General features: G+C 72.5%; 50 protein-coding genes (1 of these 50 cut by a window edge). 22 read left to right on the forward strand and 28 right to left on the reverse strand.

From position 1 onward, the window contains the following. The 9 genes from ACIP89_RS12480 to ACIP89_RS12520 all read left to right on the forward strand — a co-directional run. Nucleotides 1–267, forward strand: partial view of an IclR family transcriptional regulator gene (locus ACIP89_RS12480; protein WP_401920242.1) — the 3' portion only. Its footprint begins 453 nt before the window's first position; the window shows 267 of its 720 coding nt (coding positions 454–720); the start codon falls outside the window, past its left edge; it ends in the stop codon at nucleotides 265–267. Nucleotides 268–609: 342 nt separating this feature from the next. Further along, nucleotides 610–2,364 carry a hypothetical protein gene (locus ACIP89_RS12485; RefSeq protein ID WP_402114727.1) on the forward strand — a complete coding sequence of 585 codons (1,755 nt, stop codon included), beginning with the start codon at nucleotides 610–612 and terminating at the stop codon, nucleotides 2,362–2,364. Next, entirely contained in the window at nucleotides 2,361–3,224 is an 864-nt protein-coding gene (locus ACIP89_RS12490; protein WP_402114730.1) for a hypothetical protein, read from the forward strand. The genes ACIP89_RS12485 and ACIP89_RS12490 overlap by 4 nt, the downstream gene beginning before the upstream one ends. Next, a complete protein-coding gene (locus tag ACIP89_RS12495) occupies nucleotides 3,221–4,225 on the forward strand; it encodes a membrane dipeptidase (protein WP_401920249.1) in 1,005 nt (334 codons plus the stop codon). The genes ACIP89_RS12490 and ACIP89_RS12495 overlap by 4 nt, the downstream gene beginning before the upstream one ends. Before the next feature lie 152 nt (nucleotides 4,226–4,377). Further along, complete coding sequence (locus ACIP89_RS12500; protein WP_402114731.1) at nucleotides 4,378–6,027, forward strand: ABC transporter substrate-binding protein; 1,650 nt, start codon at nucleotides 4,378–4,380, stop codon at nucleotides 6,025–6,027. A gap of 4 nt (nucleotides 6,028–6,031) precedes the next feature. After that, the gene (locus ACIP89_RS12505) at nucleotides 6,032–7,150 is read left to right on the forward strand and encodes an ABC transporter permease (RefSeq protein WP_401928021.1); all 1,119 of its coding nucleotides are present in this window, start codon (nucleotides 6,032–6,034) and stop codon (nucleotides 7,148–7,150) included. Continuing rightward, nucleotides 7,147–8,037 (forward strand): ABC transporter permease, encoded by an 891-nt coding sequence (locus ACIP89_RS12510; protein ID WP_401920256.1) that lies wholly within the window; start codon nucleotides 7,147–7,149, stop codon nucleotides 8,035–8,037. The genes ACIP89_RS12505 and ACIP89_RS12510 overlap by 4 nt, the downstream gene beginning before the upstream one ends. Further along, the gene (locus tag ACIP89_RS12515; protein ID WP_402114734.1) at nucleotides 8,034–9,167 is read left to right on the forward strand and encodes an ABC transporter ATP-binding protein; all 1,134 of its coding nucleotides are present in this window, start codon (nucleotides 8,034–8,036) and stop codon (nucleotides 9,165–9,167) included. The genes ACIP89_RS12510 and ACIP89_RS12515 overlap by 4 nt, the downstream gene beginning before the upstream one ends. Further along, nucleotides 9,164–10,189, forward strand: coding sequence for an ABC transporter ATP-binding protein (locus tag ACIP89_RS12520; RefSeq protein ID WP_402114736.1), 1,026 nt, complete (start codon nucleotides 9,164–9,166; stop codon nucleotides 10,187–10,189). Before ACIP89_RS12515 ends, ACIP89_RS12520 begins: the two co-directional genes overlap by 4 nt. 46 nt (nucleotides 10,190–10,235) lie before the next feature. Here ACIP89_RS12520 and trxA read toward each other — a convergent pair whose 3' ends face one another. The 3 genes from trxA to ACIP89_RS12535 form a co-directional block, all read right to left on the reverse strand. Beyond that, entirely contained in the window at nucleotides 10,236–10,580 is a 345-nt protein-coding gene (gene trxA / locus ACIP89_RS12525; protein ID WP_402114738.1) for a thioredoxin, read from the reverse strand. Continuing rightward, nucleotides 10,577–10,993, reverse strand: a complete 417-nt coding sequence (locus ACIP89_RS12530; RefSeq protein ID WP_401928013.1) for a MerR family transcriptional regulator — start codon at nucleotides 10,991–10,993, stop codon at nucleotides 10,577–10,579. The genes trxA and ACIP89_RS12530 overlap by 4 nt, the downstream gene beginning before the upstream one ends. 128 nt (nucleotides 10,994–11,121) lie before the next feature. After that, nucleotides 11,122–12,483, reverse strand: a complete 1,362-nt coding sequence (locus ACIP89_RS12535; protein ID WP_402114739.1) for a cation:dicarboxylate symporter family transporter — start codon at nucleotides 12,481–12,483, stop codon at nucleotides 11,122–11,124. 131 nt (nucleotides 12,484–12,614) lie between these two features. Between ACIP89_RS12535 and ACIP89_RS12540 the strand changes: the two genes are divergently transcribed. The 3 genes from ACIP89_RS12540 to ACIP89_RS12550 all read left to right on the forward strand — a co-directional run bounded on the left by ACIP89_RS12540 (nucleotide 12,615) and on the right by ACIP89_RS12550 (nucleotide 15,767). Continuing rightward, nucleotides 12,615–14,300, forward strand: a complete 1,686-nt coding sequence (locus tag ACIP89_RS12540; RefSeq protein ID WP_402114740.1) for an ATP-binding protein — start codon at nucleotides 12,615–12,617, stop codon at nucleotides 14,298–14,300. A 5-nt stretch (nucleotides 14,301–14,305) separates the two neighbouring features. Continuing rightward, nucleotides 14,306–14,980: a response regulator gene (locus tag ACIP89_RS12545; protein ID WP_402115200.1), complete on the forward strand. Its 675-nt coding sequence runs from the start codon at nucleotides 14,306–14,308 to the stop codon at nucleotides 14,978–14,980. Between the two features lie 163 nt (nucleotides 14,981–15,143). Further along, entirely contained in the window at nucleotides 15,144–15,767 is a 624-nt protein-coding gene (locus ACIP89_RS12550) for an XRE family transcriptional regulator (protein WP_401921041.1), read from the forward strand. A 144-nt stretch (nucleotides 15,768–15,911) separates the two neighbouring features. Here the strand turns inward: ACIP89_RS12550 and ACIP89_RS12555 are convergent, their stop codons facing one another. After that, on the reverse strand, nucleotides 15,912–16,937 hold the full coding sequence (locus tag ACIP89_RS12555) for an ATP-dependent 6-phosphofructokinase (RefSeq protein WP_073736827.1): 1,026 nt from the start codon (nucleotides 16,935–16,937) through the stop codon (nucleotides 15,912–15,914). A gap of 225 nt (nucleotides 16,938–17,162) precedes the next feature. Between ACIP89_RS12555 and pta the strand changes: the two genes are divergently transcribed. The 3 genes from pta to pyk all read left to right on the forward strand — a co-directional run bounded on the left by pta (nucleotide 17,163) and on the right by pyk (nucleotide 22,014). Further along, nucleotides 17,163–19,274, forward strand: a complete 2,112-nt coding sequence (gene pta, locus ACIP89_RS12560; RefSeq protein WP_402114743.1) for a phosphate acetyltransferase — start codon at nucleotides 17,163–17,165, stop codon at nucleotides 19,272–19,274. Further along, nucleotides 19,271–20,509 carry an acetate kinase gene (locus ACIP89_RS12565; protein ID WP_402114745.1) on the forward strand — a complete coding sequence of 413 codons (1,239 nt, stop codon included), beginning with the start codon at nucleotides 19,271–19,273 and terminating at the stop codon, nucleotides 20,507–20,509. The genes pta and ACIP89_RS12565 overlap by 4 nt, the downstream gene beginning before the upstream one ends. A 74-nt stretch (nucleotides 20,510–20,583) precedes the next feature. Further along, entirely contained in the window at nucleotides 20,584–22,014 is a 1,431-nt protein-coding gene (pyk, locus tag ACIP89_RS12570) for a pyruvate kinase (protein WP_401920275.1), read from the forward strand. A gap of 95 nt (nucleotides 22,015–22,109) precedes the next feature. On the opposite strand, the gene ACIP89_RS12575 is transcribed toward pyk, so the two are convergent. From ACIP89_RS12575 to ACIP89_RS12590, 4 genes are all read right to left on the reverse strand, one after another. Next, nucleotides 22,110–23,432 (reverse strand): hypothetical protein, encoded by a 1,323-nt coding sequence (locus ACIP89_RS12575; RefSeq protein WP_402114747.1) that lies wholly within the window; start codon nucleotides 23,430–23,432, stop codon nucleotides 22,110–22,112. Next, on the reverse strand, nucleotides 23,422–24,003 hold the full coding sequence (locus ACIP89_RS12580; RefSeq protein ID WP_402114750.1) for a DUF6114 domain-containing protein: 582 nt from the start codon (nucleotides 24,001–24,003) through the stop codon (nucleotides 23,422–23,424). Before ACIP89_RS12580 ends, ACIP89_RS12575 begins: the two co-directional genes overlap by 11 nt. A 183-nt stretch (nucleotides 24,004–24,186) precedes the next feature. Beyond that, nucleotides 24,187–24,843, reverse strand: coding sequence for a DUF6230 family protein (locus ACIP89_RS12585; RefSeq protein ID WP_402114752.1), 657 nt, complete (start codon nucleotides 24,841–24,843; stop codon nucleotides 24,187–24,189). A gap of 599 nt (nucleotides 24,844–25,442) precedes the next feature. Then, entirely contained in the window at nucleotides 25,443–26,423 is a 981-nt protein-coding gene (locus ACIP89_RS12590) for a tetratricopeptide repeat protein (protein WP_402114754.1), read from the reverse strand. A 317-nt stretch (nucleotides 26,424–26,740) separates the two neighbouring features. Here ACIP89_RS12590 and ACIP89_RS12595 point away from each other — a divergent pair, with 317 nt between their 5' ends. Beyond that, nucleotides 26,741–27,370 (forward strand): TetR/AcrR family transcriptional regulator, encoded by a 630-nt coding sequence (locus tag ACIP89_RS12595; protein WP_401920287.1) that lies wholly within the window; start codon nucleotides 26,741–26,743, stop codon nucleotides 27,368–27,370. An 85-nt stretch (nucleotides 27,371–27,455) separates the two neighbouring features. Here ACIP89_RS12595 and ACIP89_RS12600 read toward each other — a convergent pair whose 3' ends face one another. The 6 genes from ACIP89_RS12600 to ACIP89_RS12625 all read right to left on the reverse strand — a co-directional run bounded on the left by ACIP89_RS12600 (nucleotide 27,456) and on the right by ACIP89_RS12625 (nucleotide 33,954). Continuing rightward, nucleotides 27,456–28,424, reverse strand: a complete 969-nt coding sequence (locus ACIP89_RS12600) for a hypothetical protein (RefSeq protein WP_402114755.1) — start codon at nucleotides 28,422–28,424, stop codon at nucleotides 27,456–27,458. Between the two features lie 250 nt (nucleotides 28,425–28,674). Further along, nucleotides 28,675–29,751 carry an alpha/beta fold hydrolase gene (locus tag ACIP89_RS12605; RefSeq protein WP_402114757.1) on the reverse strand — a complete coding sequence of 359 codons (1,077 nt, stop codon included), beginning with the start codon at nucleotides 29,749–29,751 and terminating at the stop codon, nucleotides 28,675–28,677. An 84-nt stretch (nucleotides 29,752–29,835) separates the two neighbouring features. Continuing rightward, nucleotides 29,836–31,536: a methylmalonyl-CoA mutase gene (locus ACIP89_RS12610; RefSeq protein ID WP_401920295.1), complete on the reverse strand. Its 1,701-nt coding sequence runs from the start codon at nucleotides 31,534–31,536 to the stop codon at nucleotides 29,836–29,838. A gap of 97 nt (nucleotides 31,537–31,633) precedes the next feature. Further along, nucleotides 31,634–31,966, reverse strand: coding sequence for a DUF3817 domain-containing protein (locus ACIP89_RS12615; protein ID WP_401927996.1), 333 nt, complete (start codon nucleotides 31,964–31,966; stop codon nucleotides 31,634–31,636). A gap of 76 nt (nucleotides 31,967–32,042) precedes the next feature. After that, nucleotides 32,043–32,552 carry a MarR family winged helix-turn-helix transcriptional regulator gene (locus ACIP89_RS12620; RefSeq protein WP_073737055.1) on the reverse strand — a complete coding sequence of 170 codons (510 nt, stop codon included), beginning with the start codon at nucleotides 32,550–32,552 and terminating at the stop codon, nucleotides 32,043–32,045. Nucleotides 32,553–32,562: 10 nt separating this feature from the next. Then, entirely contained in the window at nucleotides 32,563–33,954 is a 1,392-nt protein-coding gene (locus tag ACIP89_RS12625) for an MFS transporter (RefSeq protein ID WP_402114760.1), read from the reverse strand. A gap of 73 nt (nucleotides 33,955–34,027) precedes the next feature. Between ACIP89_RS12625 and ACIP89_RS12630 the strand changes: the two genes are divergently transcribed. Next, complete coding sequence (locus ACIP89_RS12630) at nucleotides 34,028–35,017, forward strand: DUF5937 family protein (protein WP_401920301.1); 990 nt, start codon at nucleotides 34,028–34,030, stop codon at nucleotides 35,015–35,017. 10 nt (nucleotides 35,018–35,027) lie between these two features. Here ACIP89_RS12630 and ACIP89_RS12635 read toward each other — a convergent pair whose 3' ends face one another. From ACIP89_RS12635 to ACIP89_RS12680, 10 genes are all read right to left on the reverse strand, one after another. After that, complete coding sequence (locus ACIP89_RS12635) at nucleotides 35,028–35,921, reverse strand: siderophore-interacting protein (RefSeq protein ID WP_402114762.1); 894 nt, start codon at nucleotides 35,919–35,921, stop codon at nucleotides 35,028–35,030. 23 nt (nucleotides 35,922–35,944) lie between these two features. After that, entirely contained in the window at nucleotides 35,945–37,744 is a 1,800-nt protein-coding gene (locus tag ACIP89_RS12640; RefSeq protein WP_401920305.1) for an ABC transporter ATP-binding protein, read from the reverse strand. After that, a complete protein-coding gene (locus tag ACIP89_RS12645; RefSeq protein WP_402114765.1) occupies nucleotides 37,741–39,477 on the reverse strand; it encodes an ABC transporter transmembrane domain-containing protein in 1,737 nt (578 codons plus the stop codon). Before ACIP89_RS12645 ends, ACIP89_RS12640 begins: the two co-directional genes overlap by 4 nt. Further along, complete coding sequence (locus ACIP89_RS12650) at nucleotides 39,474–40,301, reverse strand: ABC transporter ATP-binding protein (RefSeq protein ID WP_401920311.1); 828 nt, start codon at nucleotides 40,299–40,301, stop codon at nucleotides 39,474–39,476. The genes ACIP89_RS12645 and ACIP89_RS12650 overlap by 4 nt, the downstream gene beginning before the upstream one ends. Before the next feature lie 77 nt (nucleotides 40,302–40,378). Continuing rightward, nucleotides 40,379–41,371, reverse strand: a complete 993-nt coding sequence (locus ACIP89_RS12655) for a FecCD family ABC transporter permease (protein ID WP_401921043.1) — start codon at nucleotides 41,369–41,371, stop codon at nucleotides 40,379–40,381. A 158-nt stretch (nucleotides 41,372–41,529) separates the two neighbouring features. Further along, complete coding sequence (locus ACIP89_RS12660) at nucleotides 41,530–42,615, reverse strand: FecCD family ABC transporter permease (protein WP_401927982.1); 1,086 nt, start codon at nucleotides 42,613–42,615, stop codon at nucleotides 41,530–41,532. A 44-nt stretch (nucleotides 42,616–42,659) separates the two neighbouring features. Further along, nucleotides 42,660–43,748, reverse strand: coding sequence for an iron-siderophore ABC transporter substrate-binding protein (locus ACIP89_RS12665; protein WP_401920316.1), 1,089 nt, complete (start codon nucleotides 43,746–43,748; stop codon nucleotides 42,660–42,662). Nucleotides 43,749–43,982: 234 nt separating this feature from the next. Then, complete coding sequence (locus ACIP89_RS12670; RefSeq protein WP_402114768.1) at nucleotides 43,983–44,840, reverse strand: helix-turn-helix domain-containing protein; 858 nt, start codon at nucleotides 44,838–44,840, stop codon at nucleotides 43,983–43,985. Between the two features lie 45 nt (nucleotides 44,841–44,885). Beyond that, nucleotides 44,886–45,179 (reverse strand): MTH1187 family thiamine-binding protein, encoded by a 294-nt coding sequence (locus tag ACIP89_RS12675; protein WP_402114771.1) that lies wholly within the window; start codon nucleotides 45,177–45,179, stop codon nucleotides 44,886–44,888. Further along, nucleotides 45,176–45,526, reverse strand: coding sequence for a DUF3817 domain-containing protein (locus ACIP89_RS12680; protein WP_073736847.1), 351 nt, complete (start codon nucleotides 45,524–45,526; stop codon nucleotides 45,176–45,178). The genes ACIP89_RS12675 and ACIP89_RS12680 overlap by 4 nt, the downstream gene beginning before the upstream one ends. A 177-nt stretch (nucleotides 45,527–45,703) precedes the next feature. On the opposite strand from ACIP89_RS12680, the gene ACIP89_RS12685 reads away from it, so the two are divergent. From ACIP89_RS12685 to ACIP89_RS12700, 4 genes are all read left to right on the forward strand, one after another. Next, nucleotides 45,704–46,336, forward strand: a complete 633-nt coding sequence (locus ACIP89_RS12685) for an AIM24 family protein (RefSeq protein ID WP_401921044.1) — start codon at nucleotides 45,704–45,706, stop codon at nucleotides 46,334–46,336. After that, entirely contained in the window at nucleotides 46,336–46,986 is a 651-nt protein-coding gene (locus tag ACIP89_RS12690) for an AIM24 family protein (RefSeq protein WP_401920323.1), read from the forward strand. The genes ACIP89_RS12685 and ACIP89_RS12690 overlap by 1 nt, the downstream gene beginning before the upstream one ends. Then, nucleotides 46,983–47,744 (forward strand): AIM24 family protein, encoded by a 762-nt coding sequence (locus tag ACIP89_RS12695; protein ID WP_371776075.1) that lies wholly within the window; start codon nucleotides 46,983–46,985, stop codon nucleotides 47,742–47,744. The genes ACIP89_RS12690 and ACIP89_RS12695 overlap by 4 nt, the downstream gene beginning before the upstream one ends. 123 nt (nucleotides 47,745–47,867) lie before the next feature. Further along, nucleotides 47,868–48,338 carry a MarR family winged helix-turn-helix transcriptional regulator gene (locus ACIP89_RS12700; RefSeq protein WP_402114773.1) on the forward strand — a complete coding sequence of 157 codons (471 nt, stop codon included), beginning with the start codon at nucleotides 47,868–47,870 and terminating at the stop codon, nucleotides 48,336–48,338. Nucleotides 48,339–48,366: 28 nt separating this feature from the next. Here the strand turns inward: ACIP89_RS12700 and ACIP89_RS12705 are convergent, their stop codons facing one another. After that, nucleotides 48,367–49,833 (reverse strand): sensor histidine kinase, encoded by a 1,467-nt coding sequence (locus tag ACIP89_RS12705; protein ID WP_402114775.1) that lies wholly within the window; start codon nucleotides 49,831–49,833, stop codon nucleotides 48,367–48,369. Further along, nucleotides 49,830–50,489, reverse strand: a complete 660-nt coding sequence (locus ACIP89_RS12710; protein ID WP_401920331.1) for a response regulator transcription factor — start codon at nucleotides 50,487–50,489, stop codon at nucleotides 49,830–49,832. The genes ACIP89_RS12705 and ACIP89_RS12710 overlap by 4 nt, the downstream gene beginning before the upstream one ends. Before the next feature lie 121 nt (nucleotides 50,490–50,610). Here ACIP89_RS12710 and ACIP89_RS12715 point away from each other — a divergent pair, with 121 nt between their 5' ends. After that, on the forward strand, nucleotides 50,611–51,204 hold the full coding sequence (locus ACIP89_RS12715) for a PepSY domain-containing protein (RefSeq protein ID WP_402114777.1): 594 nt from the start codon (nucleotides 50,611–50,613) through the stop codon (nucleotides 51,202–51,204). Between the two features lie 20 nt (nucleotides 51,205–51,224). Here the strand turns inward: ACIP89_RS12715 and ACIP89_RS12720 are convergent, their stop codons facing one another. Both ACIP89_RS12720 and ACIP89_RS12725 read right to left on the reverse strand, forming a co-directional pair. Beyond that, entirely contained in the window at nucleotides 51,225–53,465 is a 2,241-nt protein-coding gene (locus ACIP89_RS12720; RefSeq protein WP_402114779.1) for a protein kinase, read from the reverse strand. Then, nucleotides 53,462–55,909 (reverse strand): PQQ-binding-like beta-propeller repeat protein, encoded by a 2,448-nt coding sequence (locus ACIP89_RS12725; protein ID WP_402114781.1) that lies wholly within the window; start codon nucleotides 55,907–55,909, stop codon nucleotides 53,462–53,464. The genes ACIP89_RS12720 and ACIP89_RS12725 overlap by 4 nt, the downstream gene beginning before the upstream one ends. Nucleotides 55,910–56,376: the final 467 nt, after the last annotated feature.

Genomic DNA, 56,376 nt, shown 5'->3' on the forward strand with positions numbered 1-56,376 from the left:
GACCTGGAGGCGCTGCGGGACGCGGGCGTGGCCACGGCGGGTGACGCCGAGCTGGAGCACATCCGGCACAACGGCTACGCGATCTCACTGCCGAACCGGCTGGAGCCGACGGTCGCCGTGGCGGCCCCGGTCTTCGACGCCAGGCGTCGGGCGATGGCGGCCCTGTCCGTGGTCGGCCCGATGGTCCGCTTCGACGCGGAGGCGGCGGCCGCCGACACCGTGGCCTGCGCGGACCGCGTCACCAAGATCGTCTCCGGAAGCAGGTGATCGCCCGCTCCGATCCCTGACCTGACTCTGCTTCGGAATCCGCTTCACACCGCCCGCTTCACCCGGCGCCTCCCCCCTCTCCGGCCCCAGCACCGCTCGCCGCGGCACCACCGCCCCGGCCGGGGCGTGCCCCGCTGTGCCCGCGCCGCGACGCGTCACTCCTGCGGCCGGCCCCCAGCGGCCGCGACCCACCCGAACGTTCTCCGCGTGCCTGGCAGGGGCCGTTCTTCTCCGCCTCCGCCTACCGGCCGCGACCCGCTCCGTCGCCCCACCGGTCCGCCGACGACCGCCGCCGCCCCGCGGCGGACGCGCGCCGCGTGACCCGCACGAAAGGAACCACCCGTGGCACCACAGCCCACCCCGGCCCGGCCGGGCGGCCGGCCCGCCGCCGAGATCATGACCCCGGCTGCCCTCGCCGCCCTCCAGGCCGGGCGTCTGTCGTCGGCCCGCTCCCTGGTCAACCGCATGCTCCGCGAGCACTGGCGCGTGGAGCGCCGCTCGTTGACCGTCGGGACGGACGGCAGCGGTGAGGCCGTCTACCGCATCCACGCACCGGACCGGGTGATGGACTTCGTGGCCTTCGCCTTCCCGCCCTCGTCCCAGGAGCGCACCCTGCGCATCTTCGACCTGGGCTGGGACATGATGGGTGCCCTCCTCGACGGTCCCGCCACCGCGGAGGACGTCGAGCACACCCGCAACGAGATGCCCCGCCTCTACCACGGACGCGCCACCCGGCACACACTCACGTGGTGCCGCGCCAACCGTTCGCTGCGCGTTTTCGAGCACGTCGTGGAGGCGCTGGCAGGGGGGCGGCAGCCCGACACCGCCGCACTCGCCCGGGTCGGCTATCTGATGCGCAATATCGGCCTGGACGGAAACGGCACGTTCGGCACCCGCAGCTTCCTGGCGTACGGCGACGATCACCCCTTGGCGGTCCCGTACCACGCTCAGCTGCTGTCGGCCTACCTGATGCGCGAGCTGAGCGCCGACCTGGTCGAGGCGCTGGCCGCCCGGCGCTCGGACACGGCCGTGGCCCTCGACCCGCAGGTGCGCCGCTTCCTCGGCGTCGGCAACAGCTCCGCGCTCGGTCTGGTGCTGTGGGTGGGCAACCACCCGGTGCTCGTGGACCGCTGGATCTCGCTGCGCGAGCAGGCCCTCGCCCACGCCCGCGGCCTCGCGGCGGCACCCGGTTCCAGCGTGCGGGACACGCTGGCCGCCCTGTTGGAGCGGGCCGTCCGATACCAGAGCGAAGACGCCAACGAGTACACCTGCTTCACCCCGTCAGAGCGGATCGTCGCCGACCTGCGACGCGTGCTCGACGCCATCCCCGGGCACGCCGCCGCGGCCGAGGCGGACGGCCGGGTGCCCACCGTGGGCGAGCTGGTCGACGGCGTCGAGGACGTCTGCGCCGAAGCCGCCGAGGTGGTCAACTCCGTGCTCACCGAGCTGGACCCGGCGGAGTCCGACCGGCTCGCGGCGGAGCTCACCGTCGACGAGACGTTCCGCCGGGACGGCTCGATGGCCGCAGGTGAGCTGCGCGCGCTGCTCGCCGACCGCTACGCCTGGGCCCTCGCGGTCGACCGCACCGCCCCCGGCGCGGTCGCCAACACCTGGTACAAGTCCCGGTCCGCGGAGGAGCCCCGGTGCGGCGCCACCGCCGAACTCCCCGAGGGCAGCGTCGATCTCGGCGTGGACGTACCCGGCATGGTCCAGCACCTCGACGGCGTACTCGCCGCCGAGGACCCCGCTCTGCCCGTCGGACGGCTGCTGGCCCGCCGCCCCGAGCTGCGGGGAGCCGTCGAACGCCTCCAGTCCCTGGCGGGGCTCCCGTACGCCGTGCCCCACACGAACATCCGCGACGCCGCCTTCGTGCCCGCCCGGATCATCCGGCTGGCGAACGCCGCCCTCTACGGCCTGGAACGCACCAAGGACTACTTGGGCCGGGACCTTCGGGGCGTGATCTTCCAGGGTGCTCCCACCGCGGCCGACCTGGGGGGTGCCGACGAGGGCGGCCCGTGGTTCTGGCCCGCCGTACCGCGCCCCGCCGACACCGCCGTCCTCGACGCACCCGCCACCTCGAACGGAGCCTCCCGATGACCTCCGCCACGCTCGCCCGCGGTTCCGGGCACGACGGCGACGCCGACCGCCTCGGCCGCACCTGGCAGAACGCCTCCGACCGGGAGACCCTCCGGCTGTCACCGCGCGAACTGCGGCTCGTCACGGAGCGCCTGCTCCAGGCCCAGGGCCTCGCGCTCGGCGCCGTCCCCGCCGTGCGCGACCTGGTGCTGCACGCCCAGGCCGCCGGGCTGCCCGCACTCCAGTTCCTGGCCGACGGGCTGGGCGAGGCGGACCGCGAGAACTCCGGCCGGGTGGAGATCGCCGCCGAGACGGCGGGCGCGCTCGTGGTCGACTGCCTCGGCCAGAGCGCCCTGGTCGTCGCCCCCGCACTCCTCGACCTGCTCCAGGCAGTACCCGCGGAACGGGTCACCCTGTGGGCCGGGCGCATCGGACACCCCGCGCTGGCCGCCGTGCTGGAGCACCAGGGCACCGACCGGGGCGTGGTCATCACGGTGACGGACGCCGGCGCGGAGACCGCGCACGCCGCCGGTCTGCCCCCGCTGCCCGAGGCCCTGGCAGGCGACGGCGTGCTCCTCGTCATGGAACGCCGTACACCCGAACTGCCCGACGAACCGCAGCTGTTGCGCCTTCTGCCGCTCACCGGCTCACTGCCCGCGGCCCGCGCGGTACGCACCGGGGTGGAGACCCCCACCGCCCTGTGGTGGTCGCTGTTCGAGGACTCCGCCAAGGCGCTGTCCACCGAGTCGGTGACCTCTCTCAAGCACGCCGGCGCGACCGCCGTCGACGAGAACGGTGTGATCGAACCCGACCTCACCGACGACGTCGACTTCGTCGGCGGCACCGCCATCACATCCACCGACGACGGAGAACAGCGATGAACATCGACGGACTTGAGTGCGGCGTCTTCAACCGGACGGTCTTCGAGGAGCTGCGCGCCGGGCGCGTGGACTGCGTGACCAACACCATCGCGTTCTGGGAGAACGCGGCGGAGACCATGCAGGCCCTCGCCGACTGGTACGGAATGGAGCGCGACAACGCCGACCTCATACGGATCGCGTACTCCACGGCCGATATCGAGGCGGCTGCCGCCGAGGGCCGTACCGCCGTCCTCATGGGGACCCAGAACGCGTCCCCGATCGAGGACCGGCTCGACTACGTCGAGCTGTTCGCCCGCATGGGCCTGCGGGTCATGCAGCTCACGTACAACATCCAGAACACCCTGGGCGCGAGCTGCTACGAGACCACCGACGCCGGTCTGACCCGCTTCGGCCGCAACGCCGTCGAGGAGATGAACCGCTGCGGAGTCCTCGTCGACTGCTCCCACGTCGGTGACCGGACCTCGTACGACGCGATCCACGCCTCGGCCGTCCCGGTGGCGGTCAACCATGCCAATCCGCGCGAGTTCTTCGACCACGCCCGGAACAAGCGGCCCGAGGTCATCGACGCACTCGCCGAACGGGGCGGCGTGCTCGGCCTGACCATGTACCCGAACATCGCCGGCCAGTGGTGCGAGAGCGTCGACAGCTGGTGCGAGCTGGTCGCCCGCACCGTGGAGCGGATCGGTGTCGACCACGTCGGCGTCGGGTCCGATCTCGGGCGTTTCCTCACCGAGGAACACATGGTGGAGATGCGCAAGGGCCACTGGACGCGCGGACCCGAGTACGGGGCGGGCAAGCCCGGCCAGTCGCCGGTCGTGCCGGACCCGGAGTGGTTCGAGACGGCCGCCCAGTTCGGCAGCATCCCCGCCGGGCTGGCCAGAGCCGGCTTCTCGGCCGCCGAGGTCGAGAAGCTGTGCGGCGGCAACTGGCTGCGCCTGTACCGGCAGACCATCGACGTGGACCTCCAGGCCGGCCCGCCGCCCGTGCCCGCCTCGGCCTGACCACCCGGCCCGGCGGGGTCACCCGCCGGGCCCGCCCGCCGAGGGCGCCTCCCGACTGCCGGACGCACCCGGGGCGTGCCCCACCCCGGGATGCCGCCCAGGAGCGGCTTCCCCCGCCTCCTCCCTGCCCGTCTCTCCGAGCGGAGACTCCGATGACCCACCGCTTCAGCAGTCCGCCGGCGGGCGCCCCGCCGGCCCGGCCCCGGCGGCGTACCCCCACCGCGCTGGCCCTGGCCGCCGCCCTGACGGCCTCGCTCACCTCCTGCGCGACCGCCGGCGTCTCCGTGGAGACGGCGCGCCACACCCTCGTCGTCGACACGGCCTTCAACGCCAAGTCCATCGACCCGGCCCGCGTCTACCAGCCCACCGACTACCTCGTCGACCACGCCCTGTACGAGACGCTGACCACCTACCGCGGCGACGACCTGCGTACGCCCGTGCCCGGCCTGGCCTCGTCGTGGTCGAACTCCGAGGACGGGCAGTCCTGGACGTTCACGCTGCGGGACGACGCCAGGTTCTCCGACGGCACCCCCGTCGAGGCGGGCGACGTCGTCTTCTCCTTCGACCGGCTGCGCCACGTGGACGCCAGCCCCGCCTTCCTGATGGCCGGGATCTCCGTCGAGGCCAAGGACGCGCGGACCGTCGTCCTCACCACCGAGGCCCCCCGCGCCGATGTGCCCGCCATGCTCGTCACCCCGCAGTTCGGGGTGCTCAACGCCGACGCGGTACGCGCGCACGGCGGCACCGACGCGAAGAACGCGGTCACCGAGGACTCGGCCGAGGCCTGGCTGAACACGGCGTCCGCGGGCTCCGGGCCGTACCGGCTGAAGAGCTACAGCAACTCCTCGCAGATCGTCCTGGAGACCAACCCGGAGTACGCCGGTGACGCGCCGGCGTACCCCAGGGTGATCATCCGGAACGTGCCGTCGGCCCAGCAGCAGCTGCTCGGGGTGCAGTCGGGTGACTCACAGATCGCCCTCGACATCTCGGCGCTGCAGACCAAGGGCCTGCACGGCGGCAACCTCACCGTCGACAACAGCCGGGCGGCCGAGGTGCTCTACCTCGCGGTCAGCCGCGCGAAGAACCTCCCCACCGCCTCCGACGACGTGCGGAAGGCCATCCGGCTCGGCATCGACTACCAGGGCCTCGCCGAGATCGCCGGACCCGGCTCCACCCAGGCCACCGGCATCCTGCCGACCGTCTTCACCGGAGGACTCGGCAAGGCTGACGCCGCCACCCACGACCTCCGGGCGGCCCGCGCCCTCGTCGAGAAGGCCAAGAAGGAACAGGGTCTGAAGAAGATCGAGCTGACCCTCGACTACGCCAGTGACTACCACCGGCTGGCCGGCCTCGACTACGGCGTCATGGCCCAGCGCGTCCAGAGCGACCTGGGGAAGATCGGCATCTCCGTCACGCTCCGCCCCTCACCGACGTCGACCTCCCTGCAGCGGTACGTGGACGGCAGGACACAGCTCGCCCTGTGGTCCTACCCGCCGGACTACCTCGACCCGCAGAACGTCCTCGGCTTCGCGCCCGGCGACTTCCTCTCCAAGCGGGTGCACTGGCCGGCGAAGGAGGCCCCCCGGCTCGCCGCGCTCACGAAGGAGGCCTACGGATCGGTCGACGAGCGGGAGCGGCTCACCGCCTACACGGCGTGGAACCGCGCGATGAACGAGGACGGCCCCTTCGTCCCGCTCCTGGAGCCGAACTTCGTCACCGTCGCCTCGTCCGAGGTCAGCGGACTGGTCCGCAACCCGCTCTACTACCTCGATCTGGCCGCGCTCGGCCGCTCGGAGGGGTGACCCGATGACCGACACCGCCCCCGGCACCGTCCCCGGAACGGCCCTCGCCCCGGCGGGCCCCCCGGTTCCCGCGCCGGACGCTCCCCGTGCCCGCCGCAGGATGCCGCCCCTGCTGGCGTACGCACTGCGCCGCGTCGCCTCCTCGGTGCTGATCGTCTTCGGCGTCACTCTGGTGACCTTCCTGCTCAGCTCCGTCGTACCGGCGGATCCGGCCACCGCCAACCTCGGCCAGCGCGCCCTCGACGATCCGGAGATCGTCGCCCGCTACCGTGCCGACCAGGGCCTCGACCGGTCCCTGCCGGTGCAGTACGCCTCCTACCTCGGCAAGCTGCTCACCGGAGACCTGGGTACCTCGCAGCAGACCCAGCGCCCGGTGCTGGACGACCTCGCCGAGAAGCTTCCCGCCACCCTCGAACTGGTCGTCGTCGCCACCGTGATGGCCCTCGTCGTGGGTGTGCTGTTCGGTGTGCTCGCCGCGAAGGGGCGCGGCGGCCGGCTCGACCGGACCGCCCGCACCCTGTCGCTCACCGGCGTCTCGCTGCCCACCTTCTGGATCGGGATGGTCGCCGCCGTGCTCTTCGTCAGGAACCTCGGCGTCCTGCCCGGCTCCGGGCGGCTCGCCCCCGCACTCGATCCACCGGACCAGATCACCGGCTTCTACACGGCCGACGCACTCCTGACCGGCGACCTGGACGCCTTCGCCTCGGCCGTCGCCCATCTCGTCCTGCCGGCCTCGGTCCTCGCCCTGTCCGTCATCGGCATGGTGCTGCGCTTCACCCGCAGCGCCGTACTGGAGTCGCTGTCGTCCGACTTCGTCAAGGCCGGGCGGGCCAAGGGACTGCGCGGGCGTGGTGTTCTGTGGGGCTACGCGGTCCGCTCGGCGTCCGGCCAGCTGATCACCGCCACCACCCTCTCCTTCAGCCTGCTGCTCGCCGCGACCGTCTACATCGAGCAGCAGTTCTCCTGGAACGGCATCGGCCAGTACGCCTTCCGCAGCTCGACCAACCTCGACCTGCCCGCCGTGATGGGCGTATCCATCCTCATCGCCCTGGTCTTCGTCGTGGTCAACCTGGTCGCCGACCTGCTGTACGCCGCCTTCGACCCGAGGATCCGCCTCTCATGACCGCCATTCCCACCCCGGTCACCGCACCGGGCCGCCGTACGGGACGGGTGGCCGGCGCCTGGCGCTGGGCACGCCGCAACCCCGCACAGGGCATCGCCGTCGGCGTACTCCTCCTGTGGCTGATCGTCATCCTCCTGGCCCCCGTGCTCGCGCCGTACGATCCGCTCGACCAGGGCGCGGTGCCCCTCGAAGGCGCCTCCTCCGCGCACTGGTTCGGCACCGACCCCGCCGGGCGCGACGTACTCTCCCGCGTGCTGTACGGCGCCAGGCTGTCCGTCCCGGTCGGCCTGCTGCTCATCACGGCGACCGCCGTGATCGGCACGGTCGTCGGGCTCGTCGCGGGGTTCTTCGGCGGCTGGGTCGACGAGGTGCTGATGCGCGTCACCGATGTCGTCTTCGCCTTCCCGGTGATCATCCTGGCGATGGCGGTGGCCGCCTCGCTCGGCCCGTCACTGCCCAACTCCGTCCTCGCGGGTGCCCTCGTCTGGTGGCCCGGATACGCGCGCACGGTGCGGTCCACCGTGCTCTCGCTGCGCGAGTCGGACTTCGTGCACGCCAACCGGCTCGCCGGGGTCGGCTCGGTCCGCTCGATCATGGTGGACCTGGTGCCCGGCGTCGCCGGCTCGCTCCTCGTCCTGGCCATGCTCGACGTCGGCGGCGCGATCCTGCTGCTCGCCGGGCTGTCCTTCCTCGGGCTCGGTGCCAGGCCGCCGGCCGCCGAATGGGGATCGATGATCTCCGAGGCCTCGCAGTACTTCAACCAGTGGTGGCTCGCGGTCGTCCCGGGGCTCGCCATCGTCACGGTCGTGGTCGCCTTCAACGTCCTCGGGGACGCTCTGCGGGACCGGCTCGACCCCAAGCTCTCGACGGCTGGAGAACGGTCATGAGCCGCGACAACCTCCTCGGTCCCGGCACGCCGCTCGATTCCCGGGCGGGTACGGGCACGGCCCGCACCGGAACGGCGACGGCTCCCGTGACGGCCGGTTCCGGCGCGGCGGCCGAACCCCTGCTGCGGGTACGTGGGCTGACCGTGACCCTGCCCGGGGCCGGCGGCGGCATCCGGCTCGTCGACGGCGTCGACCTCGATGTCCGCCCCGGGGAGATCCTCGGCATCGCCGGGGAGTCCGGCAGCGGCAAGACGGTGACGGGCATGACCCTGGTCGGCCTCGGCCCCGAACGCGCCACCGTGACCGGTTCGGTCCGCTACGACGGGCGTGAGCTGGTCGCCATGCCCGACAAGGAGTGGGAGGGCATCCGCGGCCGGGAGATCGCCGTCGTCTTCCAGGACCCGTCGTCCGCGCTGCACCCGATGCTCACCGTCGGCCGCCAGATCACCGACCATGTCCGCCGGCACCGGGGAATCGGCCGCAAACAGGCGGCGGCCCGCGCGGTCGAACTGCTCGACCTGGTCCGCATCCCCGGCGGGGCCTCGGCCGCCGCCCGCTATCCGCACCAGTTCTCCGGCGGCATGCGCCAGCGCATCGCCATCGCCTCCGCCCTGGCCTGCGGGCCCCGCCTGCTGATCGCCGACGAACCGACGACCGCCCTCGACGTGACCGTCCAGGCGGGGATCGTCGGTCTCCTCGACGAACTGCGGCGCGACACCGGCATGGCCGTCGCCATGGTCACGCACGACCTCGGCGTCCTGTCCTCCGTGGCCGACCGGATCGTGGTCTTCTACTCGGGCCGGGTCGTCGAGACCGGCACGGTGGGCGAGGTCATCGGGGCGCCCCGGCACCCCTACACACAGGGGCTGCTGAGCGCCCTGCCGCACACCGCTCTGGGACAGCGCTCGGCCGTCGGCCACGCGGTGCCCCTGCGGCCCATTCCCGGTTCGGCGCCCGCCGCCGGCGCGCTGCCCACCGGCTGCCCGTTCCATCCCCGCTGCTCGGCGGCGCTCGCCGGCTGCGACCGTGACCGCCCCTCACCGGTGTCCCTCTCGCCCACCCGTACCGTCGCCTGCGTGCTGGCCGGATCCGGGTCCACGGGCGACACCCCCTCTGGGAGGAAAGCATGAGCCCGAGTTCCGACCCCGCGGCGGCTGTACTGCTGCGCGTCGACGACGTGGTCGTCGAGTACCCGCGCAAGGGGCAGCCCCCGATGCGGGCCCTGGCCGGGGTCAGCCTGGAGGTCGCCCCCGGTGAGATCGTCGGCATCGTCGGCGAGTCCGGCTGCGGCAAGTCCACGCTGGCGCGTGCCGTCACCGGGCTCGCCCCCGCGCACTCGGGCTCGGTCTCCTTCCGCGGCGCGCGGATCGGCGCGCTGGGGCGGCGCCGCCGGGACTCGGACCTGCTGCCGCTCCAGATGGTGTTCCAGGATCCGAACGCCTCGCTCAACCCCCGCCGTACCGTGGGCGCCCAGATCCGGGAGGTGGTGGTCGCCCGCGACCGGGCGCATGGCGTCCGGCACCCTCGCCGCAGCCCGGAGGCGGCCCGCGAGGCGGCCGAGGCACTGCGCCGGGTCGGTCTGCCGGACGGGGCGGCGGACAAGTACCCCCACGAGTTCTCCGGGGGCCAGCGGCAGCGCGCGGCGATCGCCCGTGCGCTCGCCTCCCGGCCGGAGATGATCGTCGCCGACGAACCCGTTTCCGCCCTGGACGCGTCGGCCCAGGCAGCCGTGGCGAATCTGCTGCGTGACCTCTCCCGGGAGGAGGGGATCGCGCTCGCCTTCATCTCCCACGACCTCGCCGTGGTGGGCGCTCTGGCCGACCGGGTGGTCGTGATGTACCTGGGCCGGGTCGTCGAGACAGGCGCGGTGGAGGAGATCTGGAACGCGCCGCGACACCCCTACACCCGGGCGTTGCTGGCCGCCGTTCCCGTACCGGACGGCAGGGGCGCACGGCCGGAGGCGCTGGCGGGCGAGGTCCCGGACCCCGGCAGCCCGCCGCCCGGCTGCCGGTTCCACCCGCGCTGCCCGCTCGCCGTCGACCGCTGCCGCACCGACGAGCCGGTTCTGCTGCGGGCGCCGGGGGCGGCGGCGGAGTCCGAGGTCGCCTGCTGGGTCGCGCAGGCGTCCGGGCCCGCCCCGGGCGGGGTCTGACGCACAGGCCGTCGGACAGTCCGGCGGGAGACTGCCCGACGGCCTCTCAGACCGCCGCCGGGAGCACCTCTTCGAGCTCCTGGAGCAGCCGGCGCTTCGGCCGGGCGCCGACCATCGACTTCACGGGCTCGCCCGAGCGGAACACCATCAGGGTCGGCATCGCCAGCACCGCGTACCTGGAGGTGATCCCGGGGTTCCGGTCCACATCGATCTGGACGATCCTGACGCGCTCGCCCTCCTCTGCGGCGATCGCCCCCAGCACCGGGGCGAGCTGGCGGCACGGTCCGCACCAGTCGGCGGTGAATTCGACGAGCACGGGGAGCGGGGCCCCCAGCACCTCCGCGTCGAACGTCTCGTCGGTGACCTCGGCCACGCCGTCCACCTGGATCATGTGTCGTCCTCCCAGTTCAGTTCGCATCGTGGTTCGGGGCCGCCGGGCAGTTCCGCGGACGCCTCCAGTTCGGCGCGGGCCAGCTGGGCGGCCACCTCCGTGCGGACCGACCGCAGCCGGCCGATGAGCGCGTCCAGGTCACCGAGCTTGCGCCGGTAGACGGCCAGCGACGCCGGGCAGGAGTCGCCGGCCGGATGGCCGGCCCGCAGGCAGTCGACGAAGGGCCGGGTCTCCTCCAGGTCGAACCCGAAGTCCTGAAGGGTCCGGATCTGCTGGAGCAGCCGCAGATCGCCCTCGTCGTAGGTGCGGTACCCGTTCTCCGCCCGCCGCGTGGGCAGCAGCCCGCGCGACTCGTAGTAGCGCAGAGTCCGCGTCGTCGTCCCGGCCCGCTCGGCCAGCTCCCCGATTCGCATGTTCCGACGGTAATCCTTGACGTCCGCGTCAGGGCAAGGGCGGCGAGGCAGGTACGAGGGCGGCTGGAGGGCGGACGCGCGCGGGGCCGGTACGGAAGCTCCGTACCGGCCCCGCGCGCGTGGGGGTCCTACGCCTTCGCGAGCGAGGGCTGTTCCTCGCCGCCGCCCCTCGCCCCGGGGACGTGCGGCTCTGCGGGGCCCTCGTCCGAAAGCATCGTCTCGTCGAACGGCAGCGCCCCGGAGAGGACCTGGTCGACCCGCTCCCGGTCGATCTCCTTGGTCCAGGTGCCGACCAGGACCGTGGCGACCGCGTTGCCCGCGAAGTTCGTCAGGGCGCGGGCCTCGCTCATGAAGCGGTCGATGCCGACGATCAGGCCGACGCCGTCGACCAGTTCGGGCCGGTGCGACTGGAGGCCGCCCGCGAGGGTGGCGAGGCCGGCGCCGGTGACGCCCGCGGCGCCCTTGGAAGCGATCACCATGAAGACCAGCAGCGAGATCTGCTCGCTGATGCTCAGTGGGTCGCCCGTCGCGTTGGCGATGAAGAGCGAGGACATCGTGAGGTAGATCGCGGTGCCGTCGAGGTTGAAGGAGTAGCCGGTCGGCACGGTGATGCCGACGACGGGCTTGCTGACGCCCATGTGCTCCATCTTCGCGATCAGCCGGGGCAGGGCCGACTCGGACGAGGAGGTGGAGAGGATGAGCAGGAACTCCCGGCCGAGGTACTTCAGCAGGGAGAAGATGCTGAGTCCGGCCACCAGGCGCAGGATCGTGCCCAGGATCAGGAACACGAAGAGCCCGCAGGTGATGTAGAAGCCGACCATGATGACGGCGAGGGACTTCAGCGCGTCCACGCCGGTCTCACCGACCACGGCCGCCATCGCGCCGAACGCGCCGACCGGGGCCAGCCACATGATCATGGCGAGGATGCGGAAGACCAGCCGCTGGAGGTGGCCGATTCCGCGCAGGACGGGCTCACCGGCCGATCCCAGGGCCTGGAGCGCGAAGCCCGCGAGCAGGGCGATGAGCAGGGTCTGCAGGACCTCGCCCGAGGTGAAGGCCGACACCATCGTGTCGGGGATGATGCCGAGCAGGAAGTCCGCGGTGGACTCGCTGTCCCCCGCCTGCGCCTCGCCCGCGGCGCGGGTCGCCTCGGTGATGTGGAGGCTGGAGCCGGGCTCCAGGATGTTGCCGACGACCAGGCCGATGGCCAGGGCGACGGTCGACATCACCAGGAAGTAGCCGAGGGCCAGGCCGCCGACGGCGCCGACCTTGGCCGCCTTGCGTACCGAGCCGACCCCCAGCACGATCGTGCAGAAGATGATCGGCGAGATCATCATCTTGATGAGATTGACGAAGCCGGTCCCGATCGGCTTCAGCTCGACGGCGGCATCCGGGGCGACAAGGCCCACCAGGATGCCGAGCCCCACCGCCACGATCACGGCGAGATACAGATACTTGGTTCGGTCCCGTTTGGCGGCGGCCACTGCCACGAGGGTCTCCTCGGCTCTTCTTTGTCCCTCCCCCGTCCCTGGGGGCCCCGGCGACTATTCCGCGCCCTGTGACGCCGGTCTCGGTTACGTGCATTTCGTTCATAGGTTTTCGGCCAGGCAGACTGTGGCTCATGCGTCTTCCCCGTGCCCGCCCGCGCAGCCTGGCCGGTCAGCTCTTCGCCATGCAGGTGGTGCTGGTGGCGGCCGTGGTGGCGGGATGCGCCTTCTTCGCGTACGCCTCCGGCAGCGCGCAGGCCCGCGAGACCGCGACCCGGCAGGCACGGGCGGTGGCGCTGTCGGTGGCCGATTCACCCTCCGTACGGGAGGCCATCCGCACCCCGGACCCCTCGGCCGTGCTCCAGCCGTACGCGGAAGCGGCCCGCCGGGACACCGGGGTCGCCTTCGTCACGATCATGGACCGGAACCGGGTCCGCTGGACGCACCCGGACACCGGTCAGATCGGTGCGACCTTCCTCGGGCACACCGCGCGGGCGCTGCGCGGGGAGACGTTCTCGGAGACGTACACCGGCACGCTCGGCCCCTCCATCCGGGTCGTCACACCGGTCAGGGACGGCGGCCGGATCGTCGGGCTGGTCAGTGCGGGCATCACGGTCGAACGGGTCTCCACACAGGTGCGGGCGCAGCTGGGGGCGCTGGGGCTCGCGGCGGGTGCGGCGCTGGCCCTCGGCGGCATCGGCACCTACGTGATCAACGCCCGGCTGCGCCGGCACACCCACGGGATGAACGCCTCCGAGCTGAGCCGGCTGCACGACTACCACGAGGCCACGCTGCACGCGGTGCGCGAGGGGCTGCTGATGCTCGACGGGCAGCGCAGGATCGCCCTGATCAACGACGCGGGGCGGGAGCTGCTGGGACTGGCACCGGGTACGGTCGGGCGCCGGGTCGCCGAACTCGATCTGCCGGCGCCGCTGACCGGGGCGCTGCTCGCCTCGGAGGAACGGGTCGACGAGGTGCATCTGACGGCGGACCGGGTGATCGTGGTCAACACCCGTCCGGTGGTGGGCGGCGAGCGACGCGGCACCGTCGTCACCCTGCGCGACCACACGGAACTCCAGGCGCTCTCCGGTGAGCTGGACTCGGAGCGGGGCTTCACGCAGGCGCTGCGCTCGCAGGCCCACGAGGCGGCGAACCGGCTGCACACGGTGGTGTCGCTGATCGAGCTGGACCGGGCCGAGGAGGCGGTCGGCTTCGCCACGGCGGAGCTGGAGCTGGCGCAGGCCCTGACCGACCGCGTGGTCGGCGCGGTGGCCGAACCGGTGCTGGCCGCCCTGCTGCTGGGCAAGGCGGCGCAGGCGAACGAGCGGGGCGTGGAGCTGGTGCTGGCGGACGACAGCCTGATCGACGACGGGGCGCTGCCCGCGTCGCTGCCGCAGCGCGATCTGGTGACCGTCCTCGGCAACCTGATCGACAACGCGGTGGACGCGGCGTCGGAGGCGGTGGCCGGCCCGCCGGACACCGTCCCGGCCCAGGGCGCCGTCCCCGCCCGGCGCACCTCGTCCCCGCGCCGCCCGGCACGCGCCCGGGTCACCGTCACGGCACTCGCCGGGGACGGCGAACTCCTGCTGCGGGTCGCGGACAACGGGACCGGCGTCGATCCGGCCGACGCCGCGGAGGTGTTCCGGCGCGGCTGGTCGACGCACGGCGCCGGCCGCGGGATCGGCCTGGCGCTCGTACAGCAGGCCGTGCACCGCAACGGCGGCGCGGTCACACTGGAGCGGGGGCCGGACGGCGGCGCGGAGTTCACCGTACGGCTGCCGCTGCCCGACGGCGGCGCGAGAAGGAGCAGGTCCACATGAACCCCGTGATCAGGGTGCTGGTCGTCGAGGACGATCCGGTCGCCGCCGACGCCCATCAGCTGTACGTGGACCGGGTGCCGGGATTCGCGGTGGCCGCGGTCGCGCACTCCCGCGCGGAGGCGGTACGCGCGCTGGAGCGCGCGCCGGTCGATCTGCTGCTCCTGGACCTCTATCTGCCGGACGGGCACGGTCTGCACCTGCTGCGTTCGCTGCGGGCCGCCGGCCACACGGCCGACGTGATCGCCGTGACCTCGGCCCGCGATCTGGCCGTGGTGCGGGAGGGGGTGTCGCTCGGCGTCGTCCAGTACGTACTGAAGCCGTTCACCTTCGCCACCCTGCGCGACCGGCTCGTCCGCTACGCGGAGTTCCGCGCGGCGGCCGGTGAGGCGAGCGGCCAGGACGAGGTGGACCGCGCGCTCGCCACGCTGCGCTCCCCGCAGCCCGCCCGGCTGCCGAAGGGGCTGAGCGGCCCGACGCTGGAGGCGGTGACCCGCGCGCTGCGCTCGGCCCCGGACGGGGTGACGGCCGCCGCCGCGGGCGTGGAGCTGGGGATCTCCCGCATCACCGCGCGCCGCTACCTGGAGCACCTGGTGACCGCGGGGCGCGCGGTGCGCAGTCCGCAGTACGGACAGATCGGGCGCCCGGAACTGCACTACCGGTGGGTGGCGGAGGCCCGCTGACCGGGCCGCGGGTCCGTCCCGTACGCCTAGGAGATTCCTACGAGCCGTGGCCTGGGTGGAACACACCGTAGTCAGACCGCCTCCGACCTCTTACGGTAGGGCCGTGCACCCCACCCCGCCTTTCAACGCCCCCGCCGCGCGCAGACTGCGCGAGGCCCTGGGAATGGCTCCCGGTCATGTCGCCTACGGCCTCGGCGCCCAGTACGGACTCCGGATCAGCGCCGAGACCGTAGCCGCCTGGGAGCGCGGGCTCGCCCTGCCGAGCGAGTACGAACTCACGGCGCTCGCAGGCGTGTTGTGGTGCGCGCCCGGTGAACTCCTGACCGCCGCCCGGACCCTGCGCGAGCACCGGGTCGCCCGGCAGCTGTCGCCGGACGAGCTGGCGGGGCAGGTCGGGCTGGCCACGTCCGCGTATCTGCGCATGGAGGAGTCCGGGCGGTGGCGGGGCAACGAGCGCCAGTCCGCCGCGCTCACCGAGGCGCTGGGGCTGACGGCAGCCGACTTCGTGACGGCGACCGGCCGGGACGAGGAGCTGGCCGAGCTGCTGCGCAGCGCCGTGACGACGCGCTGGCAGGCGTACGTGAAGCCGGTCGCCAAGGTGGCGCCGGTGGACCGGCGGCTGCTCCAGGGCGTCCTGGAGCAGCTGCACTCCGAGTACCAGGCGCTGATGGTGTCCACGCTGAGCTGGAGCAGTACCGGCACCGAACGGGAGGGTGCGACGGGCGACGCGGGCCGGGCGTTCCTGGCCCAGATCGTGGCGCGGTTCTGGCGGACGACGGAGAAGTGACCGGCGCCCGCTCGGCCCCGCCGGCCGGCGCAGCCCGGTTCGCCCCACCTGATCAGCGGCGCGGTCCGGGCCCCGGTCGCACTCCTTCGGCCGGGGAGGCCGCAGGAGCGGCCTCGGCCCGGGGTCGAGAAGACCGGCTTCGGGTCAGAAGACCGACTCGGCCTCGTGCATCCGCTCCAGCGGAACGTGCTTCAGCTGCGTCACCGCGTCGGCGAGCGGCACCATCTCGATGTCGTTGCCGCGCAGCGCCGTCATCCGGCCGAAGTCACCCCGGTGCGCCGCCTCCACCGCGTGCCACCCGAAGCGGGTGGCGAGCACCCGGTCGTACGCGGTCGGCGTGCCGCCGCGCTGCACATGGCCGAGGATGACCGGCCGGGCCTCCTTGCCGAGCCGGGTCTCCAGCTCGACGGCGAGGCGGTTGCCGATGCCCTGGAAGCGCTCGTGGCCGAACTGGTCGATCGCGCCCTTGGCGTACGGCATCGAGCCCTCGGCCGGGTGCGCGCCCTCCGCGACACAGATGACGGCGAACTTCTTGCCGCGTGCGAACCGCTCCTCGACCATCTTGACCAGGTCCTCGACCTGGAACTTCCGCTCGGGCAGGCAGATGCCGTGCGCCCCGCCGGCCATGCCGGACTCCAGCGCGATCCAGCCCGCGTGGCGGCCCATCACCTCGACGACCATGACGCGCTGGTGGGACTCCGCGGTGGTCTTCAGCCGGTCTATGGCCTCGGTGGCGACGCCGACCGCGGTGTCGAAGCCGAAGGTGCGGTCGGTGGCCGAGATGTCGTTGTCGATGGTCTTCGGTACGCCGACGACGGGCATACCGGCGTCCGAGAGCATCCGGGCGGCCGTGAGGGTGCCCTCGCCGCCGATCGGGATCAGCGCGTCCATGCCGTAACGGCGGCTCAGTTCGGCGCAGTTCTCGGCCGCCTCGCGGAGCCGGTCGCGCTCCAGCCGGGCGGAGCCGAGGATGGTGCCGCCGCGGGCGAGGATGCCGCTGACCGCGTTGAGGTCGAGGGGACGGTAGTGGCCGTCCAGGAGCCCCTTGAACCCGTCCTCGAATCCGATGACCTCGTCGCCGTGACCCACCACGGCACGGTGCACGACCGAGCGGATCACTGCGTTCAGGCCTGGGCAGTCGCCGCCTGCGGTGAGAACTCCGATGCGCATCGTGCTTTATCTCCTGCTCGCTAGGGCCTGTCCGGCGGTAACTACACAATCCCCCGTACGGTGAGCCACGGTGATTGTCCCATGCCAGGTACGTACCTCGCGCTCCCGGCTGCTCCGGGGCCGCGGAGAGGGATTTTCGCCCGGCGGGCGGCCCCTCGGCCCCCGCAGGTATCGTCAAACAGGCGATATCACCCATACCTGCCAGTCAAGGACGGGAGAGCACGCGTGACGCGCAGCGTGTACGTGACCGGGATCGACCGGGGAGACGGCCGCCAGGTCGTCGATCTGGGAGTCATGGAGCTCCTGACGCGCCAGGTGGACCGGGTCGGGGTGTTCCGTCCGCTGGTCCACGACGACCCCGACCGGCTGTTCGAGCTGCTGCGGGCCCGCTACCGGCTCTCCCAGGACCCGGGGACGGTCTACGGCCTCGACTACCACGAGGCGTCCGCGATCCAGGCGGAGCAGGGTACCGACGAACTGGTCTCCCGGCTCGTCGACCGCTTCCACCGGGTCGCCCAGGAGTACGAGGTGGTCCTCGTCCTCGGCACCGACTTCGCGGCCACCCAGCTCCCGGACGAGCTGGCCCTCAACGCCCGCCTCGCCAACGAGTTCGGCGCCTCGGTCATCGCGGTGGTCGGCGGCCAGGACCAGAGCGCGGAGTCCGTGCGGGCCGAGACGCGCAACGCGTACCGCGCGTACGCCGGGCTGGGCTGCGACGTGGTCGCGATGGTGGTGAACCGGGTGGCCTCCGAGGACCGCGAGGTCATCGCGGAGCGGCTCGCGGCCACGCTGCCCGTCCCCTGTTCCGTGCTGCCCGACGATCCGGCTCTCTCGGCGCCGACGGTCGCCCAGATCACCGCGGCGCTGGACGCGACGGTGCTGCTGGGCGACGACGCGGGGCTGGCCAGGGACGCGCTGGGCTTCGTGTTCGGCGGCGCGATGCTGCCGAACCTGCTGAACGCGCTGACGCCGGGCTGCCTGGTGGTGACGCCCGGGGACCGGGCCGATCTGGTGATCGGCTCGCTGGCCGCGCACAGCGCCGGGACCCCGCCCATCGCGGGCGTCCTGCTGACGCTGAACGAGCGTCCCGGCGAGGAGATACTCACGCTGGCCGCACGGCTCGCTCCGGGCACCCCGGTCGTCGCGGTGGCCGACGGTTCCTTCCCCACCGCCGAGAAGCTCTTCGCCCTGGAGGGCAAGCTGAACGCGGCGACGCCGCGCAAGGCCGAGACGGCGCTGGGCCTCTTCGAGCGGCATGTCGACACCGGGGCGCTCCTCGACCGGATCTCGGTCGCCCGCAGCGGCCGGGTCACGCCGATGATGTTCGAGCACGAACTCCTGGAGCAGGCCCGCGCCGACCGGCGCCGGGTGGTCCTGCCCGAGGGCGCGGAGGAACGGGTACTGCGCGCCGCCGACGTACTGCTGCGGCGCGACGTCTGCGACCTCACCCTCCTCGGTGACCCCGGCGTCATCCGCAAGAAGGCCGCCGACCTCGGCATCGACCTGGCAGACACCCAGCTCGTCGACCCGCAGACCTCCGAGCTGCGCCAGGGCTTCGCGGAGCGGTACGCGCAGCTGCGCGCCCACCGCGGGGTGACGGTCGAGCTCGCGTACGACGTCGTCGCGGACGTCAACTACTTCGGCACCCTGATGGTCCAGGAGGGGCTCGCGGACGGCATGGTCTCCGGGGCGGTGCACTCCACGGCCGCGACGATCCGCCCGGCCTTCGAGATCATCAAGACGAAGCAGGGGGGTACCTCCCAGGGCGAAGCCTCTGGGGGAGCCTCGATCGTCTCGTCCGTCTTCTTCATGTGCCTCGCCGACAAGGTCCTGGTGTACGGCGACTGCGCGGTCAACCCGGACCCGGACGCGGAACAGCTCGCGGACATCGCCGTGCAGTCCGCGGTGACCGCGGCCCGCTTCGGTGTCGAGCCCCGGATCGCGATGCTCTCCTACTCGACCGGCACCTCCGGCACGGGCGCCGACGTCGACAAGGTCCGCGAGGCGACGGAACGGGTGCGCGCGAGCCACCCGGAGCTGATGATCGAGGGCCCGATCCAGTACGACGCCGCGGTGGAGCCGAGCGTCGCCGCGACGAAGCTGCCGGGGTCCGAGGTCGCGGGCCAGGCCTCGGTCCTGATCTTCCCGGACCTGAACACCGGCAACAACACCTACAAGGCCGTGCAGCGCTCGGCGGGAGCGGTCGCCGTCGGCCCGGTCCTCCAGGGGCTGCGCAAGCCCGTCAACGACCTGTCCCGGGGCGCGCTGGTGCAGGACATAGTCAACACCGTGGCGATCACGGCGATCCAGGCACAGGGCGAGGAGCGACCCGCATGACCACCACCGAAGGTGCCGCCGCAGTCGAGGGGGCGAGCCGGGTGCTCGTCCTCAACTCCGGCTCCTCCTCCGTGAAGTACCAGCTCCTGGACATGCGCGACCACTCCCGGCTGGCCTCCGGGCTGGTCGAGCGGATCGGCGAGGAGACGTCCCGGCTGGTGCACACCCCGCTGACCGGCGGCGGTGGCGAGAGCCGCGAGCGCCTGGGCCGGATCCCCGACCACGACGCGGCGCTCAGGGCGGCCGCGGAGGAGCTGGCCGCCGACGGGCTCGGCCTGGACTCCCCCGAGCTGGCGGCGATCGGCCACCGGGTGGTGCACGGCGGGCTGCGGTTCACCGAGCCGACCGTGATCACCGACGAGGTGCTGAAGGAGATCGAACGCCTGGTCCCGGTGGCGCCACTGCACAACCCGGCGAACATCACCGGCATCCGCACCGCGCAGGCGCTGCGTCCCGATCTGCCGCAGGTGGCGGTCTTCGACACCGCGTTCCACACCACCATGCCGGAGTACGCGGCCCGGTACGCGATCGACGTCGAGACGGCCGACGCGCACCGGATCCGGCGCTACGGATTCCACGGCACCTCGCACGCGTACGTCTCGCGCAAGACGGCCGAGCTGCTGGGCAGGACGCCCGAGGAGGTCAACGTCATCGTGCTGCACCTGGGCAACGGGGCGTCGGCCTCGGCGGTCAGGGCCGGCCGGTGCGTGGAGACCTCGATGGGACTGACCCCCTTGGAGGGGCTGGTGATGGGTACGCGATCAGGGGACATCGATCCGGCCGTCACCTTCCACCTCAAGCGGGTGGCGGGAATGTCGGCGGACGAGATCGACGTCCTGCTCAACAAGAAGAGCGGTCTGGTCGGACTCTGCGGTGACAACGACATGCGGGAGATCCGGCGCCGGATCGACGCGGGCGACGAACGGGCCGCCCTCGCCTTCGACATCTACGTCCACCGGCTGAAGAAGTACATCGGCGCCTATTCGGCGGTCCTCGGCCGGGTGGACGCCGTGGTGTTCACGGCGGGGGTCGGTGAGAACTCCGCCCCCGTACGGGAGGCTGCGATCGCCGGCCTGGAGGAGCTCGGCCTGGTGGTGGACGCGGATCTCAACGCCGTACGGTCCGGCGCACCCCGGCTGATCTCGCCGGATTACGCCCGGGTCGCGGTCGCCGTGGTACCGACGGACGAGGAGTTGGAGATCGCCGGCCAGACCTACGCACTGGTCGACAACTGAGCACCCCCGCGCCCTTTTGTATCTTCCACCAGCCGGAATATTCCGCAGTGAAACAAACCGATAGGATCCGCCTCATGCGCCGTTCCAAAATCGTCTGCACCCTCGGCCCCGCCGTCGACTCCCATGAGCAGCTCGTCGCTCTGATCGAGGCCGGCATGAGCGTGGCCCGATTCAACTTCAGTCACGGTTCCCACGCGGAGCACCAGGGTCGTTACGACCGGGTCCGCAAGGCCGCCGCCGAGACCGGCCGGGCGGTCGGCGTCCTCGCCGACCTCCAGGGCCCGAAGATCCGCCTGGCGAAGTTCGCCGAGGGCCCCGTCGAACTGGTCCGCGGGGACGAGTTCGTCATCACCGCCGAGGACGTCCCCGGGGACAAGTCGATCTGCGGGACGACCTACAAGGGCCTGCCCGGAGACGTCGCCAAGGGCGACCCGATCCTCATCAACGACGGCAACGTCGAGCTGAAGGTCGTCTCCGTGGACGGCCCCCGGGTCCACACCATCGTCATCGAGGGCGGGGTGATCTCCGACCACAAGGGGATCAACCTGCCGGGTGCCGCGGTCAACGTCCCGGCCCTGTCCGAGAAGGACATCGACGACCTCCGCTTCGCCCTGAAGATGGGCTGCGACCTGGTCGCCCTCTCCTTCGTGCGCGACGCCGGCGACGTCAAGGACGTCCACAAGATCATGGACGAGGAGGGCCGCCGGGTCCCCGTCATCGCCAAGGTCGAGAAGCCGCAGGCCGTCGAGAACATGGAGGGCGTCGTCGCGGCGTTCGACGGTGTGATGGTCGCCCGTGGCGACCTCGCCGTCGAGTACCCGCTGGAGAAGGTCCCGATGGTGCAGAAGCGCCTGGTGGAGCTCTGCCGCCGGAACGCCAAGCCGGTGATCGTGGCGACCCAGATGATGGAGTCGATGATCACCAACTCCCGCCCGACCCGCGCCGAGGCGTCCGACGTCGCGAACGCGATCCTGGACGGCGCGGACGCGGTCATGCTCTCCGCGGAGTCCTCGGTCGGCGCGTACCCGATCGAGACGGTCAAGACGATGTCGAAGATCGTCGTCGCCGCCGAGGAGGAGCTGCTCTCCAAGGGCCTCCAGCCGCTGGTGCCCGGCAAGAAGCCCCGCACCCAGGGCGGTTCGGTCGCCCGCGCGGCCTGCGAGATCGCGGACTTCCTGAACGGTGAGGCGCTGGTCGCCTTCACCAAGTCCGGCGACACCGCCCGCCGCCTCTCCCGCTACCGCGCGGCCCAGCCCATCCTGGCCTTCACCACGGACGAGGCCACCCGCAACCAGCTGGCCCTCAGCTGGGGCGTCGAGGCCCACGTGGTGCCGCACGTGGACACCACGGACGCGATGGTGGACCTGGTCGACGCGGAGCTGCTGAAGCTGGACCGCTACAGCAACGGCGACACGATGGTCATCACGGCCGGCTCGCCCCCCGGCGTCCCCGGCACGACCAACATGGTGCGCGTGCACCACGTGGGCGGCCAGGGCCGCGACTGACGGCCTCCGCCGCAGACATGACTGTGGGCCGGACCCCTGAGATAGGGGGTCCGGCCCACAGTCGTTGTGCGGCTCCCGCACGGGTCAGGGGTGTGTCAGCCGCCCTGGGTGAAGTAGTTGTGCAGGCCGGGCACCGTCAGCGTCCCGCCGAACTGGCCCGCCTGGGTCACCTTCACCTTGGTGAAGAAGGCGAACGGCACGTTGATCGGCGGCGGGGTCTCGGGGCTGAACGTGATCGGGATGAGGCCGAAGAGGTTGCCCTTCAGCTCCTCCGTGTACATCGTGACCGTGCCGTCCTCGATGGTGGAGTGGGAGCCCTGCCGCGCCTTCACATGGCCGGTGACGCCCGGCTGCGGGCCGACCGTGAGCTGGTGGAGGTCCTTGATGTCGACGGAGGAGGCGGTGAACTTCAGCACCTTCTTCGTGGAGCCGTCGCCCTTCCGCACCTCCACGATGCCCTTGTAGTCGAGTCCGCTCAGGGTGAGCAACGAACTCTCCAGGATCCACGGGTCGTTCGGGAGGCGGGGAATGCCCTGCTCCAGATCGGCGTCGGCCAGTGCCTTCGGGTCGGCGGTCGGGCACGGGAAGGAGGGCTTGGCGCCGTCCGGGATGTCCTCGTCCTTCTTGGGGTCGAGTCCCTTGACGTCCTTGTCCAGCTCCTCGACCGGCTTGCCAGCCTTGCCCGCGGCCTCGCGGATGGCTTCGGCGGTCTTGTCGGCCGTCTCCTCCGCCGCGTCCGTGGCCTTCTCGACGGGCTTGCCGGCGGACTTGTCCGCCGCCTTGTCGGAGGACTTGTCGGAGGACTTGTCCGTGTCGCTCGCGGACGGCTTCGGGGAGGCGGTGGTGGCGCTCGGGGACGGACTGGCCGTCTCCTTGTCCGGTCCGTCGAAGAGGTCCTTGAGCGCGTCACCGAGTCCCAGCGGGTCGAGCGGGTTCTTCGACTTGGTGGGCGACGGACTCGCGCTCGGCGTTTCGGCCGGGGAGTCGGCGACCTTCTTCGCGGAATCCGCCTCCGTGTCGCCCGAGGCGCTCCCGGAGGGGGTAGCCGAAGGCTTCGGGGTCGTCGTCCCGTCGCCCTTGTCCGGTGTGGCCTTGCCGCTCGGCGTGGCGGACGGGGACGGCTTCTTCGTCTCCGAGGCGGAGGGCGACGGCGACTCGCTCGGCTCGTCGGAGCGGGTCACACAGGGGCCGGGCGCGAACGGGATGTCCGTGTTGTCGTCGGCCATCGCGAGCCTGGGGGTGAGCCCCATCCCGACGAAGACAGCCGTCGGCATCGCCGCGAGCGCGAACGCCTTCTTGCCGGAGGGCATGTGCAGCTTCGTCAGCAGCGACTTCCTGGGGGCGGCGTGCCGGGGGCCCCTGTGTTCCTGGAGCCCGCTCTCGTCCGAGCGGTTCATTTGCTTGTCGTCACCCCGCACGATGCCTCCCGCCCTCGGCCTCGGCCGTCGTGTCGTACGGGGCCTGCTGCTCGGGAACGCCCGCCCCGTGCAGCGCGCCCTCGGGAAGCGGCCCGCCCTTCGCGAACGAGAGGATGCCCGGGGCCTCCTCGGCGGGAGCGGCCGCGGCCGGCGCGGGCTCTTCCTTCGCCGACGTCTCGCCCGGGGCCCACGACACGGAGAGCGCGCCGCCGATCAGGGCGAACAGGAAGCCGATCACGAAGCCGCCGATGTTGGCGACGGGTATGGAGATGAGGGCCAGCAGAATCGCCGCGACACCGGCGAACACCCGGACGATGCTGTGGAACCACATCGTCAGGCCCAGCGTGACGAGCAGGACACCGATGATCAGCGAACCGGCGCCGGCCGTGGTGGACATCGCCAACGTCACGTTGCCGAGGTGCATGTTCGCGTACGGGAAGTACATGATGGGCGCGCCGCCCAGCATGGTGAACAGTCCGGCCCAGAACGGCCGGTCACCCCGCCAGGTGCGGAAGCCTCGCCGGGCGACGGAGAGGTAGTGCTCGTTCTGCCCTTGGGATTCGGGGCTCATGGAAAACAGCTCCCTGGGAACCGGTACTGCTGTGAGAAGGAGAAGGGTGGACGGTCGGGGACCCGCTGCGCGCCCCCGACCGCCCGGGCTAGTGCCCTGGGCCGTGTTTCGAAAGTCCCGTCTGCGTGGCAACGCCTGGCACGCCCGCCCTACGGGCGGACGACGCTACTTTCGAAACATGCCCTAGTAGCACTCGTTGACGCCCTTGGACAACGCCAGGTGCAGACCCGGCAGCTTGAACGTGCCTGCCGTGGTGGCCCACGCCTGCTGCCTCACGCCCGTCAGCTTGGCGGTCTCGGCCCGCTGCGAGAACCCGTTCGGGTTGACGTACTTCCCGGCCTTGGGCTGGATGCCCGGGTTCGCCAGATCGCCCGCACGCACACCGATGTCGATATTTCCGAACTCGGCGTCAGCGTTGAGATCCGAGACGTCGAGGTAAAGACCCGTGGCGTCAACCAGCTTGCCATTGGTCTTGGCCGGGTCACCGGCTGTCAGCCGCAGCGTCACGCTGCCCAGCCCGAACGGCAGGTTGGGGGTGACGACCGACTGGCACATCTTGCTGATGGTGGCGTGGCTGAACCCGGAGACGGCCACGGCGTGCGCCTTGCCCTCCTTCGTGGGGTCGGCGCCGTCCTCCGTCGCGATGCTGCCGTACTGGACGAAGTTCTCGCCATTCAGCTCGGCGGCCGAGACCTTGAACTGCTGCCCCGACACGCTGAACGAAGCGGCGAGCGCGCCCTGCGCCAGGCCGACACCCACCGCGGCGGTGGCTATGACGCTCGGCACCATGACGACGGCGAAACGCTTCCATCTCGTGCCACCGCGAACCTGGGAACTCATACTTTTCCTCCTTCTCGGACGTACATCTCCGGCCTGGCATCCTGCCCGACGCGGGATGGGAGAAGTGCTACGTCCTCGGAAAGGAGAGCGCTGGCGGACGGAAACGGGAACCGCGCCCGAAACACCGGCGATCACCCCCGAGCGACAACCACTGGCCACGCGTTCGCGCAACCTCTTCGGACAGGCCCTGCGGGTATGCAGGAACCCCCCTGTCCGGAGCCGGCGCCACTGCCGCCGGCCCGCCCGGTGGGGACCCAACGGAGCCGCCGCACCGACTGGCAGCCGGACTGACGTTATTGGACCGAGCGTGGCCGATCGTGGTCCATTCGCGGCCGTGGCACAAGGGGGTTCGTTACTCACTGGTAACGGCGCGATAACCCGGCCACGACCGGGCGGCACCGAGCGGCCACACAGGGTTGCCCACAGCTCACAGACGAATCACGGCATTGGCGGCCGAAGCCGGACAGATCCCAGCGGGTGATTTACTCGGAGTAACAGCCGTTGCTTTTATCAAGATTTGGTAAAGCGCGGGCTTCTCTTATCGCTCTGACGCGAAAACGGCCGCGACTCCCACAAGGAGTCGCGGCCGTGTTGTCAGATCAGAACAAGACGCGGGCGAGAGCGGTGCGTGCGGCGCCGACCCGGGGGTCGTCGGGGCCGATCACCTCGAACAGCTCCAGCAGCCGCACCCGTACCCGGTCCCGGTCGTCACCGAAAGTCCGGCGGACCGTCTCGACGAGACGGCCGAACGCGTCCTCGACATGACCGCCCACCAGATCCAGGTCGGCCGCGGCCAGCTGGGCCGGCACGTCGGCCGGATTCTCGGCGGCGTCCTCGCGGACCTGCTGCGGGTCCGTCTTCTGGACGCGGGCCAGGAGTTCGGCCTGGGCGAGGCCGAGCTTGGCCTCGCTGTTGGCCGGCTCGTCGGAGAGGACGTTCTTGTACGCCTGGACGGCACCGGCGAAGTCATTGGCGTCCAGCGCCTGCGCGGCCGCCTCCAGCAGGGCGTCGTACGGCCCGGCGGGCATCGGGGCGGGCTCCCGCGCGCCGGCGTCGGGAGCCGCCGCGTCCTGGTCGACCACGATGCCGGTGAGTCCGAAGCGCTCCTCGCCGACCTGGATCAGCTGGTCCAGGGTCTGCCGGATCTGGGATTCGGGGGCCGCGCCCTGGAAGAGCGGCAGCGCCTGTCCGGCGACGACGGCGAAGACCGCCGGGATGCCCTGGATCCCGAACTGCTGCATCAGCATCTGGTTGGCGTCGACATCGACCTTGGCCAGCACGAAGCGGCCGTTGTACTCCTGGGCCAGCCGCTCCAGGAGCGGTCCCAGCTGCTTGCACGGCTCGCACCACTCGGCCCAGAAGTCGATGACGACGGGGACTTCGGCGGAGCGCTGCAGTACGTCGCTCTCGAAGCCCGCCTCATCGACATCGAAGACGAGGGAGGAAGCGGGTACGGCGGCGGGGCCGCCCTGGCGGGCGGACTCGGCTCGGGCCTGCTCCGCCTTCGCCTTGGCCTCACCGGCCGCCTTCACCGCGGCGAGGTCGACGACGCCGCTCATGGACATGTTCCTAGGCTGCATGCGTACATCCTCCCCCCTTGGCACACCGATCCGGAAAGCGATACGTGAACCGCGCCCGTCCGCGACCCCCGCCGGTGTGCGAGGTGTACGGACAGACACGGTCCGAGGGCCCCTGAAAGACCCGGTTCGGCGCCCGGTCCCCACCCGGCGCCTGTGGCTGTCGTTCGTCCGTCGCGCGACGACGGCCCAACCGTCGTCCTTACGCTACGACCCGTAGCGTAACTGGCCATGCCCCCTGCTGAACAGGACCACCCGGTGATCTGTCTCACGGCCGGCGGGGCCGGTCGAATTTAGCTACTGACGGGTATGGTCGCGTCATGCTCAGCCGCAGCCACCCCAAACCCGCACGAACGGGACGCCCGCGCAATGCCGCGGCCGATGAGGCGATCCTGGAGGCCACCAGAGCCTCGCTGGTCGACCTCGGCTGGTCGAAGCTGACGATGGGCGATGTGGCGACGCGGGCCGGGGTCGCCAAGACGACGCTGTACCGGCGCTGGGCGGGCAAGAACGAACTGGTCGTGGACGCGGTCGCGGTCCTCTTCGACGAGCTGGAACTCCCCGATCTGGGCAGCCTGTCCGCCGATGTGCAGGCGGTGGTGCTCCAGTTCGCCGCGCTGCTGGAGCGGCCGGAGACCCAGACCGCGCTGATGGCGGTGGTCGCGGAGTCGACCCGTGACGAGGCGCTGCGGACCCGGATCCGCGACTCGATCGTGGACCGGCAGAAGCGCCTCGTGCTCCAGGGCCGCCGACGGGCCCAGGACCGGGGCGAGTTGCCGGTGGAGCAGGACGAGGCCGCGGCGGCCCTGACGGCGGACCTGATCTTCGATGTGATCGCCGGCGCGGTGGTGCACCGGGCACTGGTGAGCGCCGAGCCCGTCGATGCCGACTGGGCCCGGCGCTTCACCCTGCTGCTGCTGGCGGGGCTGGGCGCGGCCGCCGAGGGTTGACCCCGGACCTCCGTGAGGCGGCAACGGAACGGCGCCCCGGGGGCTGAGGACCCCGGGGCGCCGTTCCCCTTTTCTTGTGCCGTGCTCAGAACCGGGTCAGATGCTCCACGTCCGAGACATGGAACCGCCCGTAGCCGAACGCCTCGCCGAGGGCCTCGTACCGGGCGTACTGGGCGTCGGAGATCGGCACCCGACAAGCGTTCAGCACGCGAAGGAGGAGCCGGAGACCGAGGTCGGGATCGACCTCGGTGGCGACCAGTTCCAGACCCCGGACCACGTCGTCGGCCTCGTGGCCGTGGAACGTGGCGGCCTTGGCCGCCAGGGCCGGTGCCACCGACCTGATGACCTCCACGACCACGTGCACCGACTCCTCGGCGGGCTTGACCGGTTCGACGGACGGCACCCGGGCAGGATCGGCCTGCCGCATCTGCCCGGAGCAGACAGCCACGACCCGACGCAGCCAGTCCCGTCCGTCGATGCCGAAATAGGCGAGGTCGTAGCCCCCGTCCGAGGACACCGTCCATACCGTGGCGATCACCTCGGTGGGCAGCGACGACTTCTCCAGCCGGACGGCGTCCTTCAGGATCGCCGAGGCGGCCGCTCCGGGCGGCTCGTCCGTGTGCCCCGCAGCCGCGTCCGCGATGGTCTGATCGACGGTCCGCTCGTGGGACCACGGCCCGGCGAAGAACTTGGTCAGCCTGCTGAGGCCGAAGTCCCAGTCGGATCGATGCACTGTCATGGTCGCTCTCAGTTCGGGTGGGCGGTGTACATGACGAAGCCACCGCGTCCCTTGTGGGTCCACGGTAGCGAGCACCCGGTCACCGACCCGGACGGAACTGATGGTCCGGTGGGATCCGTCGGCCATGAGGACACGGGTGTCGCCGGGAAAGCTGTTCCTGGCGCAGGACGTGAACAGGTCCTGAGCGGTGTTGGCCTGACGCTCCAGGTTGGCGAGGACCGCGGGGTCGAGATCGAGGTTCTTCAGGACCCGGTAGGCGTCACCGACGCCCACTCCGGTCTTCATCGCCGCGTCGAGAGCGCGTACCGCGTCCACCGCGTCGGCGGTCTTCTTGCCCGGGATGAAGTTGCTCGCTGCCCAGAGGCAGCCGCTCAGGCTGGCATCGGCCGCGTAACCGGTGGCCGTGGCTGCCGCTGCGGCGTCGCTGGTGGCCTGCCGGTCGTATCCGATGGTTGGCCTCGGCCTTGAGCGTCGCAGCCGCCTCGGCGGCGGAGGTACGCGCCTTGGTGACGGACGCGGCGGCCCGTCGAAAGCGGCGCTATCCGCCGCCGGATAGCCCCTCGGGCTACTTCTGCCAGGCGCAGCTGCCCAGCGTGGCCTTGCCCGCCGAGACCAGGCGGTCCGCCTTCTTCGGCGTCATCAGCTTGGTGTGGTCGTTGTGGCAGACGACGGTGCGGTCACCCTGTCCGGCCAGGTCCACCAGGATCTGGTCCCAGTGGCGGTACTGGACGTCATGGCCGGAGTCGGCGTACGTACGGACCACCGGGGTGACCGGCAGCGCCTTGCGCCAGGTGGCGAGGCTGGCCGGCGGGACGGTGGTGTCCTTGTCGCCGCCGTAGAGGTAGACGGGCGCCTTCAGCTTCGACAGGTCGGGGCCGGGGCGCTGGCAGTAGAGCTTCTGCTCGTGCACCTGCGGCGCCGGATCCGACTTCTGGCCGCGCTGGTTGTACGTGCGGGCGCCCTCCTCGTACGCGGTGTCGGCGAAGCCCGGGATGGACTTGACGGCGCTGTCGTCGGGGAACGCCCACCAGGAGCGCGGGTCGGCTATCGAGTCCTTGACCGCGTCGGCCAGCGCGTCGTCGCTCAGACCGCAGTACGCGGCCTTCTCGCCGTACGGCGGGAGCGCGGCGGCCAGGTGGAGGGCCTTGATCCGGCCGGGGGCGCGGGCGGCGAGCTCGGCGGCGTACGGGCCGCCGCCGGAGATCGCGATCACCGAGACCTTCTTGACGCCGATCCGGTCCAGGACCTCCAGGGCGTCCTTCGCGAAGTCGGCCTTGCCGAGCGAGGGGTCGTACTCCGTGTCACCGAAGCCGTTGCGCTCCACGGAGATCAGCCGGAGGCCGAACGACTCCCGGGTGGACCGGAAGAAGTCGGTCATGTGCGCGGCCCGCGCGCTGGTTCCGGTGCCGCCGATGTAGAGGACCGGGGTGCCGCCCCTGCGTCCTTCGTCGATGTAGTGCGCGGTCCGGCCGCCGGAGAGCTTCGCGGCCTTCACATCCGGGCCGAGCGAGTCGAAGGCGTCCTGCACCCTCGGCTTCGGTGCCGGTGCGGCGCTGACCGCCGTCGAACCGCTGACCAGCAGCGTTCCGAGTACGGCGAGTGCGGCGCCCGCGGCCGCTGTGATTCTCCCGGACAGTCTCACGGTGTTGCCTCCAGAGGGGTACGAGTATCGCGGCTGCGCCTACCCGGGCCCCTGGAGGTGACACCTGTAACTACCAACTATCTGTCAGAAGCCGGGCGGCTCCGTGTAGGTTCCCCACTCCTCGCGCAGCACCCCGCAGATCTCGCCGAGGGTGGCCTCCGCCCGTACCGCGTCGAGCATCGGGGCGATCATGTTGGAGCCGTCGCGGGCGGCGGCCAGCATCGCGTCCAGCGCGGCGCCCACCCGGGCGTCGTCGCGGCCGCTCCTGCGGCCGGCGAGCTCGCTGACCTGGTCGCGCTCGACCTCGTGGCTGACCCGCAGGATCTCCAGGTCGCCGGTGACCGAGCCGTGCGCGACGTTGACTCCGACGACCCTCTTGTCACCCTTCTCCAGGGACTGCTGGTAGCGGAAGGCGGATTCGGCGATCTCGCCGGTGAACCAGCCGTCCTCGATGCCGCGCAGGATGCCGGAGGTCATCGGGCCGATCGGGTGCTGTCCGTCCGGGTGGGCCCGGGTGCCGCGCTCCCTGATCTGCTCGAAGATCTTCTCGGCGTCCGCCTCGATCCGGTCGGTGAGTTGCTCCACGTACCAGGAACCGCCCAGCGGGTCGGCCACGTTGGCGACGCCGGTCTCCTCCATCAGCACCTGCTGGGTGCGCAGGGCGATCTCGGCGGCCTGCTCCGAGGGGAGCGCGAGGGTCTCGTCGAGGGCGTTGGTGTGCAGGGAGTTGGTGCCGCCCAGGACCGCGGAGAGCGCCTCCACGGCGGTGCGCACGACGTTGTTGTAGGGCTGCTGGGCGGTGAGCGAGACTCCGGCGGTCTGGGTGTGGAAGCGGAGCCACTGCGCCTTGTCGGTCTTCGCGCCGTACGTCTCCTTCATCCAGCGGGCCCAGATCCGGCGGGCGGCGCGGAACTTGGCGATCTCCTCGAAGAAGTCGAGGTGCGCGTCGAAGAAGAAGGAGAGGCCGGGTGCGAAGGTGTCGACGTCCAGTCCCCGGGAGAGGCCGAGCTCCACGTATCCGAAGCCGTCGGCGAGGGTGTACGCCAGCTCCTGCGCGGCCGTGGCTCCGGCCTCGCGGATGTGGTAGCCGGAGACGGAGAGCGGCTTGTACGCGGGGATGTCGCGGGCGCAGTGCTCCATCAGGTCACCGATGAGGCGCAGATGGGGCTCGGGCTGGAAGAGCCACTCCTTCTGCGCGATGTACTCCTTGAAGATGTCCGTCTGGAGCGTGCCGTTGAGCACGGCCGGGTCGATGCCCTGGCGCTCGGCGGCGACCAGGTACATGCAGAAGACGGGCACGGCGGGGCCGCTGATCGTCATCGACGTCGTGACGTCACCGAGCGGGATGTCCTTGAAGAGGACCTCCATGTCGGCGGCGGAGTCGATCGCCACCCCGCAGTGGCCGACCTCGCCCAGCGCGCGGGGGTCGTCCGAGTCGCGCCCCATCAGCGTCGGCATGTCGAAGGCGACACTGAGGCCGCCGCCGCCGGCGGCCAGGATCATCTTGTAGCGCTCGTTGGTCTGCTCGGCGTTGCCGAAGCCGGCGAACTGGCGGATCGTCCAGGTGCGACCCCGGTAGCCGGTCGGGTAGAGCCCGCGGGTGAAGGGGTACTCACCGGGCCAGCCGATCCGCTCGAAGCCCTCGTACGCGTCCCCCGGCCGGGGGCCGTAGGCGGGCTCGACCGGGTCCCCGGAGAGCGTGGTGAAGTCCGCGTCACGCTTGCGGGCCTTGTCGTAACGGGCCTGCCAGCGTTGGCGGCCTTCCTCGATCGCGTCAGCGTCCATACATATGAATTTACTAGGACGTCCTAGTAAATGTCGATGGCAAACCGCCCGGCGCTTTGCGCGGGGCGGTTCCGGCCAGGCTTCGGACCGGCTGCGGTCAGGCCTTCGCGGTGACCGGGGCGGCGTCCGCGAGCAGCGGCTCGACCTCGCGGACGACCTTGCGCTCGACGAAGAACGCGGCCGTCGGGATCGTGCCGGCGATCAGCACCCAGAGCAGCTTGCCCATCGGCCACTTCGCCTTGGAACCGAGGTCGAAGGCGAAGATCAGATAGATGATGTAGAGCACGCCGTGGAGCTGCGAGACGACGAGCGTCAGGCCCTCGCCGGTCTGGAAGCCGTACTTGAAGACCATGCAGGTGCAGAGCACGAGCAACATGACGGCGGTGACGTAGGCCATCACCCGGTATCGGGTCAGCACACTGCGTTTCATGCCATCGAGCCTAACCGGACGTCCGGGGCGATCTTGCAGCGGGCCGGGCCCGGAACCCCGCCCTCCGCGGACCCGCTCAGATCTCCTCGAAGTCCTGGGCGGCGATCCGCAGCGGCCGCAGCAGCGCGAAGATCTCGCCGCACTCCTCGGCGTCGTACACCCCGAGTCCGAACTCCATCGCGACCAGGTCCTCGGTGGCCGCCTCGACGACCTCGCGGCCCTTGTCCGTGATCGAGGCGAGCGTGCCCCGCCCGTCGTTCGGGTTGGGGCGCTTGTCGACCAGGCCGGAGCGCACCAGCCGGTCCACGGTGTTCGTGACGGACGTGGGGTGGACCATCAGCCGCTCGCCGATCTTGGACATCGGCAGCTCTCCGGCCTTGGAGAAGGTGAGCAGGACCAGCGCCTCGTACCGCGCGAACGTCAGTCCGTAGGGTTTGACCACCGCGTCGACCTCGGCGAGCAGGATCTGCTGCGCACGCATGATCGAGGTGATCGCACCCATGGAGGGCACTGGGCCCCAGCGCTGCTGCCAGTGTTCGTCGGCGCGGGCGATGGGATCGAAGGGGAGACTGAGCGGCTTCGGCACGGCATCGACCTTACCCATTGGTCACATGCTGGTCCGCCCCGTCTCGAACTTCGGTCCGAATACCGGGAGCGGGCGCGGTTCTGCGGACCTCCGCGACGAGCAGCAGCAGGCACAGCGTGCCCACCCCCCCGGCCCCCGCGACCACCCGGTGCACCGGGAAGAACTCGGCGGCCAGGCCCGCCAGCGCCATGCCGACGCCCTGGAGCGTCATGAGTCCGGCGGTGAGCACGGTCATGGCCCGCCCGCGCAGCTCGTCCGGGACCGCCTCGACGAACCACTGGTCGAGCCCGATGACGTACGCCGAACCCGCGCCGGCCAGCACCAGCGCGACGGCGGCCAGGGCCACTCCGGGACGGAACCCGTACAGCACGAGGGGCAGCAGCCCGGCCCCGGCGAGGGGCAGCACGACGCGGGAGCGGGTACGGGGGCTCAGCGCGGCGCCCGTGTACAGCTCGGCGGCGATGGAGCCGACCGGCATGGCGCACATCAGCAGCCCGAGCGCGGCGCTGCCCACACCGATCTCGTCGGCGTAGGGGGCGGCCAGCGCCTCCGGCGCGACGACGAACGCCGGGGGCAGCCAGAAGAGCAGCAGCAAGGCCCTGATCCGGCGGTGGCCCAGCACCAGCCGGGCGCCCGCGAGCGACTCCCCCAGCAGGGTGCCGCCGCCCTCGCCCGTGGTGCGGGCGGGCCGGTCCCGGGTGCCGAACCTGAGCAGCGCGGCGGAGCAGAGGAAGGTGGCGACGGTGATGGTGATCGCACCGCGCGGCGAGACCACCGCCAGCAGCAGCCCGCCCACCCCGAAACCGGCCAGCAGCGCGCTCTGCGAGACGATCCGCAGCAGCGAGCGGCCCAGGACGAAGAGGTCGCCCTCGCCCAGGATGTCGGTGAGCGCGGCCATCCTGGTCCCGGTGAAGACCGGCGACACGGCGGCCACCAGGCAGCGCAGCAGGAGCAGTCCGGCGACGGGGGTGCCCGGGAGCACCATCACGGCGACGCAGCCCGCGCAGACCAGGTCGCAGGTGACCAGGACCCGGCGCGCGGGGTAGCGGTCCGCGATCCCCGCGAAGAGGGTGCCGCCGACGAGGTACGGGAGCATGCCGAGCGCGAAGGTGAGGGCGCTGAGCAGGGGGGAGTCGGTGAGGTCGTACACGAGGACGGTCAGCGCGAGCTCACTGACGACGACGCCGAGCAGCGAGAGCAGATGCGCGGCGAAGACGGCGCGGAACTCGACGACGGCGAAGACGGCCCGGTAGCCGCGGGAGGGGGCCCCGCCGGGTCCCGGTCCGTGGACAGGGGCCGCGGGGGCCCGGAGCGCGGCCGGTTCGCTCGGGTCAGGGGAACCGGCGCGCTCCGGGTCGCGGGGTGGGTGGCCGCCCGTCGGCGGATCGGTGTCTCTCGGCATGGACGCAGCCTGCGGGAACCCGGCACGCGGTCCGTAGACTTTCGGTCCCACCCGAATCTTCCCGAGGCCGCGCATGCCGTTCCATCTGCGTTTCGACGAGAGCGATCTGCTGCGCTGCCGGTTCGCGCTCTCCCCGCTCGGGGAGACCCAGGCCGCCGTGCGGGTGCTGGCCACACCGCAGCGGCAGGGCTACCACCTGCCGTGGCTGCGCCGGATCCGGCACGCGGCCGCCGGCCTCGACCTCGGGCCGCTGTGGCTGCTGATGAACGAGCGCGGTCACAGCCCCGACTTCTTCTGCCCGCCGCCGCTGGGGCCGATCTCCTCCTTCGAGGAGGAGATCGCGGGCGTGCGGGCGGTCGATCCGGCGCTGGCCCGGGAGGACATCGCCTGGGCGCTGTCGGAACGGCCCGGGGCGCTGGACTCCCCCGCCGGGCGGGCGCTGCTGGCCGATCCGGCGCGGACCGTGCGGGAGCTGGCCGATCTGCTGGAGCGGGCCTGGCAGGCGCTGATCGAGCCGCACTGGCCCCGGCTGCGGGCACTGCTGGAGGCGGATGTGGCGTATCACTCGCGGCGGCTCGCGGCAGTCGGCTTCGAGCGGCTGCTGAGCGAGCTGAACCCGCAGCTGAGCTGGGCGGACTCGACGCTCACCATCGCCCGCACGGCCGGCCGGCACTCCCGGGTGCTCGGCGGGCAGGGCCTCGTGCTGATGCCGAGCGTGTTCGCCTGGCCGAACGTGGTCGGCGGGTTCGAGGCTCCCTGGCTGCCCGCGGTCATCTATCCGGCACGCGGGATCGGCGGACTCTGGACGGAACCGGGCGACCGCACCCCGGAGGCGCTGGCCCGGCTGCTGGGCCGGGCCCGCGCGGACGTCCTGTGCGCGCTCGACGAGCCGGCCGGCACCACCGCGCTCGCCCACCGGCTCGCCCTCGCGCCGTCCTCCGTCTCCGAGCACCTGTCGGTGCTGCGGTCCGCGGGGCTGCTGACCTCGCGCAGGTACGGGCACCAGGTGCTGTACGAGCGGACGCCGCTCGGGATCGCGCTGGCCGTGCCGCAGCAGCCGTGACCGGCGCGGGTCACAGACCGAGCGTGCTGAGCCGGTCCTCGTAGCGGATGGCGAGGTCCTCCGGCTCGTCGGCCGGGTCGTGCCACATGCTCTCCAGCTCGGACCGGACGGCGGCGGGCAGGGCCTCGTAGCGCCGGGTCCAGGACTCGCCGTCCGGCATCCAGTAGCCCACGACCTTGAAGCGTTCGGCGGGGAGCCGCAGTTCCCCGCGCAGGTAGCGCCGCACCGCGCGCAGGGCGTCCGTCTGCCCCGCGACCCACACGTAACCGCCGGTCAGGTCCGTGCCGGGCGGGATCGCGGCCTCGACCAGTTCGGCCAGCCGGCTGGGGCCGTGGCCGTTGCCGCCGTAGGTCCAGGTGGCCCGGACACCGGGCCGGTCCGGGAGCGGCTGGACGCAGGACGGGGCGGGGACCTCCAGGACGGCCCGGGTGGCGACGTGGTCCGGGGTGTTCTCGATGAGGCGTCCGACGGCGGGCAGACCGCTCAGGTCGGAGACCAGCACCTGCCGGGCGAGGTCGGCCGGGGGGCGGTAGAGGCCGGTCGGGGAGTTGAGGCCGATGACGTCACCGGGGCGGGCGGCGGCGGCCCAGCCGGACGCCGTCCCGTGGCCGTGCAGCACGAAGTCGATGTCGATCTCGCCGGCCTCCGGACGGACGGACCTGACGGTGTACGTGCGCACCGGGGCCTCGGGCCGTCCCTCGGGGGTCCGCCAGCCGCCGTTCTCCGTCGGGTCGGGCAGCGAGACGTCGGTCCGGTCGGGACCGTGCGGGAGGAACAGCCGGACGTACTCGTCGCCGACGCCCGTGGAGGTGAACGCGGCGAGGCCCTCGCCGTGGAACGTGATGCGGGCCATGGTCGGGGTGAGCGGCCGTACGCGGGCCACCACTGCGCGGTGGATGGTCATGGGTGCTGCTCCTTCGGGTGGGGTCAGGGGGTGGGTCGGTTCGGTCGCGCGGGATCGTCCGCGGTCGTCCGGGGCAGGCCGGTTCTGGCCGTGTAGGCCTGCCAGAGGGCCGCGTACTCGCCCCCGGACGCCAGCAGTTCCTCGTGTGTGCCCTGCTCGACGACCTCGCCGCGGCGCAGGGTGAGGATGCGGTCCGCGTCGCGCGCCTGCTCCAGGCGGTGCGCCACGATCACGCTGGTACGCCCGCGGGTGACGCGTTCCAGGGCCTGCTGGAGCGGGCCGCGGGTCTGCTGGCCGGACTGGGCGGTGGCCTCGTCGAGGACGACGACGTCCGGGTCGGCTATCAGCGCGCGGGCCAGCGCGAGGTGCTGGACGGAGCCGTCGTCGACGGGGGTGCCTCCCGCGCCGAGGACGGTGTCGAGCCCCGCCTCCGTCCCCAGCGCCCAGCCGGCCCCGGCCTCGGCCAGTCCCCGGCGGAGCTCGTCGTCGGTGGCGGTGGGCCGGGCGATCCTCAGGTTGTCCGCCAGGGTGCCGCGGAACAGATGGATCTCCTGGGTGACCAGGTACCGGGACGGGACCCGTCCGGCCGCCGCCTCTCCCGCGGTGATCTCGCCCCGGTCGGGTTCGGCCAGCCCGGCGATCAGCTGGGCCAGGGTGCTCTTCCCGGAGCCGCTGGCGCCGACGAGCGCCAGGCTCGAACCCGGCGGCACGTGGAACGAGACGTCGCGCAGGGCGTCGCGGGTGCCGTCGTACGAGAACGAGACGCCCTTGGCGTCGATCGCCGGGCGGTGGCGCGCGTCCCCCGCGCCGCACCGCCCGCGCCCGGCACCGGCCCGGCCCAGGTCGGTGATGCCGACCAGCCGCGACAGCCCGGCCGTCGCCCGCTGGATGTCGTCCAGGCTCCCCAGCAGCGCCCCGACCGGGCCGAAGAGGCGGTGGAAGTAGAGGGCCGCGGCCGTGGCGGCGCCCACCGAGACGGCGCCGGAACCCAGCAGCGCGAATCCCGTGACGAGTACGGCCGCGAGGCCGAGGAACTCCGCCGCGTTGAGCAGGCCGGTGAACCGGTTGCGCAGCCGTACGCCGTCGCGCTGCCGGGCGATGGCCAGTTCGCTGTGTGCGGCCAGCGCGCCGAGGTGCCGGTCCTGCGAGCGGTACGTCCGGATCGTCTCGGCGCCGTGCACCGCCTCGATGACGGACTGGCCGCGGGTGGACTCCAGCCGGCGGATGTCCGCGTACACGAGGTGCGAGCGGGCGAGGAACTGCCGGGTCGCGAGGATGTGGACGGGCAGGCAGACCAGGCCGGCGAGGGCCAGGCGGATGTCGAGGACCGCGAGGCCGACCAGGCTCAGGCCGATCGTGAAGCTCGCGTCGGTGACGTCGGGAAGCACGTCGGAGGCGGCTTCGGAGACCGCTTCCACGTCGCGGGTCACCCGGGAGACGACATCGGAGCTGTCCGAGGACTCCAGCGTGCTCGCCGGAAGGTGCACCGCGGTCTCGAACACGTCCTCGCGCAGCGCGGCGAGCACGCCCTGGACGAGGACGACCAGCATCCGGCCGCCGGCGTAGCCGAGTGCGGCCCCGGCGACGGCGACGAGCACGAGGACCGCGCCGAGCGCCGTGACGCGGCCCCGGCCCTCCCCGTCCGCGACGGCGTCCACGACGGCCCCCAGTACCGGGGGCGTCGCGAGGGTGGCGGCCGTACCGCAGAGCAGCGTCAGCAGAGCGGCGGCCAGCCGGGCGCGGTGGGCGCCGAGCCGCCGGACGGTCTCCTCGCGGGTGCGGCGGGGGCCGGCGATGGGCAGGGTGCCGTGCGCGGGGGTCACCTGGTCGTTCCGTTCGGTCCGGGGCGGGCGCCGCCGAGGTCGACGACCCGGTCGCAGGCGGCGAGCAGGATCGGGCTGGTGGTGATGAGGAGCGTGGTGGCGGGCAGTCCCCGCAGTCCTTCGGCGATGTGCTGCTCGGTCACCGGGTCGACCGCGGTGGCGGGTTCGTCGAGGACGACGAGGTCGGCGTCGGTGTGCAGGGCACGGGCGAGCAGCAGTCGCTGCCGCTGGCCGCCGGAGAGCCTGCGGCCGTGCTCACCGACCTCGGCCTGGTCGCCGCCGACCAGTTCGAGTACGTCGTCGAGCATCGCGGCCCGCAGCACGGCCGGGTCGCCTGCGCCGCCCTCGGGCGTGAGGTTGGAGCGCAGGGTGCCGGAGAACACCGCGCCGTGGTGGGGCGGCGCCGCGATCCGGGCGCGCACCGGCTCCGGTCCGAGGTCGACGGCGTCGGTGCCGTCGATCAGGAGTTCGCCGCGGCGGAGCGGGACGCGGTAGCCGAGCCGGTCGCTGAGCTCGCGGGCGTGCCCGGGGTGGCGGGGGACGACGCCGAGGAGTTCGCCGGGCCGCAGGTCGAGGGGCTCGCCGTGCTCCGGCGGGTGCCATCGCAGTGCGGGGAGGGAGCCGGCGGTGACCGGGGCGGGGCTGTCGCCGGGACCGGTCCCGGCGGGGCCGATCAGGTGCGGTTCGTCCAGCAGTCCGCCCAGCCGGCGGGCGGAGGCCCGCTTGTGGAACCAGTTGGAGGCGAACGTACCGACGTGGGTCAGTGAGCCCTGGAGGAACTGGGCGAGGCCGAGGACGGTGACGAGCTGGCCGATGGTGATTCTGCCATCGAGCGCGAGGTATCCCGACGCCGTGGAGAGCGCGGCGAGGAGCACCCCGGAGAGCAGCCGGCTGAGGCTGCCGTACGCCAGGACCGAGCGCGAGGTGGCGACGGCCGCGCGCCTGGACTCCCCGCTCGCGGCGCGATAGCGGCGGGCGGCCTCCGCCCGGGCGTTCATGCCGATGACCACCCGGAGTCCGGTGATCATGTCGGTGGCCACCTCGCCGGCCCCGGCCGCCGTACTCTGCTCGGCCAGTCCCCGCGCCTCCAGCGGCATCGACACCCGGCGCATCACGACGAGCACCAGGACCGTGCCGGCGATGACGCCCAGGCCCAGGGGTACGGAGATGACCAGCAGGGCCGTCGAGGCGGTGAGGATCGCGGTGACCGTCGAGGCCTGCTGCACGACGCTCCAGGAGACCCCGGCGACGCGGTAGGTGTCCGACGAGACCAGCGAGAGTGCTTCTCCGGCGCCGGGCCGGCGGCGCAGGGAGCGCGGGTGCAGCAGCCGGGCCATCACCCGTTGCCGCAGCTCGTGCTCGCCGTGGCCGTAGACGTCCACCATGGCCGTCGACGCCCGCCGGTACGAGAGGGACAGTACGGCGAAGACGGCGCAGAGGACGCCGAGCCACTGGAGCAGGGCGGAGCGGTCCTGCGGGGCGAGTGCCCGGTCGATGACCACGCCGATGAGGACCGGCACCAGTGCCTCGCACAGCTGATGGACCATGAACGCGAGAGTGGTGAGGGCGAGCAGCCGGCCCCGGCCGTCGCGCAGCAGCGCGACCCGGAACAGCGCCGCGGCGGAGTTGGGCCCGCGGGCCCCGGCCCCGCTGTCCGGACCGGGTCCGCTGTCCGGACCGGCCCCGCTGTCCGGACCGGGTCCGCCGGTGGGGGCGGTGGTGGCCGGGTTCACCGGGCGTCCCGTCGTCGGGTCAGCGGGACGACCATGGGGGTGCCGGTGACCGGGTCGGGGACGACCTGGCAGGGCAGGTCGAACACCTCCCGCACCAGGGCGGCGGTCACGACCTCCTGCGGGGTGCCCTCGGCGACGACCCGGCCGTCGCGCATGGCGATGAGATGGCTCGCGTAGCGGGCCGCGTGGTTCAGGTCGTGGAGTACGGCGACGAGGGTGTGCCCGTCGCGGTGCAGATCCGTGAACAGCTCCAGCAGGTCGATCTGGTGGGCGATGTCGAGGAACGTGGTCGGTTCGTCCAGCAGCAGGACCGGGGTCTGCTGGGCGAGGACCATCGCCACCCAGACGCGTTGGCGCTGGCCGCCGGAGAGTTCGTCGACCGCTCTGCCGGACAGCTCGGTGACGGAGGTGGCCGCCATGGCGTCCAGGACCGCCTGTTCGTCCTGCCGGGTCCACTGGCGCATCAGCCTCTGGTGCGGGTGGCGACCGCGGGCGACCAGGTCGGCCACGGTGATCCCGTCGGGTGCCACCGAGGACTGCGGCAGCAGCCCGAGCGTCCGGGCCACCTCCCTGGAGCCGTACTCCGCTATGGACCGGCCGTCCAGGACGACCTTGCCCGCGGTCGGCCGCAGCAGCCGGGACACGGCGCGCAGCAGGGTCGACTTGCCGCAGGCGTTGGGGCCGATGATGACGGTGAACGAGCGGTCCGGGATCGCGACGTCCAGGTGCTCGGAGACGGGCCGCCGGCCGTAGCCGATGGAGGCGTCGAGCACCTCAAGGCGTGCCGGGAGCGGGGTACGGGTGGGCAGCGTCGTGGCGGTCATGGGTACTCCTCGCGGAAGGGCGGCGGGCGGGCTCGGGGGCCGGGAGCCGGGAGCCGGGGGCGGCGGGGCCGGTGCGCTCATCCGCGCCGCCCCGCGTACCGGCGGGCGAGCAGCCAGGCCAGGTAGCCGCCTCCGACGCACACCGTGACGACGCCCACGGGCAGGTCGACGCGCTGGGCGATGAAGTCGGCGCCGGTCAGGACCGCGGCGCCGGTCAGCGCGGCCGGTCCGATCCGCACCGTGGTGGAGCCGCGCGTCAGCCGCTGGGCGATCTGCGGCGCGGCGAGCGCGATGAACGAGATCGGGCCGACGGCCGCGGTCACGAGCGCGGTGAGCGCCACCCCGGTGAGCGTGGCCGCGAGGCGTGCGCGCTGGGCGCGGACCCCGAGGGCCACGGCCGCGTCCTCACCCAGTTCCAGGTGGACCAGGGGCCGCGCCACGGCCGCGGAGCAGATCAGCAGGACGACGAACACGGCCGCGGTCGGGCGCAGTTGCTCGAAGCCGAGTCCGCTGAGGGAGCCCGCTCCCCAGGTCGCCGCCAGCATCGCCTGCTGCGGGCTGACGGAGAGCAGCAGCATCGAGGTGAGGGAGGAGAGGAAGGCGCCGACGGCGATCCCCACGATGATGAGGCGGAAGGGGGCCAGTCCCTTGCGGTAGGCCAGCAGGTACACCAGGAGCGCGGTCAGCGCCCCGCCGATCAGTGAACCCGAGGCGACCGCGAGGTAGTTGGCGGTGCCGAGCACCAGCATCACGACGCTCGCCCCCGCGTACGAGCCGGAGGCGAAGCCGATCACGTCGGGCGAACCGAGCGGGTTCCTGGTGAGCGACTGGAACAACGCGCCGCTGACGGCGAGCGCCGCTCCGCAGACCAGCGCGAACAGCAGCCGGGGCAGCCGCCAGGTCACGACCACCAGCCGGTCGCGGGGATCGGCGTCCGGGTCGAACAGGGCGGACAGCACCTGGGCCGGGGTGAGCCGGATGGACCCGGTGCCGAGGGTGAGGACGCCGAGGGCGGCCACGGTGACGGCCAGGGCGGCGCAGACGAGGACGGTCCGCCGCTCGACGCGCAGGGCGAGGCCGGCCCGCCGCCAGGCCCAGACGGTCCGGCCGAAGTCGACCCGGCCCGGTCCGGTGGTGTCCCTCGCCGGTGCGGTGTCCTTCGCCGGTGCGGTGTCCTTCGCCGGTGCGGTGTCCTTCGTCGGTGCGGTGTCCTTCGTCGGTGCGGTGCTCACAGGGTGCTCACCTTCCGGCGCCGGACGAGCGCGACGAGGACGGGTGCGCCGACGAGCGCGGTGACCAGCCCGACCCGCATCTCGCCGGAGGGCAGGACCACGCGTCCGATGATGTCGGCGGCCAGCAGGAAGGCGGGCGCGGCGACGACCGTGACGGGCAGGATCCAGCGCTGGTCGGGTCCGGTGAACCAGCGGACGACGTGGGGCACCATCAGCCCGACGAACGAGATCGGGCCGGCGACGGCGACGGAGGTCCCGGCCAGCAGGGTGACGGCGAGCACCAGGACCACCCGGGTCAGGGCGAGCCGGGTGCCCAGCGACCGGGCGAGGTCGTCGCCCAGCGCCAGGGTGTTGAGCGAGCCCGCGCTGCCCAGCCCGAGTACGAGCCCGGCGCCGATCAGGGGCAGGGCGACGGGGAGGATGTCGAGCGACCGGCCGCCGATGGAGCCGACGCCCCAGAACCGCATGACGTCGAACGTGGTGGTGTTCTTGAGCGCCATGGCGGAGGTGAAGCCGCCGCACACGGCGGTGAACGCGACTCCCGCCAGGGTGAGTTTGACCGGGCTCCCCCGGTCCGCGCCGATCGAGCCGAGCGTGTAGACGAGCACCGTGAGCCCGAAGGCCCCCGCCAGGGCGAACCAGATGAACTGGCCCGCTCCGGTGTACCCGAGCACGGCGACAGCGAACGTCACCGCGAGGCTCGCGCCCGCGTTCACGCCGAGGATGCCGGGGTCGGCCAGCGGGTTGCGGGTGAACGCCTGGATCAGCGCGCCGCTCAGCCCGAGGGCCGCACCGACGACCAGCCCGATCACGGTGCGGGGCACCCGCAGTTCGCGCACCATCACGTGCTCGTCGGAGTCGTCGAAGTGGAACAGCGCGTCCCACACCGTGCCGGGGGCGATGGAGCGGGCGCCGACCATCACGCTGAGGACGGCCACGACGAGCAGCAGCGCGATCGCGGCCAGCAGGATCAGCGGGCGGTACCGGGTGCGCCGGTCCGGTCCCGGTACGGCGCCGCGCGGGTCCGGCGCCTCGCGCTCCGTACCGGTGGTGAGGTCACCCGTGGGTGGGGCGGTCGTCATGGTTGTCCTTGGGAGAGGGCGTCACGTGGGGGGGCGGACGGCGGTCAGGAGTCCGCGCCGGTGCTCCCCCTGCCCGCGACGGCGTCGGCGAGCATCGGGACGTAGCGCTTCAGCGCCCAGGGGATGGAGAGCACCGAGGGTCCGCTGGTGGCCATGCCCATCGCCGGGTCCTGCACGAAGGCGTAGTTCTTCCCGGCGATCGGCTTCCAGCGCGAGAACAGCGGGTCCTTGAGCGAGTAGGGCACCTCGTCGGCGCCGTTGGCCCAGCCGACGAAGATGTCGGCGTCGATCGTGTCGAGCTTCTCCAGGCTGATCCCGCCGTACCAGTTGGTGCCCTTGGCGGTGGACGCGATCGCCTTCATCGACGGGGTGTTCCGGAAGCCCATCTCGGTCAGCAGCCGGACCCGGGCGTCGTAGTTGAGGTACAGCCCGACCTCCGTCGAGCCGGGGGTGAGTGCGACTCCGTAGGTGAACGTCCGGCCCTTGAACTCGGGGTGTTCCTCGGTGACCGCGGCCAGCCGGCCCCCGACGTCGGTGACGAGGCTCTCGGCCTTCTCCGTCTCGCCCATGGCCTTGCCGATGGTGCGGGTCATCTCCTGCCAGGTCCCGCCGTCCCAGGGCTTGTTCAGGTACGGGATGGTGGGGGCGATCTCCGAGAGGCGCTTGTAGTCGACGTCCGAGATCCCGGAGTACAGGCCGACGATGAGGTCGGGCTTCAGGGAGAGGATCTGCTCGAAGTCGATCTCGCCCGCGTCACCGTAGTTCAGCGTCTCGGGCAGCGGTCCGCCGAGTTCCTCGACCGTGTCGCGGAACCACGGGGTGTAGCCCTGCTTGTCGCCGCCCCACTGTTTGTCGACGCCGACCGGGACCGTGCCCAGCGCCGCGACCACGTCCAGCGACATCCAGCTGACCGCCACGACCCGCTGGGGCTTCGACGTGACCGTCGTGGTCCCGTGGCCGTGCTTGATGCTCACGGGGAACGCGTCCGGCGCGCTGCCCGGTTCCGCCTTCGCCGTGTCCGGCCCGGAGCCGCCGCTGCCGCAGCCCGCCAGCACCACGACGGCCGCGAGCATCAGCGCCACGAGGCGTGCGACGGCGCCCGTCCGGCGTCCGGCCGGGATGGATATGGACATGCTTCTCCTCGGATCTGCGCGCGTCGCGGTCGGGCGACGGCGGGTGTACGGGGAGGGCGGCCGTGGCGGGACGACGCGTACGCGACCGGACCCGCACTTCAACTTAGGTAACCCTCACCTAAGTGAACGCTAAGGAGCGGGGGCGCTCGAAGGGGGCGCGAACTGGCCAGGGTGTATCGCGATTCGGCCACCCGCCGAATCGGCGGCGCACGGGACAGCGCGCGGCGGGGCCCCTCAGCGGCCGGCTTGCGCCGGTACCGCCTGATCGCGCAGGTAGCCGGTCGGGCTGACCCCGGTCACCCGGCGGAAGGCTGCGGAGAACGCGCTCGTCGTGGAGTAGCCGCAGCGGTGCGCGACCAGGCCGACCGGACGGCCCTGGGCCAGCAGCGTCGTCGCCGCGGACATCCGCACCAGCGACCGCCACCGCGCGAAGGACATGCCGATGTCACGGCCGAACGCACGGGTGACGGTACGCACGCTCAGCGCGTGCCGCGCCGCCCACGCCTCCAGCGAGAGTTCGCTCTCCGGGTCCCGCATGACGTCGTCGGCCAGGGCGCGGATGCGCGCGTCCTCGGGGACGGGGACGTCGATGGCCGGATGCGGGTCGTCCTCCAGCAGGTCCAGGACGACGCGCTGGGTCCGCAGCCGGAGGTCGTCGGGCATCGACGTGGTGTCGAGGTGGAGCAGCATCTCCTGGACCGCGCGCAGCACCCGCAGCGGGCGCAGGCCGGACCAGTGCGGCGGAATCGCCGCACTGGTCACGTAGGTGTAGCAGCTCACGCCGCCGGGGTCGGCCGAGGAGTCGTGCGGGGTGCCGGGCGGCAGCCAGATCCCCTGCCCCGGCACGAGCCGGCGCACGGCGTTACGGGTGTGCAGCGCCAGCGAGCCGTGCCGGGGCCAGACCAGGAGCCCGTCGGAGTGCGTGTGCACGCCGGGGGCGACCGGTGCCGCCCGGGGGTCCACGCCGTGTACGGCGGTGGTGAGCAGATAGGGGGCGGACACCTCGGCGCCGCCCGCCGACGGCTCGGCCCATCGGAGCGCGGCCGCCGGGAGCGGCTCGTCGCGCCCACGGCCCGGGACTGTAGCCAGCATGAAGTTAGGCTACCCTAACTTCCCGCTCGCCCGGCGTGCCCGGCGTCAGTCGGCCAGGTACCGCTCGACCGTCTCGACCTTGGAGTTCAGGCCGTCCGTCACGCCGGGGCGGATGTCGGCCTTCAGGACGAGGGAAATCCGTCCGGACCGCGCCTCGACGGCGGCGACGGCGCGCTTGACGACGTCCATGACCTCGTCCCACTCCCCCTCGATGGAGGTGAACATGGCGTCCGTGCGGTTGGGCAGCCCGGACTCGCGGACGACGCGGACGGCGTCGGCGACGTACTCGCCGACGTCCTCACCGACCCCCAGCGGGCTGACGGAGAAGGCGACGATCACGCGCTGACCGTCCCTTCCCGGCGGGCGCGGGCGGCGATGACGCCGTCGGCCTCGTAGCGCTTGAGCACCTTGTCGCCGTACAGGCCGCCGAACGGCAGCACGCAGAGCAGGAAGAAGAACGCGACGCGCTTGAGCGGCCACTTGGTCTTGTTCCAGACGTCCAGCAGAGCCACGACATAGATCACGAAGAGCACGCCGTGCAGCATGCCGAGCGGCATCATCAGGAAGTCGATGTCGGAGATCCGGCTCAGCACCGAGCCGAAGAGGATCAGCGCGGGGAAGGACAGCGCCTCGGGAATCGAGATGAGGCGCAGCCGGTGCAGGGCGGTGGCGGTCTTGATGTCCACGGGGGCACCTTCGGTGGGAGGACGGTGACAGCTTGTGAACGCAGGCACAAGCGCGACCATTGTGGCACCGGCCGCCGTCCGCACGTGTAGCGGGGGCCGATTCGCGCGCTTCGGGCACTCCTTGTCCTCATTCGCGGGACGGGCCGGATTTCCGGCGGCTACCGTCGCACCGTGGCAATGTTCCGACTCCAAGGCAGCAAGACGCTCGCCGTCGACCTGACCGGCGACGCCGTCAAGGCGAAGAACGGCTCGATGGTCGCGTACGACGGCCGGATGGCGTTCAAGAAGATGACCGGCGGCGGTGAGGGGCTGCGCGGCATGGTGACCCGTCGGCTGACCGGCGAACAGATGGCCGTGATGGAGGTGAAGGGGGAGGGCACCTGCTACTTCGCGGACCGGGCGAGCGACATCAGCCTGGTCTCGCTGCGCGGCGAGAAGCTGCACGTCGAGGCGAGCAATCTGCTCTGCACCGACGCCGGACTGCGGACCGGCACCACGTTCACCGGGCTGCGCGGCGGCGGTTCGGGCAACGGCCTGTTCACCACCACCGTCGAGGGGACCGGCCAGGCGGCGATCATGTCGGACGGCTCCGCCGTGGCCCTGCGGGTCTCCGCCCAGTACCCGCTCTTCGTCGACCCCGGGGCCTACGTCGCCCACCAGGGCAGCCTCCAGCAGCACTTCCAGTCCGGGGTGAACTTCCGGACGCTGATGGGCGAGGGGTCCGGCGAGTCCTTCCAGATCCGCTTCGAGGGCGAGGGACTCGTCTACGTCCAGCCCAGCGAGCGGAACACGATCGGGGGCGATCTCTGATGCCGTTCCGTGAGATCAACTCGAAGATGGTCGAGGCGACGGTGGCCCCCGGTCAGAAGATGTTCAGCCAGCGCGGCGCGATGCTGGCCTACCGGGGCGAGGTGTCCTTCACACCGAACATCCAGGGCGGTCAGGGCGGGGTGATGTCGATGATCGGCCGCCGGATGGCGAACGAGGCGGCCCCGCTGATGACGGTCGAGGGAAGCGGCACCGTGATGTTCGGTCACGGCGGCCACCACATCCAGGTGATCAACCTGTCCGGGGACACCCTCTACGTGGAGGCCGACCGGCTGCTCGCCTTCGACGGCTCGCTCCAGCAGGGCACGATGTTCATGGGCTCGCAGGGCGGCGTGATGGGCATGGTGCGCGGCCAGGTGAGCGGCCAGGGCCTGTTCACCACGACGCTGAAGGGACACGGCGCGGTGGCGGTGATGGCGCACGGCGGGGTGGTCGAGCTGCCGATCACCCCGGGCCGCGACGTGCACGTGGACCCGCAGGCGTACGTGGCCCACCACGGCGAGGTCCGCAACAAGCTCTCCACCGCGCTCGGCTGGCGCGAGATGGTCGGGCGCGGCTCCGGTGAGGGGTTCCAGCTGGAGCTGAGCGGCAGTGGTGCGGTGTACGTCCAGGCCTCAGAGGAGAAGCTGTGAGCACGCCCGTGGTCTTCGATCCGATGACGCTGCCGTCCGACGACAACGTCAACGCGTACACCTTCTGTGTGGAGCTCAAGGGGAGCCAGTGGTTCCTGCAGAAGGGCAAGATGATCGCCTACTACGGGCGGATCGAGTTCAACGGCATCGGCCACGGCCGCTTCGAGCGGCTGGTCCGTACGAGCTTCCACTCGCCGCTGCACGCGAGCGACTGGGTGGTGGCCGAGGGCAGCGGGAAGATGCTGCTCGCGGACCGGGCGTTCGATGTGAACTCCTACGACCTGGAGGACGGGAACCTCACGATCCGGTCCGGCAATCTGCTGGCCTACCAGCCGACGCTGGCGCTGAAGCAGTCGATCGTGCCGGGGTTCCTGACACTGATCGGCACCGGGAAGTTCGTCGCCGCGTCCAACGGTCCGGTGGTCTTCATGGAGCCGCCGCTGCGGGTCGATCCGCAGGCGCTGGTGGGCTGGGCGGACTGCCCCTCGCCCTGCCACCACTACGACCACGGCTATATGTCCGGTGTGCTGGGCGGGCTGCGCGCGCTCACCGGGATCGGCGGCGCCTCCGGCGAGGAGCACCAGTTCGAGTTCGTGGGCGCGGGTACGGTGCTGCTCCAGTCCACCGAGGTGCTGATGGCCGAGCAGCCGACCGGGGCGACGCCGCAGCAGGCGGGTGTTCCGGGCGGGGGTCAACCTGGGTCCAGCCCCCGCACCCCAGGCCAGCTGGGGGACCTCCAACGGCGCTTCGGGTTGTGAACGGTACTCTGCGGAGTGTGACGCCGAACGTCGCCCGTTCCCCCGCGCGACCCGGCCGGCGCGTGCCGGGCGTCACATCAACTAACTTCGTCCGGATTTCAACTTCTTAGGTAGAATCCATATATGGAGACCGAGACGGCCACCCGCTGGCTGAGCAACGCGGAGCAGTGCGCCTGGCGCACCCACCTGGATGTCAGCAGGCTGCTGATGCACCAGCTGGAGAAGGACCTCCAGCCGTTCGGCCTGACCAACAACGACTACGAGATCCTCGTCAACCTCTCGGAGTCGCAGGACCAGCGGCTGCGGATGAGCGATCTCGCCACCGCCACTCTGCAGTCCAAGAGCAGGCTCTCGCACCAGGTCACCCGCATGGAGAGCGCGGGCCTGGTCCGCCGGGAGAACTGCGAGTCCGACCGGCGCGGGCTCTACGCGGTCCTCACGGAGGCCGGCGCCGAGACGATGCGGAAGGTGGCACCGCACCACGTGGCATCGGTGCGCAAGCACTTCATGGACCTGCTGACCCCGGAGGCGCTGGAGCAGCTGCACGCGGCCCTCGCCCCGGTCGCGGACCACCTGCGCGCCCGCCGCGTCTGACCGGCTCCCCACCACCGGGGGCGGGCGCTCAGCGCGGGCCGGGCAGCCACAGCTCGAACCGGGCGCCGCGCTCCCCCGCACCGGCCACGGTCAGCCGGCCCCCGTGCCGGATGGCCACATCGCGGGCGATGGCGAGGCCCAGACCGGCCCCGCCGTCGTCCCGGGCGCGGGCGTCGTCCAGGCGCACGAAGCGCTCGAAGATCCGCGTCCGCTCCGCCTCCGGCACCCCGGCCCCGTCGTCCGTGACCGCGACGACCACGCCACCGCGTACCCCCCGCACCTCCACGGCCACCGAACTCACCGCGTGCCGCTCGGCGTTGTCCAGCAGATTGCCGATCACCCGGGCCAGCTGACCACGTGATCCGGTCACTTCGAGCCCGCCGGGCTCGGGCTCCGACACCACCACCGCCACCTCGATCCGGTCACCGGTGCGCTGCGAGACCTCCTCCCGCACCAGCGCGCCCAGCTCCAATCGCGCGTTCCCGGGCCGCTCCCCCGCGTCCAGCCGGGCCAGCAGCAGCAGATCGGCGGCCAGCACCTGGAGCCGTACGGTGTCGGCCACCGCGCCCTCCACGTCCAGCAGCTCCGGGTGCGCGGCGCCCACCTCAAGCTGGGTGCGGAGCGAGGCGATCGGCGAGCGCAGTTCGTGCGAGGCGTCCGCGACGAACCGCCGCTGCCGGTCGACGGAGGACTCCAGCGCGGTGAGCGTCTCGTTGGTGGTACGGGCCAGCCGGGCGACCTCGTCGCCCGAGGCGGGCTCCGGCACCCGCCTGCTGAGATCCTCGGACGCGGTGATCGCCGCCATCTCGCGCCGGATGTCCTCCACCGGGCGCAGCGCCCGCCGGGTCACCAGCCAGGTCACCCCGGCGACGACGAGCAGCACGACGGGGAGCGCGGCCAGCATCGCGGCGCGCACGCTCGCGACGGCCCGCTGCTCCGCGGCGAGCGGGGCACCGGCGTGGACGGTCAGGGTCAGCCCGGCGGAGTCCGTCGCCTCGACGGAGGCGAACCGGTAGTCGGCGCGGTCGCCGTCGACGGTGGCGGTGCCGTTGCCGAAGTCCGGTTCGTCGGTGGAGACCTCGCCCCGGCCGGGCTCTGCGCCCGCGCCGTCGTCATCGTCGTCGCGGTCATCGTCGTCGTCCCCCTTTTCCGGCTTTTCCGGCTTTTCCGGGGCTGCGGGCGGGGGCTGCGGGGTGACCCGGTCCGTGCCGGTGCCGCTGATCGCCTCCAGGTCCTTGGAGACGGCGACCACCCGCCCGTCCTCGTCGGTCACCTGGACCGGGTGGTCCTCCTCGTCGCCCGTGTCCAGCCGGTCGTACGGGACGTCGAGGGCCAGCTGCCCGGCGGTCTCGCGGGCAGCCACCTCGGCCTGGAGGCCCGCCTGGTCGGTGAGGTTGGCGCGCAGGACCAGCAGGGCGGCCAGCCCGGCGGCGACCAGGGCGAGGGCGACGACCACCGTGGCACCGAGCGCCGCCCTGGCCCGTACCGATCTCACAGCGCCTCCAGCCGGTATCCGGCACCGCGCACCGTGCGGATGGCGGCCGCGCCGAGCTTGCGGCGCAGGGTGCTCACGTACACCTCGACGATGTTCGGGTCCCCGTCGTAGGCGAAGTCCCAGACGTGCTCCAGGATCTCCGCCTTGCTCACCACCTGCCCGGCCCGCAGCACGAGTTGTTCGAGCACGGCGAACTCCTTGGTGGTGAGCGCGATCTCGTCCCCGGCGAGGTGGATCCGGCGCGCGGCGGTGTCCATCCGCAGGGCGCCGGCGGTGACCACCGGCGAGGCGGAGCCGCCGCGCCGGCGCAGCAGCGCGCGGACCCGGGCGACCAGCACCACGTAGCTGAACGGCTTGGTGAGGTAGTCGTCGGCGCCGGTGTCCAGCCCCTCCGCCTCGTCGTACTCCCCGTCCTTCGCCGTCAGCATCAGGATGGGCACCTCGTGGCCGGCGGCGCGCAGGGCGGCGCAGACCCGGTAGCCGTTCATCCCCGGCAGCATGATGTCGAGGACGACCAGGTCGTACCCGCCCTCCGAGGCCCGGTGCAGCCCTTCGGGCCCGTCGTGCACGACGTCCACGGCGAATCCCTCGGCGGTGAGCCCCCGGGCCAGGGAGATCGCCAGCCGCTTCTCGTCCTCCACGATCAACAGGCGCATGCGCACAGCCTCGCAAACCGGAGCTGAAGACGGCTTCAGGTGGCTTCAGGCTGCGTTCAGCATCAGACGCGCAGGGTGGTCCGCATCGCACCACAGGCATTCGATGCGGGGAGGAACCCTCATGAAGCGCAAGATCGTCATCGCGGCCGTCACGGCGGCCGTGCTCATCGGCGGCGGAGCCGCCACGGCCGTCGCCCTCGCGGACGACGACGGCCACGACAGTGCCGCCCGGAACAGCACGGCGGGCGGCACCACCGCCCGGACGACGGTCGGTGAAGCGGTGACCGCCGCCGTGGCGGCCGTACCCGGCACGGTGACCGAGGCCGAACTCGACGAGGAGGACGGCCGGCTCGTCTGGGAGCTCGATGTGTACGGCTCGGACCGGTCCTGGCACGACGTGACGGTGGACCCGGGCAGCGGCAAGGTGACCGGCAAGCACGTCGACACCGACGACGACGGCGACCGGCACGCGCCCCGCGCGACCGCCGTGACGCTCGACGAGGCGGTCCGGGCCGCGCTCGGCTCCGCGCCCGGCACGGTGACCTCCGTCGAGCTGGAGGACCACGACGGGCGCGGCGGCCGGGCGGCGCGCTGGGAGGTCGGCGTCCGGGGCGAGGACGGCGCGGAGCACGAGCGGAACGTGGACGCGAAGACGGCGAAGGTCACGGTGGACCGGCCGGACGGCGACCACGGGGACGACGGGGACGACGACTGAGGAAGTCTCCGCGCTCCCGGTCAGGGCACGTAACCGGAGACGACCGTCCCGTCGCGGAAGCAGAGGTACACGACGTCACCGACGGCCAGCAGCTGCGGCGGGTCCTTGGGCGGGAAGGGGACGCCGGTGTAGCTGGTGCTGTTCTCCGGCTCCCCGTCCGTCCGCCGGTACGTGCCCACCCCCGCGCCCGTGGCCGCGAGGACCAGGTCCCCGGCGACCGAGGGCGCGCCGCCCCCGTCCGCGAACCGGCCATTGGGCCACTTCGGCACGTCGCCGGCCACGGAGAAGGCGCGGAGGCTCTCGTCGTCGTTGACCACCACGGTCCCGTCGTCGGTCAGCGCCACCGGGCCCCGGACGTCGATCCCGTCGGCGATGATCCGGTGCTCCCCGGGCAGGTTCACGTCGTTCATGGCGGCGAGGCCCGTTCCCCTCGCCGCCCGGCAGACCAGCACGCGGCTCCTGAGCACCGGGTCCCGGCACGGGAAGTCGTTCGCGGACAGCCGCTCCTTCACGGTGCCCGTCGCCGCGTCGACGATCCGGGTGTCGCCCGCGACCACGACGAGCCGCCCGTCGTCGGCGACCAGGACGGGCCGGGTGCCGTCGTAGGGCTTGTGCCACAGTTCGCCCCGGTCGCCGGTCAGCCGCCGGGCGGCCAGCCTGCCGGTGCCGGGGGAAGCGCCGGCGGTGACGTAGAAGAGGGTGTCGCCGTCCTGGACGGCGGCCGAAGCGGTGTGTCCGGCGGGCAGTTCCGCGCGCCAGCGCTCCTCGCCGTCCGTGATCCGGTAGCCGACCAGGGCCCGGCCGACGAACGCGTACACGGTCCCCTTCGTGAAACCGGCGACGACCGCCCTGGTGGCGTCCCCTGCCTCCTTCGGGACTCGCCAGCGTTGTTCGCCGTCGGCCGCGTCGAGCGCGGTGAGCCCCTTCGTGCCGCCGCACAGCAGGGCCGACTCCGCGAAGCTGCAGTCGCCCGAGCCGCCCCGGACGGTGGACTTCCACGCCTTCCAGCCGGCGGGCCGGACGGACTGGTCGGTCGCGGCCTTGCCGAAGTCGCCCGTACGGCCGCCGTCGGCCCGGGGAACCGCGCGGACGCCGATGGTGTCGGCGGCGCCCGGCGGACCGCTGCCCGGACCCGAGGACCGGGCACCGCTCCCCGGGCCGCCGCCCCCGGCAGGCGGGTCCGGCCAGAGCACGTAGCCCAGCAGCAGGCAGGCCGTGACCACCACGGCCGCCAGGACCACCTGGGGCGTCCGGCGCGGACCGCCGGTCCCGGACTCCTCCGGCAGGGGGAAGGCGACGGGCGGCGGGCCGGGCGGCAGCGGCGGCGGCACGAAGGGCGCGGGACCGGGCTCGGCCGGAGCCGAGTCGGCGCACTCCCTGGCCGCCCGCCCGTAGTCGGCCTGCTGCTCCCGCACCCCCGGCGTCCAGGGGAACGGGGCGGAGGGCCCCTCCGGGAGCAGCAGCGCGGCCAGTTCCCTGGAGCCGGGGCGCCGCTCGGGCCGTGCGTCCAGGCACCGGGAGATCACCTCGCGCAACAGCGGGGGCACGCCCGAGAGTTCGGCGTCACCTCGGGCGATCCGGAAGATCACCGCCGCCATGTCGGAGTCGTCGAACGGACCGCGCCCCGCCGCCGCGAACGCCAGCACCGCGCCCAGGCAGAACACGTCCGACGCGGGTACCAGCGCCGCCGAGCCGTTGACGTGCTCGGGCGAGATGTAGCCGGGGCTGCCGACCACGACACCGGTACGGGTCAGCTGGGTGGCGTCGAAGGCCTGGGCGATGCCGAAGTCGATCACCTTGGGTCCGTCGGGGCCCAGGAGCACGTTGCCCGGCTTCAGGTCGCGGTGCAGCACCCGTACGGCGTGCATGTCCGCGAGCGCCAGGGCCAGGCCCGCGCCCATCGCCCTGACCACCGGTTCGGGCAGCGGACCGTCCCGGACCACCGCCTCGGCCAGCGAGGGGCCGGGGACGTACTCGGTGGCGAGCCAGGGCGTGCGGCTGCTCGCGTCGCCGCCGAGGAACGCGGCGGTGCCGGGGCTGCGCACGGCGGCCGCCGCCTGGATCTCCCGCCGGAACCGGACCCGGAACCCGTCGTCCAGGTCGAGTTCGAGCCGTACGGTCTTCAGCGCGACGAGCGTCCCGGCGGGCGCCCCGTCCGGACGCGCCAGGTACACCTCGCCCATGCCGCCGGTGCCGAGCAGGCCGAGGATGCGGTAGGGCCCGATCCGGGTCCGGGTGCCGGGGGCCGGCCGTTCGATCATGAGGCGGACGCACCGGGCAGCGGGACGGAGAACACCTTGCCGCCGTGCTGGATGACGTAGACGGCCCCGCCGAGCGGCAGTACCTCCGGCGGCAGCACCTCGTCGGACAGGACGACGCCCCACTGGAGCGTGTCGTAGTCCTTGCGCGTCTCGGGCCCCGGAGCGCCCTTGAGCGCGGTCCTGCGCAGCGGGCCGGGCTCGGCCCCCTCGTGCAGGGCGACGCTGTACAGGCTGGTGCTGTCCGCCCACACCAGGGTGCCCGCGACGATCACCGGGGGCGAGACGGCGTTGATGCGCTCGCTGAAGGACCGCCGGTCCAGCGGGTAGCGGGCGAGGATCCTGCCGTCGTCCCGGCCGGCCAGGACGATCTCCGGGTCGATGGCGTCCTCCGCCCAGGGGAGCCCGGTGCGGACCAGGACGACCACGTGGTCGTCGACGGCGGCGAGCGCGGCGTCATCGGTGACCGCGTCCGGCAGCGGAATCTCACCGTCGGATGCGAGCGAGGGGGTGCGGAGCCGCTGGACGGCCATGTGCTGGCCGTCGTCGGAGTAGGTGTACGCGGCGCAGTAGACGTGCGGGGCCCGGATCAGCGCGTCGTAGCACCGGGAGTCCTGCCCCTCCTTCCTGCGGCCGAGCTCGGCGCCGTCCTTGGTGCGCAGGGCGCGCAGTCCGTCCTGGCCGCGCAGGTAGAGCACCCCGTCCCTGGTGGTGAGCGGCCAGAAGTCGTATTCGTCGGCCTTCGCGAGGTCGTCGCCCACCAGCGGTTTGCGCCACCGCTCCTTGCCGGTGGCGAGGTCGAAGGCGGCGACCCGGGCGCCTTCCGGCGTGGGGCCGATGTCCGCGAAGACCAGTCCGTCGGCGACCAGTGGCGCGCTCTGGAAGCCGTGCGTCGATCCGGCGCGGGTCTCCCAACGGGGCTCGCCCGTACGGGAGTCCAGCGAGACGATCCGGTCCCCGGTGGCGAGCAGCACCTGATCGCCGTAGACGGCGGGCCGGGTCGATCCGGACGGCATGAAGACCTGCCCCGTGGGGCTGATCCGGGCGCCGACCTCATCGGCGTCCAGCCGGGCCGAGTAGTCCCACATTTTCTTTCCGTCGGACGGCGAGAGCGCCTCGTAGGAGCCGGCCGTGGTGCGGCAGACCAGTACGTCCCGGCCCGCCGCGCAGCCGAGCGGCTGACCGGTCACCTTGCCCTGCCAGGTGTGCCACCCGGCGGGGTGGACGTCACGGCCGTACGGGACGGTGCCGGCGCCCTCCCGGCCGCCCTGGGCGTCGATGCCGGCGAGCACGGTGGCCGGCTCCTTCCGGTCGTCACCGCCCTCGCGCAGCGCCAGCAGCGCGCCGGTCGCGCCTCCGAGGAGGACGAGCGCGACGAGGGCGGCCAGGAGGTTCCGGCGCCGCCGGGAGCGGGGAGGCGTGGCCGGCTCCGGCGCGGGTGCGGGTGTGTGCTCCTGGGGCGGGCGCAGCACGAAGTCCGTCGCCACCGTGCGGTGGCGGGGCGCCTCCCGGCTGCCGGTGGCCGCCTCGGTGGGCGTGTACCCCGGCAGCAGCGGCCCGTCCAGCGCGCCGACCCTGGCCAGTTCTCGCTGGTACTCCGCGATCTGTCCGGCCACCGCTGCGGGCCACTCGTCGGCGGCGCCCCGGGCGAGCCGGTCGGCCAGCGCGGCGGCGGTGGGGCGGGCGGCGGGGTCCGCGGTCAGGCACTCCTCCAGGACGGCGCGCAGCCCCTCGGGGACCTCCGTCAGATCGGCCTCGACGTACTTGACGCGGTACAGGACCGCGGCGACGGGGCCGTCCCCGAACGGGTCCCGGCCGGTGGCGGCGAAGCAGAGCACGGAGGCGAGGCAGAAGAGGTCGGAGGCCGGTACGACCCGTCCGCTGCCCGCCACGTGCTCCGGCGACATGAAGGCGGGGCTGCCCACCATCCGGCTGGTGGTGGTGAGCGGGGTGCCGCCGGGGTCCCGGGCGATCCCGAAGTCGATGAGGCGCGGCCCGTCGGCGGCGAGCATCACGTTGCCGGGCTTCACATCGCGGTGGACGATGCCCGCCGCGTGGACGGCCGCCAGGGCGCGGGCCAGTCCGGCGCCCAGCATCCGGACCTCTGCCTCGTCCATCGCGCCCGCGCCCCGGACGGCGGCGGACAGGGTGGGCCCGGCGACGTACTCGGTGGCGAGCCAGGGCACTTCGGCGTCGGCGTCCCCGTCGAGCAGCGGCGCGAGGCGGGGGCCGGTGACGGACCGGGCGACGGTGATCTCGCGGCGGAAGCGGCTGCGGAAGCCGGGGTCCCGGGCCACGTCACGGCGGACGGTCTTGACGGCGGCGGGGCCGGAGCCGTCCCCCCGGTCCCCGAGGAAGACCTCGCCCATGCCGCCCGCCCCGAGCCGGGCCCGTATCTCGTACGGGCCGATCCGTCTGGGCGAGTCCTCCCGCAGCGGACTCAGCATGTGCCACTCCCCCCTGGCGCGCATGACACGTGACCGGCGGCAATCGTGTCACGGACGGGGCGGGTGCGGCAGGGCGGAAGGACGCGAACGGCGCACTCACGCCGCATGACTGACGCGTTATCAGCCATGCGGCGCGGAATGCGCCAGGTCCGGGTGCGGCCCTCCCCGGTTCCGGTGCGGCCCGCACGCCGCGCCGGAACCGGGGAGGGCCGGCCGGGGTGCCTGCGGCAGGGCGGTCTCCGGGAGCCGCTCGGGACCCCGGCCGGACTCTGGTCGCTCCGGTCGGGCTCCGGTCGCTCTGGTCGGGCTCCGGTCGGGCTCCGGTCGGGCTCCGGTCGCTCAGGCCCCTCTGGTTACTCAGGCCCCTCCGGCCTCCCCGGTCGCTCAGGCCGCTGAGGCCTCTCGGGACGCTCAGGCCCCTTCGGCCGCTCAGGTCTCCCTGAGCGCTCACGCCTCTCAGCGCGCTC

Origin of the sequence: Streptomyces sp. NPDC088730 (assembly GCF_044751215.1) — a bacterium.
GTDB lineage: Bacteria > Actinomycetota > Actinomycetes > Streptomycetales > Streptomycetaceae > Streptomyces.

Excerpts from the sequence above, each read along its gene's own strand:
- ACIP89_RS12715 (WP_402114777.1), top strand. The coding sequence starts at position 50,611 with ATGAAGCGCAAGATCGTCATCGCGGCCGTCACGGCGGCCGTGCTCATC.
- ACIP89_RS12700 (WP_402114773.1), top strand. The coding sequence starts at position 47,868 with ATGGAGACCGAGACGGCCACCCGCTGGCTGAGCAACGCGGAGCAGTGC.
- ACIP89_RS12495 (WP_401920249.1), top strand. The coding sequence starts at position 3,221 with ATGAACATCGACGGACTTGAGTGCGGCGTCTTCAACCGGACGGTCTTC.
- ACIP89_RS12635 (WP_402114762.1), bottom strand. The coding sequence starts at position 35,921 with ATGACCATCCACCGCGCAGTGGTGGCCCGCGTACGGCCGCTCACCCCG.
- ACIP89_RS12595 (WP_401920287.1), top strand. The coding sequence starts at position 26,741 with ATGCTCAGCCGCAGCCACCCCAAACCCGCACGAACGGGACGCCCGCGC.
- ACIP89_RS12510 (WP_401920256.1), top strand. The coding sequence starts at position 7,147 with ATGACCGCCATTCCCACCCCGGTCACCGCACCGGGCCGCCGTACGGGA.
- ACIP89_RS12505 (WP_401928021.1), top strand. The coding sequence starts at position 6,032 with ATGACCGACACCGCCCCCGGCACCGTCCCCGGAACGGCCCTCGCCCCG.
- ACIP89_RS12615 (WP_401927996.1), bottom strand. The coding sequence starts at position 31,966 with ATGAAACGCAGTGTGCTGACCCGATACCGGGTGATGGCCTACGTCACC.
- ACIP89_RS12520 (WP_402114736.1), top strand. The coding sequence starts at position 9,164 with ATGAGCCCGAGTTCCGACCCCGCGGCGGCTGTACTGCTGCGCGTCGAC.
- pyk (WP_401920275.1), top strand. The coding sequence starts at position 20,584 with ATGCGCCGTTCCAAAATCGTCTGCACCCTCGGCCCCGCCGTCGACTCC.
- ACIP89_RS12685 (WP_401921044.1), top strand. The coding sequence starts at position 45,704 with ATGTTCCGACTCCAAGGCAGCAAGACGCTCGCCGTCGACCTGACCGGC.
- ACIP89_RS12500 (WP_402114731.1), top strand. The coding sequence starts at position 4,378 with ATGACCCACCGCTTCAGCAGTCCGCCGGCGGGCGCCCCGCCGGCCCGG.
- ACIP89_RS12625 (WP_402114760.1), bottom strand. The coding sequence starts at position 33,954 with ATGCCGAGAGACACCGATCCGCCGACGGGCGGCCACCCACCCCGCGAC.
- ACIP89_RS12565 (WP_402114745.1), top strand. The coding sequence starts at position 19,271 with ATGACCACCACCGAAGGTGCCGCCGCAGTCGAGGGGGCGAGCCGGGTG.
- ACIP89_RS12555 (WP_073736827.1), bottom strand. The coding sequence starts at position 16,937 with ATGCGCATCGGAGTTCTCACCGCAGGCGGCGACTGCCCAGGCCTGAAC.
- ACIP89_RS12580 (WP_402114750.1), bottom strand. The coding sequence starts at position 24,003 with ATGAGCCCCGAATCCCAAGGGCAGAACGAGCACTACCTCTCCGTCGCC.
- ACIP89_RS12590 (WP_402114754.1), bottom strand. The coding sequence starts at position 26,423 with ATGCAGCCTAGGAACATGTCCATGAGCGGCGTCGTCGACCTCGCCGCG.
- ACIP89_RS12660 (WP_401927982.1), bottom strand. The coding sequence starts at position 42,615 with ATGACGACCGCCCCACCCACGGGTGACCTCACCACCGGTACGGAGCGC.
- ACIP89_RS12720 (WP_402114779.1), bottom strand. The coding sequence starts at position 53,465 with ATGATCGAACGGCCGGCCCCCGGCACCCGGACCCGGATCGGGCCCTAC.
- ACIP89_RS12690 (WP_401920323.1), top strand. The coding sequence starts at position 46,336 with ATGCCGTTCCGTGAGATCAACTCGAAGATGGTCGAGGCGACGGTGGCC.
- ACIP89_RS12540 (WP_402114740.1), top strand. The coding sequence starts at position 12,615 with ATGCGTCTTCCCCGTGCCCGCCCGCGCAGCCTGGCCGGTCAGCTCTTC.
- ACIP89_RS12515 (WP_402114734.1), top strand. The coding sequence starts at position 8,034 with ATGAGCCGCGACAACCTCCTCGGTCCCGGCACGCCGCTCGATTCCCGG.
- ACIP89_RS12670 (WP_402114768.1), bottom strand. The coding sequence starts at position 44,840 with ATGCTGGCTACAGTCCCGGGCCGTGGGCGCGACGAGCCGCTCCCGGCG.
- ACIP89_RS12630 (WP_401920301.1), top strand. The coding sequence starts at position 34,028 with ATGCCGTTCCATCTGCGTTTCGACGAGAGCGATCTGCTGCGCTGCCGG.
- ACIP89_RS12530 (WP_401928013.1), bottom strand. The coding sequence starts at position 10,993 with ATGCGAATCGGGGAGCTGGCCGAGCGGGCCGGGACGACGACGCGGACT.
- ACIP89_RS12490 (WP_402114730.1), top strand. The coding sequence starts at position 2,361 with ATGACCTCCGCCACGCTCGCCCGCGGTTCCGGGCACGACGGCGACGCC.
- ACIP89_RS12725 (WP_402114781.1), bottom strand. The coding sequence starts at position 55,909 with ATGCTGAGTCCGCTGCGGGAGGACTCGCCCAGACGGATCGGCCCGTAC.
- ACIP89_RS12665 (WP_401920316.1), bottom strand. The coding sequence starts at position 43,748 with ATGTCCATATCCATCCCGGCCGGACGCCGGACGGGCGCCGTCGCACGC.
- ACIP89_RS12550 (WP_401921041.1), top strand. The coding sequence starts at position 15,144 with ATGGCTCCCGGTCATGTCGCCTACGGCCTCGGCGCCCAGTACGGACTC.
- ACIP89_RS12610 (WP_401920295.1), bottom strand. The coding sequence starts at position 31,536 with ATGGACGCTGACGCGATCGAGGAAGGCCGCCAACGCTGGCAGGCCCGT.
- trxA (WP_402114738.1), bottom strand. The coding sequence starts at position 10,580 with ATGATCCAGGTGGACGGCGTGGCCGAGGTCACCGACGAGACGTTCGAC.
- ACIP89_RS12585 (WP_402114752.1), bottom strand. The coding sequence starts at position 24,843 with ATGAGTTCCCAGGTTCGCGGTGGCACGAGATGGAAGCGTTTCGCCGTC.
- ACIP89_RS12710 (WP_401920331.1), bottom strand. The coding sequence starts at position 50,489 with ATGCGCCTGTTGATCGTGGAGGACGAGAAGCGGCTGGCGATCTCCCTG.
- ACIP89_RS12650 (WP_401920311.1), bottom strand. The coding sequence starts at position 40,301 with ATGACCGCCACGACGCTGCCCACCCGTACCCCGCTCCCGGCACGCCTT.